Source organism: Nocardia exalbida NBRC 100660 (assembly GCF_000308575.1).
In the GTDB taxonomy this organism is placed as follows: Bacteria; Actinomycetota; Actinomycetes; order Mycobacteriales; family Mycobacteriaceae; genus Nocardia; species Nocardia exalbida.
Window position 1 is genome coordinate 1 of record NZ_BAFZ01000082.1, and the last position, 57,671, is coordinate 57,671.

Below are 57,671 nucleotides of genomic sequence, written 5' to 3' on the forward strand. Positions count from 1 at the left end.
CACCGTCAACTCCGCCACCCAGATCACCGCCGTCGCACCGGCGGGAACCGGGACCGTGCTGGTCACCGCGACCACCGGCCGGCGGAACCAGCAACGGCCTCGCCTACACCTACATCCCAGTCCCCGCGCTGACCACGGTGGTCCCGAACATAGGACCGGTCACCGGCGGGACGATCGTCGTCCTCACCGGTACGGGTCTGTCCACCGCTACCGCGGTGAACTTCGGCGCCACACCGGCGACCTCGTTCATCGTCGATTCCGACACGCAGATCACCGCCGTCGCACCGGCGGGAACCGGGACCGTGGTGGTCACCGCGACCACCGCGGGCGGAACCAGCAACGGCGTGGCCTACACCTACGTCGCGGCGCCCAGCCTGACCACCTTGCTTCCGAGCGTCGGACTGGAAGCGGGCGGAACCGTTGTCGTCATCACCGGGACGGATCTGACAGGCACCACGGCGGTCGACTTCGGCGGCACGCCGGCGACCTCCTTCACGATCAACTCACCAACCCAGATCACCGCCGTAGCGCCCGCCGGGACCGGTACGGTGCAAGTCACCGCCACCACCTCCGGCGGAACCAGCAACGGCCTCGCCTACACCTACCTCGCAGTTCCGGCCCTCGCGGTCGTGCTTCCGAATGTAGGACCGGCGGCCGGGGGAACGACAGTCGTCCTCACCGGGACGAACCTGACAGGCACCACCTCCGTCGACTTCGGAGGCACACCGGCAACTTCGTTCACCGTCGATTCCGCAACGCAGATCACCGCAGTCACTCCCGCCGGAACGGGAACAGTGCAAATCACCGCGACCAGCTCCGGAGGAACCAGTAATGGTCTCCCATTCATCTACATCTGACGGCTGATGCGGCTGGGCCGTCGGCGCGCTTTTGCCGGCGGCCCAGTTTCGTTGCGGTTGAGCCAATACACAGAGTCTCCGTCACCGTCGACTGAGGCTGCAGGGGTAAGGGGGTTTCCGTTGGCGACCGTACTGAAGATGCTGCTAGCGGAGCGGCATCTCAAAAGTCATCCAGATTTTCTCGTCGCGTACGACCGCTGCGCGGCGCAGTTGGACCCGCCCATTCCCCCAGGGCATGGGCCGGCGAAAGCACAGTACTACCAGTGGTTGTCCGGTCGCATGATCGGCCTTCCGCGCGACTATCACTGCCGGGTGCTCGAGCGGATGTTTCCCGGCTGGACGGTTGAAGGATTGTTCCAAATGGCCAACTCGACACCGGACGGCACGGGATCGCTCGGGCCGGGTTATTCCGGCACCGATGTCCGGCTCGAGGCTTTTCTCGGGATGGAGACGAGCACCAGGGGAACCACTCTGGTGTACCCGTCGTTCGAGCTGACCAGGTCGTCCGTGGACGCACTGCGGGCAGCGGGGATCTCCCGGCGGCGAGTATTCGGGAAGCAGGAGGGCGGTTTCCCGGATCGTCCCGTCGATATCCCCTCGGTGGTGGCGGAGAACGATTTCCGGGGGCTGCTGTACATGTTCTCCTTGCTTCAGCGCCACACCAGTATTCGGGCCGAGGTCCGCAGCGACCGTTACATGGTCACCCATTACGACCGTCCGTACATCAGCTTCGGGCTGAGCGGTAACAACTGCACCCGGTTGTATCCGCACCTCGTCGACAACCCGCTGTTCACCATCCATGACAGCGGCACCGAGGACGGCTCCGCGGCGGTGCGTCTGGAGTTGACCGACGGCAGCCGGTACGACTCGAACGACGACCGGAATATCGGCATCGTCGCGCGAGTACGACCGAGCGCGGAACAGCATCCCGATCGTTATTGGATCTATTGCGGCGGCCTGCGGCCACGCGGCACCGCCGGAGCGGGCTGGTATCTCGCCAACTCGTGGCTTTCCCTCCAGCACCGTGTCGGGGATCGCGAATTCGTCGCGGTCATCGGCGTGGACGAATATTCGGACCGGACGACCAGTTTGGAACATTTGCTGATCGCCGCGCCTGAAAGGAAATGAAAGGCACGCACACCCGTCGGCCCGGACAGCCCCGACAACGGCTGTCCGGGCCGCGCGGTCCGAGCACGAGGCAGGAGGACACCGTTGAACCATCGGCCGATATCGATTCGGGCGGTACGCTCTCCCGTGCCGCGGCACCGCGAAGTCCTGATCTGGGTCCTTCCCGTCTGGGCACGAAGACATATCAGTAACCGGCGGGCAACGCCGCCAGCATGTCCCGTGTCACGGCGACCGCATTATCGGAACTGCCGCCTTTGACCAGCAGCGTGGCGAAGGCGATGTCGCCACGGTAACCGACGAACCAGGAGTGCGACCCGCCGTCCGCTTCGGCCTCGCCGGTCTTGCCGTAGACCGCGCCTTGGTCGGCGATCCGTTCGGCCGTGCCGCCGACGACCACCTTGCGCATCATCGCGCGCAATCCTTCGATGACGTCGGGAGCCAGCGCCGGGCGATCACCGTCGATCTGGGTGGGGCGCCCCGCGATCAGGTACGGCACGGGCGCCGAGCCGTGCGCGATGGTCGCCGCCATGAGCGCCATGCCGAACGGGCTGACCACCACCCTGCCCTGACCGATGCCGTCCTCGGTGCGCTGGATCAAGTCGTCGGAGGGCGGCACCGAGCCGGAGGCCGTCGGCAGCCCCACCACCGAATAGACGGGTCCGACACCGAGCTTCGCCGCGGCCTCGTGCAACGCGGGGCCGGGTAGCTCGCTGGCCAGTTCGGCGAACGAGGTGTTGCAGGACCTCTCGTAGGCCGTCGACATCGGCACATCGCCGACGGTGAACAGGTTGTAGTTGGGGATGGTCCGCTCGCCGATGACGATGCGGCTCGGACACGGCAGCACCGTATCCGGCGTCGCGAGGCCATTCGACATGGCCGCGGCCGCGGTCACCGTCTTGAACACCGAACCGGGCGGGTACTGGCCGATCGTCGCGAGGGGGCCGTCACGGTCGGCGGCCCTGTTCTGCGCGACCGCCAGAATCGCGCCGGTGGACGGGCGCAGCACCACCATCATGGTCTGCTCGGTGCGCGGCCACACGGCGAGCTGGGCGGCGTTCTGCACATTGCGGTCGATGCTGAGCGAGAACGACGGCGCGGGCTGGGAGGGCACTTCCATCAGCACATCGGTGTCGGCGCCGTTGGAGTTCATGGTGACCACGCTCCACCCCGCCTTGCCGTCCACCTCCGCGATCACCGTCTTGCGCACCTGGGTGAGCAGATCGGGCGCGAATTCCCGATCGGTGGCGACCAGATCCCACTGCTGGGTCAGCGTGACACCGGGCAGCCCGATGAGATCGGTGGTCACCTGGCCGGATTCGGTCTCGTTGAGCAGCGCGACCGTGTAAGCGCCCTTGGCCGCCTTCGCCTCGTCGAGGATCGACTGCGGTGTCAGCGACTTGTCGAAGCGGTGCAGCGCGGCGGCCAGCGTGGTGGCCACGGACGCGGGATCGGCGGCGTCGGCCGCGACGAACGTGACCCGGGAAACCTTGCCGGGCACCATGACGTCGCTGCCGGACTGCTCGTTGACCCGCGCCCGCGGCGGCGGGTTGGTCCGTAACGCCATGGTCTGGGTGTCACCGAGTTTGGGGTGGATGTCGGAGGAGGTCCAGCGAACCATCCAGCGCCCGTTGCTGCGGCCCATCTGTAGCTGGCCCGAGTACTTCCACATCCGGTTCTTGGGCAACCGCCACTCGTAGGTGTAGTCGACGGTCGCGGTGTCACCGGTCACGCGCGCCGCCCCGGTGCGCGCGGTGAGCTGTTCGGCCTGCAGCTGATCCCACGCGGAACGCAACGCGTCGCTCGCCTTCTCCGGCAGGTTGGTGAGCTGCGCCGCAGCGGTGACCCGATGCTCGGCGAACGCTTTGACGAAGGCGTCGGCGGCGGGAACAGGCCCCTGCGGCTCGCTCGCACAACCGGCGGCGGCCACCGTGAAGGCCGCGACGGCGAGCGAGAGGAGCGTCCGAGTCGACATCGGCACCGATCGTAATAGTCACTGACGGGCAAATGCCTGCGGCACTCCGGGATTCGCCGTGCCCGCAGGCGTGTTCAGTCGACCAGGACGGTGGCGAAGGTCGCGATCTGGCGAAACCCGACCCTGCTGTAGGCGCGGCGGGCGATCGCGTTGTAATCGTTCACGTACAGGCTCGCGGTGCGGCCGGATGCGACCACCGCGTTGGCGACCGCCGAGGTGCCCGCGGTGCCGCGGCCCTTCCCCCGATGATCCGGATGTACCCAGACTCCCTGGATCTGGCCCGTGCGCCGGGACAGTGATCCGACCTCGGCTTTGAAGACCACTTCCCCGTCCTCGAAACGGGCCCAGGCACGGCCGGATTCGATCAGGCTCTGGATGCGGCGGCGATAGCCGCGGCCGCCGTCCCCCGCGCGCGGATCGACGCCGACCTCCTCGATGAACATCGCGATCGCGGCCGAGAGGTAGCGATCGAGCTCGTCGCGGCGAACCCGGCGAACCTCTTGGTCGGGCGTGGACAGCGGCGGCTGGGCCAGCGCCAGCAGCGGCTGTTCCCCGCGTAGCTCCCGCTCCGGGCCCCAGTGTGCGGACAGCATCTCCCACAGCGGCAACGCCAGTTCTCTGCGCCCCACCACCGAGGAACAGATCCGAGGCCAGCGGATCGCCCGATCGGCGAACGCGCGCAACGCGTCACGATCACCCAGCAACGGCACCAGGTTCGCCCCCGAGAAACACAGCGACTCGGCGGGACCGCCTCTGCTCCAGAGTTCCCCCTGCCCGCACCGGTTGTCCAGGCCGAACTCCTGCAACCGGGCGGCGACCATGCACGAGGCCACCGGATCGGCATCCAGCACACGCAGCACCTGAGCAAGATCTCGATTAGCGAGCTGCCGCGCAGGGGCATATTTGGCCCGTCGCGCCGGCTCCAGCAGACTCCGCACGATGACAGCCTGCCACGAACCGGCGCGATGCGGTATGGCTATGCCGAAAGCCCTGGTGAGCGGCGCTCAGCTGACGGTGACGACCGGTTCGCCGGAGACCGCGTCCTCGCCCATCTCCTCGGCGATGCGCAGCGCCTCTTCGATGAGCGTCTCGACGATCTTCGCCTCCGGGACGGTTTTGATGACCTCGCCCTTGACGAAGATCTGGCCCTTGCCGTTGCCGGAGGCCACCCCCAGATCGGCTTCGCGCGCCTCGCCCGGTCCGTTCACCACGCAGCCCATGACGGCCACCCGCAGCGGCACCGTCATGCCCTCCAGGCCCGCGGTTACCTCGTTGGCGAGCGTGTATACGTCGACCTGGGCGCGCCCGCAGGACGGGCAGGACACGATCTCCAGCTTGCGCGGGCGCAAATTCAGCGATTGCAGGATCTGCCCGCCGACCTTCACCTCCTCGGCGGGCGGCGCGGACAGCGACACCCGGATCGTGTCGCCGATGCCGTCGGCCAACAGCGCGCCGAACGCGACCGCCGACTTGATCGTGCCCTGGAACGCCGGGCCCGCCTCGGTGACGCCGAGGTGCAGCGGGTAATCGCACTGCGCGGCCAGCTGACGGTAGGCCTCCACCATGATCACCGGGTCGTTGTGCTTGACCGAGATCTTGATGTCGCCGAACCCGTGCTCCTCGAACAGGCTCGCCTCCCACAGCGCCGACTCCACCAGCGCCTCCGGGGTGGCCTTGCCGTACTTCTCCATCATCCGCTTGTCCAGCGAACCGGCGTTGACGCCGATGCGGATCGGGATGCCCGCGGCGCCCGCCGCCTTGGCGACCTCCCCGACCCTGCCGTCGAACTCCTTGATGTTGCCGGGGTTGACGCGCACCGCCGCGCATCCGGCGTCGATCGCCGCGAAGATGTAGCGCGGCTGGAAGTGGATGTCGGCGATCACCGGAATCTGGGATTTCGCCGCGATCGTGGCCAGCGCGTCCGCGTCCTCCTGACGCGGGCAGGCCACCCGCACGATGTCGCACCCCGACGCGGTGAGTTCCGCGATCTGCTGCAGGGTGGCGTTCACATCGTGCGTCTTGGTCGTGGTCATGGACTGCACCGAGATCGGGTGATCACTGCCCACCCCGACGTTGCCCACCCTCAACTGGCGGGTCTTACGCCGGGGAGCGAGCACCGCAGCGGGCGCGGTCGGCATCCCCAATCCGATTGTGCTGGTCACCTTCGGCTGCCTACTTTCGTCGTGTCCGGCCGGTTGGTGCCGAGTCTAGCCTTGGCGCACGACGCCCACCCTGTGACAGCAACGACAAGGCTTCCCCGGTTGACCGCGCCAGACTACGTCGCGAGCCGCCCCGCACGCCCGGCGGCCCCGGTCAGAACAGCTTGATCGGGTTGACGATATCGGCGGCCAGGGTGAGCAGCATGTAAGCGCCGCCGATCACCACGACCACGTACGTGGCGGGCAGCAACTTCAGGTAGTTCACCGGTGCACCGGGCGCGAGCCCCTTCCAGCCGCGGATGGTGTTGCGGATCTTCTCGTAGATCACCACCGCGATGTGGCCGCCGTCCAGCGGCAGCAACGGCAGCAGGTTGAAGATGCCGAGGAAGAAGTTCAGGCTGGCCAGCACCAGGATGAACATGTTCCACAGGCCGCGTTCCGCGGTCTCGCCACCGATCTTGCTGGCGCCGTACACGCTGACCGGGGTTTCCGGATCCCGCTCACCGCCGGTGACCGCGTCCCACAGCGAGGACACCTTCGCAGGCATCTCGGTCAGCGAGTCCACCGTGCGCACGAACATGTCCCCGGTGAACGTGGCCGCGGCGGGAACGGCGCCGAGCACGTCGTATTGCACGGGTTCGTAGCGTTCCGGCGCCACACCGATGGCTCCGACTTCGCGACCCGCGCCACCGCCCTCGGGGTAGCGGATGACCCGCTCCGGGGTGACGGGAATACTGAGGGTGCGGCCGTCCCGCTCGACGACGTAGGTGAACGGGCCGGTCTGCTTCTGCGTCTCGGCCTGGAACTGGCGCCAGGTGTCCACCTTGACGCCGTTCACCTCTTTGACGATGTCGCCGCGCTGCAATCCGGCGCGCTGCGCGGGGCCGGTGCCGGTGCACGGTTCGCTGGAGCCGTCCGGCTTGCCCTGCGGCACGCAGCTCATCTCGCCCAGCGCGGTGGCCGGGGGTTCCTTCAGGTTCGGCAGTCCCCAGCCGATGGCGAGCACCACGATCAGGATGAAGCCGAGGACGAAGTTCATCGCGATGCCGCCGGACATCACGACCAGCCGCTTCCAGGTGGCCTGGCGGTACATGGCGCGGTCGAGTTCTTCCGGGCGCAGTTCGTCGAGCGCCGTCATACCCGCGATATCGCAGAAACCGCCGAGCGGAAGCGCCTTGAGGCCGTATTCGGTCTCACCGCGGCGGAAGGAGAAGATCTTCGGTCCGAATCCGATGAAATACCGCCGCACCTTCATGCCGGTCGCCTGGGCGGTCCACATGTGCCCACATTCATGCAGCGCGATCGACACGGTGATGCCCAGCGCGAACAGCACGAACCCCAACGCGAACACCATTTGCTCTACAGCCCTCCTGCGTTTGCGCAGCTCGAATATCCCGCACGCACGCGTCCGCTCCTGGCCGCGAGCACTCTGATCACCCTAATGGGTGCTGTCGGACGTAGCCCGTCTTCAGCCCGCGAATGGCCGGAGCGAAGGCGGAGGTACGCCTAACCGGACACAGTCGTGTCCTGTGTGTTCAGTGTGCCAGGACGCCGTCGCTTCGCGCGTCCGATCCGGCGTGCGACGGTGTCAGCCGCGTACCCGGGCGGCGGCGAACTCCCGCGCCCAGGTGTCCGCGGCGAGCACCTCGTCGAGCGAATCCGGCTCGGCGCGCCACTGCTCGGCGGCCTCCACCGCGGCGGCCACCGTGCCGACGATCTGCGGGAAGCGGATGGCTCCGTCCAGGAAAGCCTGCACCGCGACCTCGTTGGCGGCGTTGTAGACCGCGGTGACGCTGCCTCCCGCCTGCCCGGCCGCACGGGCCAGCTCGACCGCGGGGAAGACACCGTTGTCGACCGGTTCGAACGTCCAAGTGGAGGCGGTGCCGAAATCGCAGGAGGCGGCCGCGCCCGGCACCCGGTCCGGCCAGCCGAGCGCCAGCGCGATAGGCAGCTTCATGTCCGGCGGGCTGGCCTGGGCGAGCGTGGAGCCGTCGGTGAAGGTGACCATCGAGTGCACGATCGACTGGGGGTGCACGGTGACGTCGATGCGATCGTAGGGAATCCCGAACAGCAGGTGGGTCTCGATCAGCTCGAGCCCCTTGTTCACCAGCGAGGCCGAGTTCAGGGTGTTCATCAAGCCCATCGACCAGGTGGGATGGGCCTTGGCCTCGGCGGGCCCCACCGACTCGAGCATGTCGGCGGTCCAGCCGCGGAACGGGCCGCCGGACGCGGTCAGCACCAGCCGGTCGACCTCGTCGGCACGGCCGCCGCGCAGGCACTGCGCCAGCGCGGAATGTTCCGAGTCCACCGGGACGATCTGCCCGGGGGCGGCGGCGCGTGTGACCAGGGACCCGCCCGCCACCAGGGATTCCTTGTTGGCCAGGGCGAGGCGGGTGCCGGACTGGAGGGTGGCCAGCGTCGGTTCCAGCCCGAGCGAACCGACCAGGGCGTTGAGCACGACGTCCGCCTCGGTGCGGCGCACCAGCTCGGTCACCGCCCCCGGGCCGCCCAGCGGCAGGTCCAGCCGCTGGGCCGCGGCCGGATCGGCGACGGCGACGTTGCGCGTGCCCGTCGCGGCCATCTGGGCGGCGAGCAGCTCGGTGTTGCCGCCGCGCGCGGCGAGTCCGACCACCTCGAAGCGGTCGGGATTGGCGGCGATCACCTCGAGCGCTTGGGTGCCAATGGATCCGGTGCTGCCCAGGAGCAGGACTCTCACGATGTCGGACACGACTTCATTGTGTCCTACCGCCGGAAAGCGTCCGACGGGGCGCGGGCCGACTTACAACGACGCGCCGTCGTATGTCACGATATGCGGCAGCAGCTCATCGAGTGTGTACCGGAATCGCGGTACAAGGAACAGCTAAGGAGCGATCGTGGCCGCCACGGAACTCGAACACGCCGACACCGAGCGCGTCGTCACTCGCGTGGATCCCGCCGAAGTTCCCTCCGCCGCCTGGGGTTGGAGCGGCGAGTCGCGTCGCACCTTCCGGATCGCGGGCTGGATCGTCGCGCTGATCCTGCTGGCCATGCTGGTCGGCAACCACAGCGGCAAGATCGAGGACATCTTCCTGGTCGGCTTCGCCGCCCTGATCGCGGGCATCCTGATTCGCGACTCCCTGCTGCAGCGCAAGCCGCGCTAGTTCTCCCTCCGGAAAGTCCTCTCGCACAACTTCATTCGTCCTGTACCGCGCGCAGGCAGCCGGTACCGTGTGCGTCCGAGGTCCGCGTCCCAGCCGGGTCGCGGACCTCTGTTCTCTGTCCGCACAACCCTTAGGACGCAATGATCAAGACCTGTTCGGCCGCCCTGCTCGCCGCGAGCGCGTTCGGTTCGCTGCTGTTGCTGCCCGCCGCGCCCGCGCATGCGCAGTCACCGGCGTGCGGCGCGGCCATCGACGCGATCAACGCCGCCATCGACGAATCGGGCGGAAATCTGGACCCGACCGTGCAGCAGTCGCTGGCCACCAAGCTCTCGGCCATCGAGGCCGAAGGCGCGGAGAAGGCCGCCATCGCCGGATACGCCCACGCCCTCACCGATGACAAGGTCGCGAACATGGACGCCGCGACCGACGAACTGAACCGGGTTTGTAAGGGCTGATCGCCGGGCGGCGCGGACCCTCCGGGGTTCGCGCCGCCACCCCCTGAGCACGAATCGGCTAGCGCCCGCGCCGCCGCGCGGGTTTCTTCGCGGCAGGACCCGCACGACCGCCCGTCTTCTTGGCCGGGGGCTTCTTCCGTGGCTCGTTCTGGTCGGGGCGGGCGGCGGCTCGTGAGCTTCGCTCGGAGCGGCCGCGCACGACGCCGATGAAATCCTCGACCGGATCGGTGGTGCGATCGGCGGGCCAGGCCAGCGCGATCTCGGTATCCGGGACGTCGAGCATCGTGCGATAGACGAGGTCGCGGCGATGGTGCAGGCGAGCCAGCGAGTGCGGCACGATGGCCGCGCCCCCGGCCGCGGCGACGAGTTCCAGCGCGCCGCCGACGGCGTCGAGGTCCGAGGTGTCCTGCACGTGCTCGTCGGCCAGGTCCTTCACGCGTACCTCGTCGAACACCGAGAGCGGGTGTTCCTTCTGTACCACGACGACGGGAACCTCCCGATAGAGCGGGATCGCGCTCATGCCTTCGCGATCGATCGGCAGCCGGACGAAGCACATGTCGACGCGCCCCTCCCGCAGGGCCGTCTCCTGTTCCGCCTGCGCCAGCGCGATCACCTCGAGCGGGGTGTCGGGGAAGCGCTCGGCCCAGATCCGGGTCCATTTGGACACCGTGACGCCCGGCACGAAACCCACTCGCAAGGCGGCAGGAGCCTCCGGCCGTCGCGCCGCGGACTCGGTCCGGCCGATGATCTCGCGCGCCTGCTCCAGTAACTCCCGTCCGCCGTCGGTGAGCCGGGTCGGTTGCGCGCCGGGCACGAAAAGCTTCGTGCCGAGTTCGTTCTCCAAGTCGATGACGGTATGGCTCAGCTTCTGACGCGAGATGTGCAGCGATTTCGCCGCGCGCGCGAAGTGCAACTCCTGCGCGACCGCGACGAACCAGCGCAGGCGCACGACATCGATCGACTCCAACCGGCTCATTCGTGGAAGCGTATGCCACCAGGCGATGTGTGCCGCTCGCGCCGCCGGATAGCCGACTGCCCCGCCTACGCTCCTGCGGCCGCCCCGCCGCCGCGTAGGCGAGGCGGGACTGCGGACGAATCCGTCCGGCGGCGCCCGTTAGGCTGTTCCGGTGAGCCCGGACAAGAAACCGCAGACGATGAAGCCGTTGACGGCGGCGAGCAAACTCGGCATCTACCTTCCGGCCGCGCCCGAGGAGTTCCGCAACGCGCCGATCTCTCGCGCTCAGCTGGACGCGCTGCGCAACGATCCCCCCGAGTGGCTCACCGAATTGCGCCGCACCGGCCCGTTTCCCCGCGACGTGGTGGCCCGCAAGCTCGGCGTCTCCAACACCGGCTTGACCCGCGCCGAGGTCTCCGACCACCTCACCGCCGACGAGATCGACGCCCTGCTCGCCGACCCGCCGGAATGGCTCCTGCGCGAGCGCGAGAACTACGCGGCGGTCCGCGCGGAGGATGCCCGCATCAAGGCGAAAGAGGCCGAACGCCGCGCCGCCACCAACCGCCCGGCGAAGAACCGCGGCTAGGTGTCCGATAGGCGGCGGCTGATCCTGTCTACGTAGTAGGGGCCGTATCTAGCCTATCAATAGCTGGTGGTTTCTCACTCCGGACCGGGGATCTCGTATAGCTCCAGTGGGCGGCGAGACCAACGATCCTTTTGCCATCAGCTTGCGGATGCCTAGAACCACCCGCAGTGAAACCACGACGTTACACCGGGAGGTGTGTACTTCGCCCCCGCGCTCGACGGATCACCAACGTGCCGCCCAAGGACAGCGGTCAGCTATACAACTTTTCGTATCGAGCGTGACCACTTAGGCGATGTTGTTCATTTCAGAAGGGGGAGAGTGGAGTGATGATTTCGAAGCCGAGATAATGCGTCTTTCGAGAGATAGTGGGTAAACGTCTTCTGTTGATCCATTATTCGAGCTACAGCATCAACAGCTCTGCGCCGAGCCTCGCTAGCGCCATACCCGGTGCGTCGACCGATGCCCTCAAAGCTATACGCCGTTACATCCGAGAAACTCTTTGATTTGGCGAGATTCAAGCCAAGGTTGTCATCAGGAAGGTAGAGGACAGTAGGGACCAGGTCGTAGGCAGGCGCAAGCGTTGGAGTACGACCATCATTATAAACGACCGCCCAGTTTTTCAAGTGCGCATCGCCATTACCAATTAGCACATTTAGGACGATTCTATCAACCACCTCACCAACCGACTCCACTCCGACGAGACCACTGATCAATGTCGCGACCATCTCGAAGTTCGCCATTCGATACTTTGCATCCTGCTTGGCCGTTGGTATATCGATAATCTGGGCTAACTCCTCCATATGAACGCGCAGATCATTGGTTTTGCGATCGAATCGATGTACTGCAAGAGCTTGCCCGTGAGCATTTCGAGAGTAGTCCTCGAGTCCCGATACAGATGTGACATCTACGAGAAATCCATCGGCACTATTGATACCCGCAACTGCAGCGAGTTTGAGGGCGCCCAACTCCGCTTCGGGGACCCCGAAAATCCAGGCCGGCCGTCCGGAAACTTCAAAATTATATTTCCCACTCTACCTCGCGCAGGTACGGTCAAGCCTTTTTCATCGCCAGATACCGAGAACTTTAATTGCACGCCAGCGAGGCTAAACTTAAGCAGGGGGTCATCTGCATCCACTTCCTCCCGCGATACGAGTTCGGGAAGTACAAACTTCTTGGCGCCATCAAGCGGGTTAACTCGCACAGCGCCCGGCAGATCGTTTGCTCCGAGTCTGAGAAGTAACCGATATTCGTTCTTGCTGCTACTTCCGGCAGTCTGCGCGACTAATTCTCGGACGCGCCCTTCAGGCAACAAGTGTCCAAACCAGCGTGGCAGTGCCACGTGAGCGGTTGGGCGCCAGTATCGCCCATGTTCTTCAAATGCCTGCCCCAATATCGGCCGGTGCAGACTATTCCAGTAGGCATCGACAAATTCGAACCAATTGCGATTCTTCGAGTGATGTAGATAACCAACCTCGACCCAAGATCCACTGGGATTTTGAAGCTCGACTACCGCAGCCGAATCCAGTACCACTGCTACTCCTCGGCTTCACCCAGTATGAGGAGGTCCTCCAGTGGAGGTCGAATAATCGCTCCTGGTTCGACTCGAACGTGGACGAAGTCATTCACCACTTGCTGGAGCTTCTCACCTCGCTTAGAAATAAACCCTTCCTCATCACCTAACTTGAGGCGCTCTAGAGCTAGAGTATCGATGAGATGACTCTCAAGCACCGTTTGATCACCGATATCCGTTATGGAGGGAGCGTCTATTGGCCAGAATCCACGAGAGGCTGCATTCGTACGCCCCGTCCGCGTGAACTGCGTAACAGCGTTAGTGCCATTTTTTTCTAGGAGTGCAGCTAAATCTATTTCACCGCCATCGACTCCGCGCGGCTTGAGCGCCGCAAGCGCTAGAAGAATCAATCTCCCATTGCGCTCGTTGGTCTTGAAATTGTCAAGGCGAGGCACCACAGGTATCCGATCGGGTATCCTCTCCAGCAATGCCTTTACTGCCTCATATTCACTTGGAGCTTTTTCCACCTTGAGCTTAGCCGGATTGACAGACATGATTGCTCTGCGGAGAGTTGGCGTCTGCCCCGATTCCTCGCCGAACCCATTAGCCCAGCCCCGCCACAGCCATCGAGCCAGCAGTCGGAGATTCCAAGGCGACGGATCGGTGTGCAAATGGAAGAAAGCCGCAAGGACAGGTAACGGAAATGCGTTCGGCATCAACGCCACATGCGCTACACCCTCGAACTGCAAGAATTCTACCGCACGCGCAAGTGCGCGTTCGGTGTGATCATACCAGTCCGCCGCATCCTCACCCTCCTCGAATTCCTCGCGAACATCCCGGCCGACATTGCCGCCCCGAATCGCTAACAAGCTCTGCACAATCCTATTTTCTGGAATACGTCCAAATCCGGTAGACTCCAGTTCGCTCGCCACCCCGGCGGGGCTACCTGGCGTATTTTCGCGCGCAAATAGGGCGTTGAAAACATCGGCTCGTTTTATAGGTTTTCCAGCAGAGTTGACCCGATCAAAAATCTCACGCAAAAGTTCCCGATCATCGCTAGTCACGACGTATGCTGGGACCTTGTAGTCCCGCAACGCTGCACCCAGCCGGTCGGCAGCCTCAAAATCTTCCGGATCCAGTTCGTCCGCATGCTGCCGCAGCCAGTTCAATAACGATCGCGTTTCACGGGCCTCACTGACTGGAATAGCCTGACGCGGAGCTATACCTCGGCGACTGTTGACGAACTTCTCCGCAGCCAAATCGAAATAGATATCAAATCTGTCGTCCGCATTTCTATGCTCGGCTGTTAACGTAGCGAACCAAGAGGCGATGCGCTGTTGACCATCAATCACCCACAATGCATCTTCACGAGCTTCCGCGAATATAGAGATCGGACCTATATGCGACATCTCTGCAGCAGCTTCATGCTGCCAAAATAGCACTGTGCCAACCGGAAAACCTCGATAGATACTGTCAAACAATTTCTTTACGTCGTCGGTATCCCATACAAAGGATCTTTGGAAACTGGGAATCCGTATAATTCCTTGCTGGGCCATCGACACTAGTTCCGGAATGCTGAATGTCTTCGACCCCTGCTTCAAGGGCGTAGTGGACGCCACAGCTGCCCTTCTCCTCACGACGTGCGAATATTCCCACCGAGTCTACGTCAATGCACTGCACTTTCGGCTCACAAAGGCATGCCCGTTGAACGAGTCAGGCTTCCGCTGCCAGCTGACCGCAGGCGGCGGCGATTTCCTGGCCGCGGGTGTCACGGACCGTGCAGGGCACGCCCTGGGCGTTGACGCGACGGACGAACTCCTGCTCGACCGGCTTGGGGCTGGCGTCCCACTTCGAGCCGGGCGTGGGGTTGAGCGGGATGACGTTGACGTGCACGCGGGAGCCGAGCGCCTTGTGCAACTTCTCGCCCAGCATGTCCGCGCGCCACGGATGGTCGTTGATGTCGCGGATGAGCGCGTACTCGACCGAGACGCGGCGGCCGGTCTTGTCCGCGTAGTAGCGGGCCGCGTCGAGCACCTCGGCGATCGGCCAGCGATTGTTGACCGGGACGAGGGTGTCGCGCAGTTCGTCGTCGGGCGTGTGTAGGGAGACCGCGAGCGTGACCGACAATCCCTCGTCGGCCAGCTTGCGGATGGCCGGAGCGAGCCCGACGGTCGAGACCACGACGTTGCGCTGGGAGATGCCGAGGCCGTCCGGCGCGGGCGAGGTGATCCGGCGGACCGCCGCGACCACCCGCTTGTAATTGGCCAGCGGCTCGCCCATACCCATGAAGACGATGTTGGACAGCCTGCCGGGCCCACCCGCCACTTCGCCGTCCCGCAGCGCCGCGGCCGCGGCACGCACCTGGTCGACGATCTCGGCGGTGGACAGGTTGCGGTTGAGCCCGCCCTGTCCGGTGGCGCAGAACGGGCACGCCATGCCGCAACCGGCCTGGCTGGAGATGCACAAGGTCGCGCGGTCGGGGTAGCGCATCAGGACGCTTTCCAGCAGCGTCCCGTCGCCCGCGCGCCACAATGTCTTGCGGGTCTCCCCCGCGTCGCACGCCACGTGCTTGACCACGCTCAACAACGGCGGGAACAGCGCCTCGCCGATCTTCTCCCGCACCGCGGCGGGCAGATCGGTCATCCGCGCCGGATCGGCCTGCAATCGCGCGTAGTACTGGCGCGCGATCTGATCGGCGCGGAATTTCGGCAGGCCCAGTTCCTCGACGGCCGCGCGCCTGCCCTCGGCATCGAGGTCGGCGAGATGCCGAGGCGGCATGCCGCGGCGCGGAGCGTCGAAAACCAGGGGCAGGGAGACGGTCATAGTTGTTCCATTCTCCCATCCGCCGGAACTACCCGGGCACTCGACCACAGTCGGGGCCGACATGCCCGGTCGGTCGCCGGGAAATACCTGCGGCCACGATAGCTGTCGGCCATGATCGAGATATGTCCACGCACCCCGAATACCCGACGGAGCCGGACCCGGACCTGTCGCAGCGCCAACGCACGACGCCGCCCGGCGCCCCGCCTGTCGCCCCTGTCAAGAAATCACTGTCCTCGCGCACCGGTTACGCCTGGAGCGGGCTCGTCACCGGCGTCTTGATCCTGGTCCTGTTGCTGATCTTCATCCTGCAGAACTTGGAGCAGATCCAGGTGCACTTCTTCTTCTGGGACTTCTCGCTGCCGCTCGGCGTCACCGTGCTGCTGTCGGTGATCGGCGGCGCACTCGTCATGGCCTCGGTGGGCGGCGTTCGTATCCTGCAGTTGCGCAAGGCGGCCAAGAAGGGCTGACGCGCCCGATCACAGCAGCGTCGACAGCACCAGCCAGGAGACGAACGCCGAAGGAAGCATGGAGTCGAGGCGGTCCATGATGCCCCCGTGACCCGGCAGCAAGGTGCCCATGTCCTTGATGCCGAGTTCGCGCTTGATCTGCGATTCGATCAGATCGCCGCAGGTGGCCACCAGCACCAGGCCGACGCCGAGCACGACGCCGATCATCGAGTTGGCCTCCAGCAGCAGCGTCACCGTGAGCAGACCGCCGATCACGCTGAACACCAGCGAACCGGCGAAACCCTCCCACGACTTCTTCGGGCTGATCGAGGGCACCATCGGATGCTTGCCGAACAGCACGCCCGCCACGTAACCGCCGACATCGGAGCAGACCACCAGGATCATGAAGGTCAGCACCCGCAGATTGCCGTCCGGCTCGAGCAGCAGCAGCGTGGCGAACGAGGCCAGCAAGGGGATCCAGGCCAGCGTGAACACCGTGATGGCCGTGTCGCGCAAGAAGTTTCGCGGCGCGGTCCGCAAGCCGTGATCGAACAGCCGCCACACCATGCAGATCAGCGTGGTGGCGGCGAACGCGCCCGCGACGCCGCTGGCCCCGTACGGCCAGCCCAGCCAGAACACCGCCTGGCCACCCGCGATCAGCGGAACCCGCGGGACGAGCACGTCGGCCTCGCGCAGCCGCTTGGCGACCTCCCAGGTGGCCACGCCGACCCCGGCCGCCGCGACGCCGATGAACACTTTCGGCACGAACAGCAGGATCGCGATCAGCGAAAGCCCCAGCCCGAAGCCGACGGTCAGCGCGGCGGGCAGATTCCGGCCCGCGCGCGAACTTTTCGACGCGGGCGCGGGAGCGGGATCGGATGCCGCGGGGCCGCCTAACGGTTCATGACCGGACGCACCAGAGTCGTGCGGGTGCTGTCGCATCGCATCGGCTGTCCCGTTCACCGGCGGCTCCTCTGCCGCACCGGTCGCGGCGGCATTCTCGGCCACGATTGTCCCGTCGCTCAACTCGTCGTTCCGTTCGTCCCCCGCCCGGGCGGGCCTTGGCGCTGTTCCGCCGGCAGTCGCGGTGATCCGGCCTCCTCCGGAGCCGTCCCGCCTGCCGACCGATCCGCGTCAGACCTCGAGCAGTTCGGCTTCCTTGTGCTTGACCAATTCGTCGACCTGGCCGACATACTTGGCGGTGGTCTTGTCGAGTTCCTTCTCGGCGCGCCCGACCTCGTCCTCGCCCGCCTCGCCATCCTTCTGGATACGAGACAGTTCGTCCATCGCCTTGCGACGGACGTTGCGGATGGCGACCTTGGCGTCCTCGCCCTTGCCCCTCGCCTGCTTGGCGAGTTCACGGCGGCGCTCCTCGGTCAGCTGCGGCACCGAGATCCGGATGATGTCACCGTTGTTGGTGGGGTTGACCCCGAGATCCGAGTTGCGGATCGCCGTCTCGATCGCGCCGAGCTGGCCCGCCTCGTAGGGTTTGATCACGACCATGCGCGGCTCCGGCACCGTGATGCTGGACATCTGGGTGATCGGGGTCGGCGATCCGTAGTAGTCGACCACGACCCGGGAGAACATGCCCGGATTCGCCCGCCCGGTGCGAATGGTTCCGAGATCGTCCTTCGCTACCGAGACGGCCTTTTCCATCTTCTCCTCGGCGTCGAAGAGCGCTTCTTCAATCACGACCGTTTCCTCCACAGCGTCGTCATGTCATGATCCGCGGTCCGCGGGTATCAGGACCGAACCAGTGTGCCGATCTTCTCACCGGCGACCGCGCGGGCGATATTGCCCTTGGTCAACAAATTGAACACCAGAATCGGCATCTGGTTGTCCATGCACAAGCTGAAGGCGGTCGCGTCCGCGACCTTGAGGTCGCGCTCGATGACCTCTTTGTGCGTGATCTCGGAGTACATGGTCGCGGTCTCGTCGACGCGCGGGTCGGCGGTGAACACCCCGTCGACCGCCTTGGCCATCAACACCACGTCCGCGCCGATCTCCAGCGCTCGCTGCGCGGCGGTGGTGTCGGTGGAGAAGTACGGCATGCCCATCCCCGCGCCGAAGATGACCACGCGGCCCTTCTCCAGGTGACGCTTGGCGCGCAGCGGGAGGTAGGGCTCGGCGACCTGGCCCATGGTGATCGCGGTCTGCACCCGGGTGTCCACGCCCTGCTGCTGCAGGAAGTCTTGCAGGGCAAGGCTGTTCATCACCGTGCCGAGCATGCCCATGTAGTCGGAACGCGCGCGTTCCATGCCGCGTTCCTCGAGTTCGGCGCCGCGGAAGAAGTTCCCGCCGCCGATCACGACGGCCACCTGCATGCCGGTGGCGACCACCTCGGCGATCTGCTCGGCCACCGTCTGCACGACGTCCGGGTCGAGCCCGACCTTCCCGCCGCCGAACATCTCCCCGCCGAGTTTCAGCAGTACCCGGCGATATCCTGGGCGATCGGTCCCCGGGTCCGTCATGGGTCTCCAGTCTCCTTCGGCGAGGGATTGTCGTTCTAGCGGCGATTCGTTGCGCGCGGCAGGCGCCTGTGACGTAGAGCAAGGCAGAGCGGCATCCATCCTGCCTTATTCGGTTGGAGCGGCAGCAGAAGGCCCCCCGTCAACCGGCGTTCGTTCGGTCGGCGGGGGGCCTGCACGCTGGGGGTGCGGCGAGACTCAGTTCGCGCCGACCTCGAAGCGGGCGAAGCGGGTGACGGTGACACCGGCCTCGTCCAGCAACGCCTTGACGGTCTTCTTCGAATCGGTGACCGACGGCTGCTCGAGCAGCACGACATCCTTGAAGAAGCCGTTGACCCGGCCCTCGGTGATCTTCGGCAGCGCGGCCTCGGGCTTGCCCTCCTCGCGAGCGGTCTGCTCGGCGATGCGGCGCTCGTTCTCCACGATGTCGGCAGGAACCTCGTCGCGGGTCACGTACTTGGCCTTGAGCGCGGCGACCTGCATGGCGGCGGAGCGGGCGGCCTCAGCCGCGGCGTCACCTTCGCCGGTGTACTCGACCAGCACGCCGACGGCGGGCGGCAGGTCGGAGGCACGCTTGTGCAGGTAGGTGGCGACCGGGCCGTCCAGCGAGATGACACGGCGCAGCTCGAGCTTCTCGCCGATCTTCGCGGCCAGCGCCTGCACCGCCTCGTCGACGGTCTTGCCGCCCAGGTCCAGCGCCTTCAGCGTCTCCAGGTCGCCGGGCTTGGCGGCCGCCGCCGCGGCGACGACCTGCTCGGCCAGCTGCTGGAACTCCGCGTTCTTCGCGACGAAGTCGGTCTCGGAGTTGATCTCGACCATGACGCCGTCCTTGGCGGCGACCAGGCCTTCGGCGGTGGTCCGCTCGGCACGCTTGCCGACGTCCTTCGCGCCCTTGATGCGCAGCAGCTCGACGGCCTTGTCGAAATCACCGTCGGTCTCGGCCAGCGCGTTCTTGCAGTCCATCATGCCGGAGCCGGTCAGCTCCCGGAGCCGCTTCACATCGGCAGCGGTGTAGTTCGCCATTCTCGGCGAGCCTCCTTTGGAGAAGTATGAGTGTTGGCAGCGGCGATCACGATGGCACTCGCTCGTGATCGCCGCCGAAACTGTGCGTTACGACGAGACTCAGGCCTCAGCCGAGGCCTCGGCCGAGGTCTCGGTGGCCTCGGCGGCGGGGGCGGCCTGCGCGAGCAGCTCCTGCTCCCACTCGGCCAGCGGCTCGCCCGCGCCCGCCTCCGGCTTCTCGTCGCCCGAGGACGCGCCTGCGCGCGCCTGCACACCCTCGGCCACCGCGGAGGCGACGACCTTGGTCAGCAGGGCGGCGGAGCGGATCGCGTCGTCGTTACCCGGGATCGGGTAGTCGACCAGGTCGGGGTCGCAGTTGGTGTCCAGGATCGCGATGACCGGGATGTTCAGCTTGCGCGCCTCGCCGACGGCGATGTGCTCCTTGTTGGTGTCGACGACCCAGATGGCCGAGGGCACCTTCTGCATGTCGCGGATACCGCCGAGGGTGCGCTCCAGCTTGTTCATCTCACGCGTCAGCATGAGGATTTCCTTCTTGGTGCGACCCTCGAAGCCACCGGTCTGCTCCATGGCCTCGAGCTCCTTGAGGCGCTGCAGGCGCTTGTGCACGGTGGAGAAGTTGGTGAGCATGCCGCCCAGCCAGCGCTGGTTGACGTAGGGCATCCCGACGCGAGTCGCCTCGGCCGCGATCGACTCCTGGGCCTGCTTCTTGGTGCCGACGAAGAGGACGGTGCCACCGTGGGCGACGGTCTCCTTGACGAACTCGTAGGCCTTGTCGATGTAGGTCAGCGTCTGCTGCAGGTCGATGATGTAGATGCCGTTGCGGTCGGTGAAGATGAACCGCTTCATCTTCGGGTTCCAGCGCCGGGTCTGGTGTCCGAAGTGTGCGCCGCTGTCGAGCAGCTGCTTCATGGTTACGACAGCCATAGCTCCCGTATCTCTCTTTCATTTGCCGGTTGACGCAGTGAATCGGCGATCCACTGCCCTGGCGCCGCCGAATCGTCGGACCCGACCGCGAGGGTGGGACCAGCCGGCGATTCCCTGTTCCGAACACGCTGCCGCGAACTCACGTATGTCGAGTTCGATCCGAACAGCGCCGCTATGAACAAGCACGGGTGGCGCGCGAAGTCGGTCCATGCAAACACAGACCGCCCGATCAGTTTACGGCCTCGTGGCACCCAGACCTAAATCGGTTCGATCCGAAGCCTTGACCAGCCGGAACGTCAGCTTTCCACAAGCGAGCGCGTTATCCACATTCCACGAATCGAGCCCTGGGAGCCGCCGCAACCGCGGAAGGCTGGAGCCATGAAACCGCTCTCCACCGCGACCACCTTCCTCGTCCCCCTGTTCTTCGTGCTCGGCATCGTCGCCGCTCCGCCGGTCGGTGCCGAGACTCCTGCCGCGGAGCCCGTGCGCGGGGCGTGCACGGGGTCCGTTTGCCTGCCGTCTCTGTCCGATCTGCTGCGGCGCGCGCCGCTGCCGTTCCGGCAATCCGGGCTCGGTGCGGGCGGGCACGAGCATCCCGAGACGGCTTCCGCCTCCGGCGGCGACCTGTGCGCGCCGCCCGCACCCCTCTGCGGAGCGTGATCGGACCTCCCGGCCCGGCACCGAAGACCAGTTCGAATGCCATGTGGACTCGTCGGCGTATTTCTTCGGCCTTGGCTCTCGGTATCGCCGCGATCGTCGCGACGGCCCCGACCACGACAGCCGGCCCCGAAGGACGGTTCGGCTGGCCCCTGCAACCACGTCCCGCGGTCGAACGGCACTTCGACAAACCCGCGCAGAACTGGCTACCGGGGCATCGAGGGGTCGATCTGGCAGGCGTCGAGGGTCAGGCGGTGCTCGCGGTGGGAGAAGGGATCGTCGTGTTCGCCGGAACCGTGGCAGACAAGCCGGTCGTGTCCATCGATCACCCCGGCGGCCTGCGCACGACTTACGAGCCCGTCCGCGCCGAGGTTCCCGTGGGCAGGCGGGTCGGCCGCGGCACCCGGATCGGGACACTCGAGTCCGGGCACCCTGGGTGTGTGACGGCATGTCTGCACTGGGGAGCCCGCGCCGAGGGCGGTCGGCGCCGCACGCGCGAGTATCTCGACCCCCTCGGGCTGCTCCACCTCACTCCCCTGCGGCTGAAACCGGTGCGTTCCGGAGCCCGAATCGAACGGGGCCGCCCTCGACCCAGCAGCAGCGACCGGTCTCGCCTCACGCTTCCGGATCGCGTCTCCCCTCCCGTTGCGGCGCGACTCTGCGCCTCTGAGCCCCCGCACCGGATGACTCGCTGTTTCCTGGCGCTCGAGTCGTTTCTTCGAGGAGCCCGGAACGATCGCAACCGGCGTGTCGGCGAGCCGGGGGTGGCGGGACCGTGGGCGGTGGGGTGAAGATCGGGGCATGGCGGATGGACGCGCAGGGTCGTCGTTCACGTATTCCCAGGTCGGCGCGACACGAGACGCGGTGCCGGAGGGTTATCACGGTTTACGGCTGCGGCGACGTATCGGTCGGGGACGCGCGCTGTTCGAGCGGGCCGGTGCGGAGATCCTGGCCTACCGGATACAGAAAGGGACCGGAATCTTTCGATCCGCCGACACCCCGACGGCCGAACCCGGTACCTCCATCACGGTGCGGCTCGGACCCGGCCCATTCGGGATCACCGCGCCGTGCCGCGTGGTGTACGTCCTCGACGAGCCGGACCGGCGGGGGTTCGCGTACGGAACCTTGCCCGGACATCCGGCGTCCGGCGAAGAACTGTTCGCCGTCGAATACGACCCCGCCGATGACGCGGTGTACGGACTGATCGTCGCGTTCTCGCGCCCCGCGACCTGGTACACCCGGCTCGGGGGACCCGTGGTACGGCTGATCCAGCGCTTCGTCGCGGGCCGGTACCTCGCGACATTGCCGACGTCGGCCTGACCCGGACACCCGTCGCCGGCCGGGGCTACGGGGTGACGATCGCGAAATCGGGATCGGGAGCGTCGAAGATGCCGACCAGTTCGGCGAGCTTGGTGACGTCTCCCTCGATGACGATGTCGCCCGCGGCTGCCGCGACGCCGAAGTCGTCGCCGGCCAGCAACACTCGGATCAGGGTGGACTTGGCCAGCGTGAACGTGGCATCGGGTTCCGGGAGGGTCATGCCGGGCGCGATGTCGAAGTGGGTGAGGCGGCCGTTGCGCAATTCGAGCCGGTGGGTGCGGTCCTGATCGGTGAGTATCCAGTCCGTCACGAGCCGATGGTTCCACGCCTTGGGGCCGTCGACGCGCAACGCCAAGGCGTCGAAGATCTGGTCGATACTCAGTGCCGCCACCATGGTCGGCGATTCGCTCTTGGTGGGCGTGCCGAACGAGCCGTAGCGCAGCTCGTAGGCTCCGCTGAGATAGAAATTGCGCCAGGTCGCGTTCTCCGCCCCATAGCCCAGTTGCTCGAACGTCGTGGCCTGCAATTGCTTCGCGTCGTCGTTGTCCGGCTCGGCGAAGATGACGTAGTTGAGCACCTGCGCCACCCAGCGGTAGTCCCCGGCGTCGTAGGAGGCCCGCGCCTTGCGCAGCACTTCGTCCGCGCCGCCCATGAATTCCACGTGCCGCCGGGCGGATTCGACCGGCGGGTGCTCCCACAGGTGGGCGGGGTTGCCGTCGAACCAGCCCATGTAGCGCTGGTAGACGGCCTTCACGTTGTGGCTGACCGAACCGTAGTATCCGCGCGTGTGCCAGGCCTGCTCGATGGCGGGCGGAAGAGTGACCAACTCGGCGATCTCCGCGCCCACGTAGCCCTGATTCAGCAGGCGGACGGTCTGGTCGTGCAGGTACCCGTACAGGTCGCGTTGCAGGGAGAGGAATTCCACCAGGCGTTCGGTGCCCCAGGTCGGCCAATGGTGCGAGGCGAAGACGACGTCGGAATCGCGGGCGAACAGGTTGATCGCCTCGGTCAGATATCTCGCCCAGATATGAGCGTCGCGTACCAGCGCGCCGCGCAACGTGAGCACGTTGTGCAGCGTGTGGGTCGCGTTCTCCGCCATGCAGAGGGCGCGGCGGTCGGGGAAGTGGAAGTTCATCTCCGCGGGTGCTTCGGTGCCGGGGGTGAGCTGGAAGACCATCCGTATGCCGTCGATCGTCTCCTCTTGGCCGGTGGCGGTGATGTCGACGGACGGCGGGATCAGCGTGACCGTGCCGACCGACGTGGTCTGACCGAGCCCGGAGCCCACCGCGCCCAGCGGTCCGCGCGGCAGCACCGCGCCGTACATGTACCCGGCGCGGCGCGCCATCGCCGTTCCCGCGTAGATGTTCTCGGCCACCGCGTGTTCCAGGAAACCGGCCGGAGCCAGCACCGGACAGCGCCCTTCCTCGACCGCCGCCGCGGTGGTGACTCCGCACGCCCCGCCGAAGTGGTCGATGTGCGAATGCGTATAGATCAGACCGGTCACCGGCCGGTCGCCCCGATGGGCGCGGTAGAGCGCGAGACCGGCCGCCGCGGTCTCGGCCGAGATCAGCGGATCGATCACGAGAACGCCGGTTTCGCCTTCGACCAGCGTCATATTGGAGATGTCGAAACCGCGGATCTGATAGATGCCCTCGGTCACCTCGAACAATCCTTGTCGCATCGCGAGGCCCGACTGCCGCCACAGGCTGGGATGCACCGAGGCCGGGCAGGGATCCCGCAGGAACGAATAGGAGTCGTTGTCCCACACGACGGTTCCGTCTTCGGAGGTGACCACGCCGGGTTCCAGCGCGGCGATGAAACCGCGCTCGGAGTCGGCCAGATCGGCCGTGTCGGCGAAAGGCAGGGCGGCGGTCGCGCGCTCGTGCTCCGCGACGATGAAGTGGCTCGGCTCGCTCGCTGTGCTCATTGTCGTCCTCCTGTCGTCTCGGCCAACCTTGCTGGGCCGCCGGCCCTTCAGGGCAGCGGTTCGAGAGAACCGGCCGCCGCGGCGGCCAGCGCGACCACGACCACCGCCATCGCCGTCCCGGCGATGACGCGGCCGCCATGGGCGTAGTGGCCTCGGTGAAGCGCGCGGTTGCGCAGGTAGCAGCCCCCGGCCAGCGCCGCCATCGCGATCGCGGCGCCGATGGGCGCGACGGCGGCCGCGCGCCACCCACTGCCGAGCGCCTGATGCATGAACAGCGTGCCGACGACCATCGCCGATACGGCGGTGCGCCGCCAAGCCAGCGCGGTGCGTTCGGCGGACAGATGCGGCGCGCTCATCGCAGCAGCACCGCCACACCCGCCAGCACCGAGACGATCGCGATGCCCGCCGACAGGATCGGCACCAGCACCGTCTCCGGCAGCGGATCGCCGCGCCGCATGGCCACGCCGATGCGCCGCCAGTGCGCGTACGCGCCGACCGCGACGACCGCCGCCAAGACCAGGCAGCTCAACGCGATCGCGCGCCGCAGCCCTGCGATCCGGAACGACTGGACCAGTGTGTGCACAGCGACGCCGCCGGCCAGCAGCCCGAGCGCGGTCCGCATCCAGGCCAGGAAGGTGCGCTCGTTCGCGAGCGTGAAGCGGTAGTCGAGTTCCTCGTCGCCCTCTTCCGATTCGGCTTCCGGATTCGGCAGCGTCACGCCGCCTCGGTTCGGATCGAGCGCCCCGCGGCGTCCGCCCACGTGGGGGTCGGGTGGCCGGCACACGCGTGCCGCGAGAAGGGGCGGCTCCTGGCACAAGGTGTTCTTCCGGCGCGCAGCTTCACGCCGGACCGCACGGTGGTCACACCACCCCACGCTAGCGGGAGGAGTGGAAGCTCGCGGCTGGTCCGCACCGGCCGTGGGAACGCGATCGGTGACGGTACGCGCGCCGGAACGTTCGCCCTGGCGTGCGCGCCAACCCTCGTATCACGCAGAGGACCGGCTGCCGCCTCGAGGGGTTCCATGCCAGTCAGCAACCATGTCTGCCATAGGCAGCCGACCGGACGGCAGGCTCCCGGAAGTCGCCGGTGCTCGGATGGTCGTCGCAGCTCGAAGTCCACTTCATGCGCGCAGATCCGGTCGGTGACGATCACGGGCACACTCCATAACCGAGAGCATTGGCAAATGATCAGCTACGTCAGCGTAACCGGCGCCATGAGCACCGTCCACGCTCCCCGCCCGCCCGTGACCGGGTGGTTACCCAGCGGCGTCAGACCGCGATCGCGTCCTCGAACGTCATGGCCAGTCGCGAGACGGACGAGGACATCACCGCACGCTTCGGCAGGCCGAGCGACCGGAGTTCCGCGGCGATCTCGTGGTCCCCGAGTGTCAGCTCGGCCCCGCCGAAACGCGCCCGCATACCCGAAGGCCGCATCTCCCAGCGCGTGCAGCGGGTGACGCCATCGATGTGCGAGTAGGCGTCGAAGGAGGACCCGGTGGCGCGGTTCGGAGTCGCGAACCCGGGCCGAATCGCGAGATCGGCGATGAGCTGCCCGTTCTGGTGCAGCGCGCCGGTGCGCGTCCGGCCACCGTGGTCGACGGCGAATTCGGCGAGTTCTTTGGGAAATCCCCAGATACCGCGTCCTGCGGCGAGGGTGAAATCACCGTCGACCGGCAGCCGGTGGATCAATACGCCGGCCTGCCCGGCCACCAGCGCCCGCAGATCCCCGAATCCCGAGGCCGCGCCGGCGGTGTGGTGGCGCACCATGAACGAGACGCCGAACTCGTTGTAGGGGCCCAGATCGCCGTCGACGTAGTCGACGAAGACCAGCGTGCACATCGCCCGCCCGCCCGGCAGCCGGAGCAGCCGCAGGCCGGAGTAGTCGATGAGGCGCTGCGCCGGCCCGGCGGGCACCAGATAGGTAGCCATGAACGCGTGCGCGAGCCGGATGCGGACCGGCATGCGCACCTCTCGGCCGAGGACGGTGTGCGTACTCACGGAGACGCCTTTCTGCACAACTGCGGCAGACTGCGCCGCGTTGCCGCGCACATGCCGCGAGAAGGTCTATAGAACAGGTATCAGTTTGTTCGCACGATACCGTCGATCCGCACGGTTTATACCAAAAATAACCTGTTCCAGTATTTCCCCGGTCACTCGCCCGATACCCCAGTTCGGGCCGACCCCGGAGATTCGGACATCGCGCGCAGGCGCGCCTGCAAACCATCGAGGACGCAAAGCAAGCCGAAGTCGAAGGCCATGGCCCGCCCCGCCTCCTGATCGGTCGGCACGCTCGCCCGGTAGTCCGCGAGCATCTCGGGATAGCCGCCCGCTACCTCGTCCATCACGCGCAGTATGCCGTCGGTGTCGACCTCGGCCCCCTTCGACGCCTTCTCCCAGGCGATTTCGGGAGTCACCTGGCCGAGGACGAAACACATCACCGTTCCACTGGCCAGGTAGATGTCCACCCCCTCGAAGCCCGCCCGCACGAAGGCGCGGCGCAGCCGATCACTCAGCCGCAGCGAGTTGGGACCGATACTGGGCAGCTGCCCGACCAACGAGACGCTCCACGGATGCTCGCGAATGGACGCGCGGAGGCTGTACGCGAAAGTGGTGAGCAATTCGCGCCAGGACGCCTCTTCGGGCTCCGGAATCTGCACCACCCCCCAGAACTGGTCGAGCACCAATTCCAGCAGCTCTTCCTTGTTGGAGACGTGCCAGTAGAGACTGGTCGCGCCCGCGCCCAGCTTCGCGCCGAGCTTGCGCATGCTCAGCGACTCCAGACCTTCGGCGTCGAGGATCTCGAACGCCGCGGCGATGATCTGCTCCCGGTGCAACCCGGATGTCCTGGGCTGGCGGGGTTGCTTGGTCCATACCGAGGCGAACTGCTTGGTCACGACACGATCTTATAATCCCTCGCACAGCGTTCGAGTTTCTCGTACGCTGTGCGAGTGGAATCGAACGTTGTACGAGACCCCCGCCGCTGGTGGGTCCTGGGGGTCCTCTGTCTGTCCTTGCTCGTGCTGATGCTCGACAGCACCGTGCTCAATCTCGCGATCCCGTCGCTGATCCGGGAGCTAGGCGCCACACCGGCGGACGTGCAGTGGATTCTGGACGCCTACGTGCTGGTCTTCGCCGGGCTCCTGCTCACCGCCGGAAGCCTGTCCGACCGGTTCGGCAGGCGACGAGCGCTGATCACGGGCCTGGCCGTGTTCGGGGTGGCGTCGCTGGCGGCCGTGCTGGCGACCGAACCGTGGCAGGTCGTGGCCGCCCGCGTCGCGATGGGCGTCGGCGGGTCGCTGTTGATGCCGTCGACCCTGTCGATCCTCATGACCACCTTCGCCGAGGACGAACGGCGCACGGCGATGGCGGCCTGGTCGACGGTGTCCATGGTCGGCATCGTCGCCGGGCCCACGCTGGGCGGCTTCCTGCTCCAGCACTACTGGTGGGGGTCGGTGTTCCTGCTCAATATCCCGGTGGCGGCGCTCGCGATCATCGCCGCCGTCGTGCTGATGCCCGAGACCACCGGCGAACAACGGCCGGTGGACCTCGTCGGCGTTGTCCTGTCCGTCGTAGCGCTGAGCGCGACCGTCTACGTGATCATCGAGCGGGAGTGGAACATCGGGGTGATCGTGCTGGCCGTCCTCGCGGCGGCAGGCTTCGTCGTCTGGGAGAGCCGCTCGGCACATCCCATGTTGCCGTTGGCGGTATTCCGCAGCCGGGATTTCACGGGCACCTCCCTCACTCTGCTGCTGATGGTCTTCGGCATGGGCGCGGTCATGCTCATGCTCACCCAGTACCTGCAGTTCGTGCTCGGCTACGGTCCGATGAAAGCCGGGCTGGCGTTGCTGCCGTACGCCGTGGCGGCGGCGGTCTGCAACGGCCTCGGCGCGACACTGGGCAAGACTCTGAGCAACAAGACGCTCATCGTGTCGGGACTGCTCGTCATGGGCGTGGCCTTCGGCATCCTCGCGGCCGGGAGCGGATACCTGTGGGTTCTGGTCAGCATGCTGGTGATGGGCGTCGGCGGCGGTCTGGCGGGTCCGGCCGCCTACGCGGCGATCATGAGCGCGATCCCGCTCCAGCACGCCGGTGTGGGCTCCGCGATGAACGACACGATCCAGCAGGTCGGCATGGCGATCAGCATCGCCGTCCTCGGTAGCGTGCTGGCCGGCGTGTTCACCTCGAACATGCCCGCCGACGTTCCCGACGCGGCGCGCGAATCCATCGGCGCCGCCTTCCAGCTGGGCTACATCGAGCCCGCCAAGGACGCCTTCACCGCCGCCATGTCCGCCGGGGCCTGGATCAGCGCCGGATTCAGTGTCGCCGCCGCCCTGCTCGGCGCGGTCCTGCTGCGGGCGCCGCGGCCGCAACCGGCCCAGCAGCCGGAAACCGCTCCGGTCGCGCACGGCTGATCATGTCGGCGACCGGCGCTGGACCGGTGAAAGTCCACCGGTCCAGCGCTGCGCCCACGGCCCGCAGACCGCGCAGAATAACGACTCCGGTGTCTCGTCGGATCACCCGGTATGAATGATTCCGACCCCGGGGCTGATGGTCTCCCGCGCGCCCGCCGACAAGAGTTGGTGGTGTGTTCACAATGACGGCCTTCAACCAACGAGGGCTGGTGAAGCAATCAATCGATGGAGACATCATGATCACGAACAAAATGCGCGCAACGGCAGCGGCGGTAGCGCTCACACCGATCATCGCCCTGGGTTCAGGTCTTGCTTCCGCCGCACCGGAGGTAACCCCGGGACCTGCGCAAGTAGCGGATCAACCGGTACCGGTTCAGGTCGAGCCCGCGACATTGGGCCTGATTTGGCCGCTGGGTATTTTCTGCGCTCCTTTGTTGCTGCTACCACCGGTGGTCAACGCGGTCGCCGTGTTCGTCTGCGCCGCTTGATCGCATTCGTAGGCAGCGCCTCGAAGACGAGTGCGCCTCGGGTTGTGCCGCACACCCGAGGCGTCTCGTTTGTGTCGGCCGCTCCCCGCGCCGGCTATGCATCGAGACGTGAGCAAATGATTTCGTTCCGGACCGCACGGAGGCGCCCTGACCGGGAAACATCTGCGAATCAATCGTGACGAACCGATTAGTGCGGTTGAATTACCGGATGACCAAGTTCAGGAAACTCGTGGGCGCTGCAGCGGCTCTGACCGCGGCCACAGCGCTGTTCGGGGCACCCGGGACCGCGCACGCCGAGACTCCATCCGTTCTGGGTGGCGGCTCCGGCATCGTCGTCGGCGGTCAGAACATCTGCACGCTGACCACGATCGGGCGCGACTCCGGTGGCCGGCTGGTCGGGTTCACCGCGGGGCACTGCGGGGACGCGAACGCCGCCATCGTCGCCGAGGGCAACCGCGACGCCGGTACCGTCGGCACCATCGCCTACTCCGACGAGACCATGGACTATGCCGTGATCGAGTTCGACCCGGCGAAGGTCGCGCCGGTCAACCAGGTGGGCGGAACCACTATCACCGCCATCGGCGGCCCCGCCCGACCGCCGGACACGGTATGCAAGGAAGGCCGGACAACCGGCCGGACCTGCGGTGCAGCCTATGGCGACGTGTTCACCGGCGGCGATAGGACATGGACCCAGACGTGCGTTGTCGAGGGCGATTCGGGCGCGCCGCTGGTCGTCGGGAGCACGCTCGTCGGCATGGTCAACGGCTACTTGGCCATCCCGTGCCTGGGACCGCAACTGGGCACCGACATCACCGCGGTCGTCGCCGACGTGAACGCGCGCGGCGGCGCGGGCGCGGGTTTCCAACCGATCTGATTCGTCCCGGACCGCCGCTGACGATCCCAGCCGGAGCCTTACCTCTCCTGGTCGCTGACGATGCCTAATTCGACCGCGCGTTCGACCAGGAACAGCCGTTTCTGATTCGGCGGTAGGGCTTCGACCTGGAATATCCGGAACAGCGCCCGCATGTGCGTCTTGACGGTCGAGAGACTCAGGCACAAATCGTCCGCGATCTGACGGTTGGCGGCGGGATACGAATACCCGTCGTGCGCGTCGTAAGGGCGGCACAGCGCCTCCAGAACGAGATACTGGGCCGGGGTCAGCGAATTACGGGTGGGCAGCGGAGAATGGGCAAGCGTCATTTCCTCGTCGATGGAGTCTGCCGCCCGGAAGACGAATACCGAACGACCGACGCGAATCGTGTCGCCGGAGCCGAGTTTCCGCCGCCCGCCGACGCGTTCGCCATTGACGAATGTCCCATTCTTGGACAGACCGTCGTCGACGATGACCCAGCATCCGCCCACGCGCTCGATAATGGCGTGCAACCGGGATACGGTCGGGTCGGAAGGCACGGCGATATCGGCCGCGCCGGACCGCCCGATCGTCATTCTGGACGCGCCGCCGTCGAGGGAAATCTCGCGTACCCTTTCCTGCACAACGGGCCGGGGCGAAGTGGAAGGAACGGCAGAACGTGGCCACGCGGACTGCCCCGTCAGTGGGTATAGTCCGCGACGCAGGGCCTGTGGTCCGCTGACCGTAGACATCGTTCGTCTTTCCACTCGAAGTACGTCGTGAACTGCGGGCACTGATTCGCTACTTTAAGGGTGCGCTTCCTCGGGGCCGATCACATACGGATTCGTCTACTTCCCTGCGTGAGCGGGGCTTGAAGCGAACCTCCGGACGCGACAAAAGCGCCAAAACAGACCGATTGGTCTGACAATGGGCGGCCCGGCGGGTGAGCGACCCAGAATGGTCGGATGAATGTGGTCATTCGCCGCGAAGCGAGGCGGACCTCGACGCCTGCACCGCGGTCCCGCGGTACGTCCACCAACGCGACCGGTATCCGGGAGGTCTGGCCTGCTGATCCGGCGGCTTGGCTGTCACCCCCAAGCTCCTCGCGGCGGCCGTGGCGGAGCGCGACCAGATCGTGGTCGGACATGTCGGACTCGGCGCAGGCGGCGTGCTGCCGGAGGTCGTGCGCCGATCGGCGGGCACGGAGTTCGTCGTCTCGGTGATCCGGTTGTATGTCCCTCCAGCCGCGCGTCGAGCAGGCGTGAGCTGACAACTGCTGATCGCGGCCGCGCGCATGGCCGCGGATCGGGGGCAGCGCGCCGTGCTCACGGTCTCGTCCGACGGTGCGGCGGCGAGAGCCATGCACGAACGACGCGGTCGACGGCAGGTGCACACCGGGCCCGGCGGCTGGCGTACCGCGGATGAACGGGAGGCTCGGGTGCACTATTGCGTGAGCCCGTGAGCCGACCGGTTGCCGTTCGTCCGGTGTTGCGCTTACCCGCGCCGGGGACGGAGTACCCCGGCCGGTGTCGCGACATCCCGACCGAGCCGTCAAGCCCGGGGGTGGGCTTGGTCGTGCACTTTCTTGAGCCGATCGATGGAAACGTGGGTGTAGAGCTGAGTGGTGGCCATACTGGCGTGGCCGAGGAGTTCCTGAACCACACGCAGGTCGGCCCCGCCTTCGAGGAGGTGGGTCGCGGCGGTGTGCCGCAGACCGTGCGGGCCGAGGTCCGGTGCGCCGGGGATGGCCGAGACCACCTCGTGCACAACGGTTCTGGCCTGGCGCTGATCCAGACGCCTGCCGCGGCGGCCGAGCAGCAGCGCCCGGCCGGAGGCGGCGGTGGCGAAATCGGGGCGGCCATAGCGCAGCCAATTGCCGACCGCCTCGTCGGCGGGCGTGCCGAATGGAGCGGAGCGCTCTTTGTTGCCTTTGCCGAGCACCCGCACCACCCGCCGCTCGCGGTCCACGTCCTCGATGTCCAGTCCGCACAGCTCGCTGACCCGGATGCCGGTGGCATACAGCAATTCCACGATCGCCCGATCTCGCAGGGCCATCGGATCGCACTGCGCGGCACCGGATTCCGCGGCGTCCATGGCACCCAGCGCCTGTTGCCTGCCGAGTACGGCGGGAAGGACGCGATGCGCCTTCGGCGAACCCAACCGCAGCCCCGGATCGGCGGGCAACCGGCCGGTCCGGGTGAGCCAGGCGGTGAACGTGCGCGCCGACGACGCTCTTCGGGCCACGGTCGTTCGCGCCGCGCCCGCCGCCGCTTGCTGCGCCAGCCATGAACGCAGCAACAGCAGGTCCAGCTCGCGGATCGCCGAATCGGCCGACCGTGTGTACAGATGCTCCAGCAGGGACCGGGCGTCCCCCAGGTAAGCGCGTACGGTGTGCTCCGACCGGTTGCGCCCGAGCCGCAGATGCCTGCCGTACTCGAGCAGCAGCGCTTCCAGATCTTCGGGCAGTTCCTCCATGCTTCCACCGTCGCGACCCGAGGTCCGGATGGCAAGCGACCGCGCCGATCGCGTTCATCCGCGACGCGCCGTTCGGTGCCAACCGCTTTCGTCACTCGTCACCAGTCCCGCCAATTCGAGGGCGGACAACGTCGCACGCACCACCGGAAGTGGCAATCCGCACTGCCGGGACACCTCCAGTGGCAATCGCGCACCGATCCTCGGCAGCGTGGCGAAGACCAAGGCCTCGTCTTCGGTCAGCTGGTCCTCCGGATTGCCGCCTGCCCCCGCCCCGGGAATCGACAGCCGCAACGGCCCCGCCTCGTCGGCGACTTCCTCGGCCCTGGTCACCAGGAGGGCTTCGCCGTCGCGGATCATGCGGTGGCAGCCCACCGAAGCGGCCGAGGTCACCGGGCCCGGCACGGCCAGGGCGGGACGGCCGAGACGGCGTGCCCATTTGACGGTGTTGCGCGCGCCGCTGCGCAGCCCGGCCTCGACGACCAGCACGCCATCGGCCAAGGCGGCGATCAAGCGGTTCCGGGCGAGGAATTGGTGTTTCTGCGCGGTGACACCGGGCGGGTATTCGCTGACCACCAAGCCGGATTCGGCGATGTCGGCCAGCAGGCGCGCGTGCTGCGCCGGATAAGGCCGGTCGATGCCGCAGGCCAGCACGGCGATCGTGCCCCCTTCCACCGCCAGCGCCGCCCGGTGCGCCATGGCGTCAATCCCGAACGCCGCCCCGGAGACAATGGTCCAGCCTTGCGCGGCGAGGTCGCCCGCGATCTCCCCCGTCACCCGGTTGCCGTACCCGGTGCTGCACCGCGCACCCACCACCGCCATTGCGCGCTCACTGGACTCCAGCAGCGAGCGCGGGCCGCGCACCCACAGCACCAGTGGCACGGCGCCGTCCCGATCCCGTCCCGGTTCGAGCTGCGCGAGACCGAGCATGCGCCAGGCGGGCCATTCCGGATCGTCCGGCGTCACCACACGCCCGCCGATCCGGTCGATGGCCTCCAGATCCCGCGCCGCCACGTCGACATCGCGCCGCTGCGCCGTCGGGCCGCGCAGCGGTTCGGGTAGCGCGCACTCCCGCACGGCGCGCGCCGCCTCGACCACCCCCACCGACTCGATGAGCGCCGACAGCGGCGCGCACGGCCCCTGCACCACCCGCGACAGGTACACCCACGCGAGCCTCCGGACGTCGGATTCACCGGCCACGGAATCCGGCCCGCACGCGGGCGCGACAACGACTCCAGGCACATTCGCCGCCGCAGGCTCATCCCCTGCCCCAGGCACACTTACAAGCCCCGTCACGTCCACTGCCGGAGGCACCGCCGCAACCCCGGGCACACTCGCTCGCGCACTCGCGGCCACAGCCGCATTCGCCGCCCCAGCCGCACTCACCGCCCCAGGCACACTCGCGGTCACGGGCACACTCACTGCCCCAGCCGCACTCACGGCCGTGGGCACTTCGTCCAACCCAGCCCGGTTTGCCGCCGCGTGCCCATCTATCGCCCCGGGCGCACTGGATGCACTGGGCACATCGAGCACCGCAGGCTTGTTCACCGCCGCACGTGCGCTCGCGGCCGCGCGAACGTCAATCGCCCCGGCCGCAGGCGCCGCCACAAGGACATCCGCTGCCCTAGGCACACTCGCGGCCATGGGCGCTTCGGCCGCCACAACCGCGCGCTCCATCTGCGGCGCGCCCACCACTGGAAGCGAGTCCCGCGCTGCTGGCACATCCGCCGCCACAAGGGCATCCGTTGCCCCCTCCACGATTGCGACCCCCGGCACACCCGCCCCGATTACCTTCGCGGCCACAGGGAAGTCGGCTGCCCTAGGCATACTGGCATCCGTGGGCGCTTCGACCGTCCCAGCCGCGTGCTCCGTCCGGAGCGCAGGACGCACGTTCCGCGCCGCGGGCGCATCCGCAGCCGCGCCCACTGCGGCAGGCATATCCGCCGCCGCAAACACCTCCGCTGCCGTGCCCGCGGTCGGCTCCCGCGCGCTCATTGCGCGCCCCGCTGACGAAAGTTCAATGCGGCCAGAACGTCCTGTGCGGAGGGCAGATCGCCGCCGCGCAGATCGCAGATGGTCCAGGCGACGCGGATGGCCCGGTCGGCACCGCGCGCGGACATGCGGCCGAGACGCAGCGCGGCCTCGACGGGCGCGAGCGATTCGCGCGGTAGACGGAACCGCTGGCGCAGGATGTGACCGGGAACCTCGGCGTTGGTGAGCCATCCGTACTCACGCCAGCGCTCGGCGGCGCCGCGGCGCGCAGAGGTGACTCGGGCGCGAACGACCTCGCTGCTCTCGGCCGCGTCGGTGCTGAACGCCGCGCCGGATTGCCCGTGCATCCGCACCCATATGTCGATCCGATCCATCAGCGGCCCGGACAGTTTGCCGAGGTAGCGGCGGCGAGCCAGCGGCGCGCAGATGCAGTCGACGTCGCGGGCCGGGGCGCAGGGACAGGGGTTGGCAGCCAAGACGAGCTGGAAGCGGGCCGGGTAGCGTGCCACACCGTCGCGCCGGGCGATGCGCACTTCCCCCTCCTCCAGCGGCGTCCGCATCGCCTCCAGCACCTTCGTGCCGAGTTCGGCGCATTCGTCGAGGAACAGCACGCCGCGGTGGGCCCGGCTGACCGCGCCGGGGCGGGCGGTCCCCGAACCGCCGCCGATCATCGCGGTCACCGAGGTCGAATGGTGCGGGGCGACGAACGGTGGCGCGGTGATCAACGGGTGATCAACGGCGAGCGTGCCCGCCATGGAGTGGATCGCCGTCACCTCCAGCGCCTCGGTCTCCGTGAGCGGTGGCAGCAGGCTCGGAAGACGTTGCGCCAGCATGGTTTTGCCGATTCCCGGTGGTCCGGTGAGCAGCAAGTGGTGCCCGCCCGCCGCGGCGACCTCCAAAGCCCAGCGGGCTTCGTCCTGACCCACCACCTCGCTGAGATCGCCGCCGTGGCGCACCGTATCCGGCAGATCACCGTCCGGCTCGTCGAGCGCGCCTTCCCCGCGCAGCCACGCCACCACGCCGCGCAAACTGCGCGCTCCGAGCACCTCGATGCCCTCGACCAGTCCGGCCTCGGCCATGGTCACCGCAGGCACCACGACCGTCGACCAGCCTGCCTTGCGCGCCGCGAGCACGGCGGGCAGGATGCCGCGCACTCGCCGCACCCGCCCGTCCAGCGCGAGTTCGCCGAGCAGCACCGTCTTCGCAAGCCGTTCGGAGGGGACCGAACCGGACGCGTCCAGCACCGCGACCGCGAGTGCCAGGTCGTAAACGCTGCCCAGTTTCGGCAAGGTCGCGGGCGAGAGCGCGAGCACCACCCGGCCGTCGGGCCACTTCTCCCCGGAGTTCGCCACCGCGGAGCGGACCCGGTCGCGCGATTCCTGCAACGCGGTGTCGGGGAGCCCGACCAGATGGACCGAGGGCAGGCCCTGGCCGATATCGGCTTCGATTTCGACGAGCAGCCCGTCCACGCCGGTGACCGCGACCGAATGCGCCCGGCCGAGGGCCATTCAGAACACCGCCTCGAGATGATCGATGACCGGTGTCCGACCACGCTGCGCCAGCACCGACACCACGTCGAACCGGATGCGCCGCCACGGTCCGTCCTGCTCGGCCAGCCACAGCAGGGCCAGCCGTCGGATCCGTTGCCGCTTGGCGAAGGTGACCGACTCCGCAGGAGTGCCGTAACCCAGCCCCGAACGCGTTTTGACCTCGACGAACGCGGTCACATCCCCGTCTCTGGCGATGAGATCGAGCTCGCCGTATCGGCAACGCCAGTTCCTGGCGATGATCTCCATCCCCGCGGCGCGCAGAAACTCTGCCGCCAGTTCCTCCCCGTGCGCGCCGAGCGCCTGTTTGTCCGTCACCCGGCCAGCGTGCGCGGGGACCGGATCAGCTCAGCGCCGCCGACCTGGGGAATCGGAAAAGCTGTTGATAACCGAGTCGCTGTGCAGAACTCCCGGCCTGCTCACTCGGGCAGCCGCAGGTCCGGCTTCTCCAGCTCTTCGATGTTGACGTCCTTGAAGGTGATGACGCGGACGTGCTTGACGAAGCGGGCCGGGCGGTACATGTCCCACACCCACGCGTCGCTCATCCGCACCTCGAAGTACACCTCACCATCCGCGTTCTGCGGCCGCAGCTCCACGGAGTTGGCGAGGTAGAAGCGGCGCTCGGTCTCCACCACGTACGAAAACTGACCGACGATGTCCTTGTACTCGCGATACAGCGAGAGCTCCATCTCGGTTTCGTACTTCTCGAGGTCCTCGGCACTCATCGGGTGGGACGTCCTCCTTCTCGCCGCATCGCGTCGTATGGTCACATCATCGCGCATGCGCCGCGTCGGTAGCCACTCGGCCAGCCGTACGCTCGTTCGGAAACTGCTCTGACAGGGCTTCGTCCAGTCCTTCGGCCAGTACGGCGTCCGCGACGTCGGCCGCCGTCGCGACCGGCCGCAGCCCGGCGGCTTCGCGCACATTGCGCCAGGATCGGCGGTGCTCGCTGCTGGGTCCGAGGCGGTGCAATGCTGCGGTGTGCTCGGGCGTGTTGTAGCCCTTGTGGGCGGCGAAGCCGTAGCCGGGGAATCGCTGGTCCAGCTCTACCATCATGCGGTCCCTGGTGACCTTGGCCAGAATGCTGGCCGCCGCGATGCAGGCCGCCGCACCGTCGCCCCCGATCACCGGCAGCGAGGGCACGGGGATGCCGGGTACCCGGAATCCATCGGTGAGCACGTAGCCAGGCGTGCGCCCGAGCCCGGCCACGGCGCGGCGCATGCCCTCGATATTGGCGACGTGGATGCCGATCGAGTCGATCTCCCAGGCCGGGATGACGACCACCCGGTAGGCCAGCGCCAGCCGGACGATCACCGGATACAGCTCTTCCCGGGTGGCCTCGGTGAGCTTCTTGGAGTCGTCGAGGCCGGCCAGCTTGTCATATGCCTTCGGAGCGAGCAGGCATGCCGCCACCACCAGCGGCCCCGCACACGGCCCGCGCCCCGCTTCGTCGACACCGGCGACAGGGCCGAGGCCACTGCGGATCAAAGCCGCCTCGAGCGTGCGCAAACCTCCGGCCCTGCGCATCACCACACGCGGCGGCCAACCGTTACCCACCGGCACTCGACCTTGCCCCACCATCCAATTATCCTGCGTCCGAGCGGTCAGTTCTCCTGCGGATTCTCCGCACGCACCGGTCCGATCCGGCCCGGCGGCCAGATCTTGAACACCGCCTTGCCGCGCACGTTCTCCACGGGGATGGTGCCCTGCAGTTCGTCGGTGATATGGGCGCGGGAGTCGGCGCTCTGGTTGCGGTTGTCGCCCATCACCCACAGATGCCCCTCGGGCACTTTCACGGGCTTGAATTCGCGCCCTCCCCCCGGGCCGTAGGGCTGGCCCGGCACGTACGGTGCGAGGTAGCGGGCATACGGCTCGTCCAGGGGCTTGCCGTCCACGATGACCCGGCCCTGCGCGTCGCAGCACTGCACGGTCTGGCCGCCGACCGCGATCACGCGCTTCACCAGATCGTTCTCGTCCGGCGGCACCAGGCCGAAGAACGAGAAGAAGTTCTGCACGCCACGCACGGCGGCGTTGTCCGAGCGGATCGACTTGTAGGTGGTGTTCCACGAGGGCGGGCCGACGAACACGACCACGTCGCCCGGCTGCGGATCACCCCAGTAGTAGCTCAGCTTCTGCACATAGATGCGGTCGCCGGTGCAACCGGCGCAGCCGTGCAACGTGGTTTCCATCGACTCCGACGGAATCACGTACGGCCGACCGACGAACGTGACCATCAACGCGGCGATCACCGCGGCGATCACGATGAGGATCGGCAATTCCTGCCAGAACGGCCGCTGCTTCTTCTTCGGTCGCCGCTTGGCGCGACCTACCCGCGAATTCTCGTCGCCCGACTCGGACACCGACACCGACCCACTTTCGTCTGCCACGCCGAACAGATTAGCCCGGCAGCGAAACCGAAGTCCGATGCCGGGCTGAGGAAGATCTGCTGTGCCGAAAAGCTAGCTCAGCGCTTTTCCTTGATCTTGGCGGCCTTGCCGCGCAGCTCGCGCAGGTAGTACAGCTTGGCGCGGCGAACATCACCGCGGGTCACGACATCGATGTGGTCGATGTTCGGGCTGTGCACCGGGAAGGTGCGCTCCACGCCGACACCGAACGACACCTTGCGCACCGTGAAGGTCTCGCGGATGCCACCACCCTGGCGGCGGATCACGACGCCCTTGAAGACCTGGATGCGCTCCTTCGAGCCTTCGATGACCTTCACGTGCACGTTCAGCGTGTCGCCCGGGCGGAACTCGGGGACGTCGCTACGCAGCGACTTTTCGTCGACGAAGTCAAGGGTGTTCATTTCCATCCTTATGGTTTCGCGCGAACAGAGGACCCTGGCGGCACTCGAAGTGCTCGGCCGGTTCATGCTCCGAATTAGGGGGTGCGCCGGGTCGACAACCACCCAGGGCAACCTGAGCATTGTGCCAGACCGGCGCGCCACGGAAGAAATCGGCCCGGGCGACGGCGCGGCGGCGCCCTCTCAGGTTACGGCCCGCGCGGGGTGCGAGACGGCGCGCCGACCGCCGTGCGTCGCCTCCTGCCCGTTCAGGACTCGGGCGGGAGGATCGGCGACGCGAACACTTCCTCCAGCGGGGTCGGGCCGGTGTAGCGGCGGCACTGGCAACCGACCCATTCCCGCAGGCCGTGCGTGCCCTTACGGGAGATCTCGGCGTGACAAGTGCCGGTGGCGCGGTCGTGCAGCGCCAGGTCGTGACCGCAACCGCAGCGCGCGGGAAGGCTTCCTCCCGGCCGGGCTCGCCGCCGATGCCCGAACCTGCCGCATGCCCAGCCGACACCGACCAAGCCGGCTCCGACCGCGAGACTGAAGGGATCCAACACGGTCCCAGTATACGTATACGCATAGCCTCGGCTCCCACGAATGACGGCATCCGATACCCGCCCGCCTCCCCGGGAGACGGCGGCAAGCCGAGGAGATCGCAGACCCTCGTGCACCGCTGTGACTCGCAGGTCGCGTCGGCGGATGCTCCGCTCAGTGGTTCTGTTCGCCGGAGATCGCGTCCTGGGCGGGCGGCGAGCCGGGCGTATGCAAACCATGGTCGGAATGCCACAGCGAGTGGTGCCGGTGCGGGGCGGGCGGAGCGGGCACGACCGTGCGAGTGAGTTCCGCTTCCGCCGCCGTGCGGACGTGCTCGACGTCCGGTTTCCCCGCGACCAGATCCTGCACGAAGATCTTGGCGCGGATGACCGGGCGGCGATAGCGCCGTTCCCGGACGATGGCCCGGTACATCATGCGTCTGCGGTCGGCGTACCGCCAGCGCGCCCAGGGCGCGCCGGGACGGCTCAGGCGCAGCGCACCGACGAACAGCAGCGGCAGGAAGAACATGCCGAACAGGCCGGTCCATATCTTCCCTTTGGCGATCACGATCGCGGCGAGGGCGAGGTTGACCACCGCGAACACGACGACGAAAGCGCGGACCTCGACGCTCGGGTCGCGCCGGAAGTCGTTGATGTCCAGCATCCACAGCGGGTGGAAGCCGAGCAGCAGCAATCCGGTCACGGCGAGCGCGACGAACACCGCGTCCACCGACGTGCGGCCCTGTTTCTCCCAGTACACGTCGCGCAGATAGAAGATCAGCGCGAATTCGTCGAGAACCAGCGCGGCGCCCACACCGAAGAGCGCGGCGAGGATGCCCGCGGTGGTCATCCCCGCGCTCTGGTACTGGGCGACCATGCCGACCCCGGAGGACAGCACCAGGATCACCCCGAACACCATGTGGTGGATGTGCGTGTCACCGGCCCGCAGATTGCCCGGCCACCAGCGCACCCGCGCGCGGATCAGCCGGACGCTGACGCGGATGACCAGGAATCCGACGATGAATCCGAGCAGGAAGCACAGCAACGGCAGCCGCCCTTGGGCGATCACGTCCTCGTGGAGCCACCGTCGCATGGCCGTTACTCCCTCCCGCGCGTCGGTCTACTGGCCGAAACCCGCCCTGCGCAGCGCGTCCGCCATCGAGCCGCTCGGCGCGGGGGCGTTGCGGCGTTGGTTGCCTCCGCGCCCCTGACCTTGATTGCGGTTCTGGCCCTGCTGCTTGTTCTGGCCATTCTGCCGCTGCCGCTGCTCCCCGCCCGCGGGTCGGCCGCCCTGGCCGCGCTGCCGGTTGTCGCCGCCTTTGGCGGGTGTGCCGGGCTCGTCGTCCAGACGCAGGGACAGCCCGATGCGCTGACGCGCCACGTCCACCTCGAGCACCTTCACCTTGACCACGTCGCCGGACTTGACCACTTCGCGCGGGTCCTTGACGAAGTTGTGCGACATGGCCGAGACGTGCACGAGGCCGTCCTGGTGCACGCCCACGTCGACGAACGCGCCGAACGCGGCCACATTCGTCACCACGCCCTCGAGCACCATGCCCGGTTTCAGGTCGGCGACCTTCTCCACGCCCGCGGCGAACTCGGCGGTCTTGAATTCCGGACGCGGGTCGCGGCCCGGCTTCTCCAGCTCGGCGATGATGTCGGTGACCGTGGGGACACCGAAGCGTTCGTCGGTGAACTCACCGGCGCGCAGCGAGCGCAGCACCGTGGTGTTGCCGATGACCTCCGCGATGGGGCGACCGGTCGATGCCAGGATGCGCCGCACCACCGGATATGCCTCGGGGTGCACCGCCGAGGTGTCCAGCGGATCGTCGCCGCCGCGGATGCGCAGGAAGCCCGCACACTGCTCGAACGCCTTCGGCCCCAGGCGCGGGACGTCCAGCAGCGCGGTCCTGCTGCGGAACGGGCCGTTCTGGTCCCGATGCGCCACAATGCTTTCCGCCACCGAACCGGCGATGCCGGATACCCGGGACAGCAGCGGCACCGAGGCCGTGTTCACGTCGACGCCGACCGCGTTCACCGCGTCCTCGACCACCGCGCCCAGCGAGCGGGCCAGCAGCGATTCGGACACGTCGTGCTGGTACTGACCGACGCCGATGGACTTCGGATCGATCTTCACCAGCTCGGCCAGCGGGTCCTGCAACCGCCGCGCGATCGACACCGCCCCGCGCAGCGAGACGTCCAGGTCGGGAAGTTCCTGCGAGGCGTAGGCGGAGGCGGAGTACACCGAGGCGCCCGCCTCGGAGACCACGATCTTGGTGGGCTTGTTCTCCGGGATGCGCGAGATCAGATCGGCGGCGAGGGCGTCGGTCTCGCGCGAGGCGGTGCCGTTGCCGATGGCGATGAGCTCCACGCCGAAGCGGGCGACCAGCGCGCCGAGCACCGCCAGCGACTTCTCGGTCTGGCCCTGCGGTTTGTGCGGGTAAATCACCTCGGTGGCGACCACCTTGCCGGTGGCGTCGACCACCGCGACCTTCACCCCGGTGCGGTAGCCGGGATCCAGCCCCATGGTCGTGCGGGTGCCCGCGGGGGCGGCGAGCAGCAGATCGCGCAGATTCGCGGCGAACACGTCGACCGCGTCCTTCTCCGCCGCCTGCCGCAGCCGCATCCTGGTGTCGATACCCAGGCTGACCTGCAACTTGGTACGCCACGCCCAGCGCACGGTGTCCAGCAGCCAGGAATCGGCGCGGCGGCCGCGGTCGGCGATGCCGAAGCGGGCGGCGATGCGACCCTCGTAGATGGTGCGCTCGCCCGGCTGCGGCTCCTCGGTGTCGGGCTCGAGGTGCAGTGTGAGCACCTCCTCCTTCTCCCCGCGCAGCAGCGCGAGGATGCGGTGGGAGGGCAGCTTTCCGAACGGCTCGCTGAATTCGAAGTAGTCGGCGAACTTCGCGCCCGCCTCCTCCTTGCCCGCGCGCACGGTCGAGGTGACCTGCCCGCGGTTCCACATCAGTTCGCGCAGCTCGCCGACCAGGTCGGCGTCCTCGGCGAAGCGTTCGACCAGGATGGCGCGCGCGCCGTCGAGCTGCTCGGCGGTGTACTGCGCCGGATCGGTGTTCGGATCCCCGATCAGGGCGTCGGCCACCGGTTCGTGCCCGGCCTCGCGCGCGATCTGCGCCTTGGTGCGCCGCTTCGGCTTGTACGGCAGGTAGATGTCCTCGAGCCGCGCCTTGGTCTCGGCGAGCAGGATCTGCCGGTGCAGGGCGTCGTCGAGTTTGCCCTGGCCGCGGATCGATTCGAGGATCGCGGCCCGGCGCTCGTCGAGTTCGCGCAGGTAATGCAGACGTTCGTCGAGCATGCGCAGCTGCGCGTCGTCCAACCCGCCGGTGACCTCCTTGCGGTACCGGGCGATGAACGGCACCGTCGAGCCCGCGTCGAGCAACTCGACGGCGGCGCGCACCTGGGTCTCGCGCACCGCGAGTTCCTCGGCGATGCGACGGTTCACGCTGGCTGGGCCCGCGGTATCGGAGCGTGGCACGGCGGGTGTGGACTCTGCACTGGCAGTCTCGGGCGCTGTCGTCACGTCGGAGACACTACCGCTCCCCCGCCCCTCCGCGTCTTTCGCCGGTCGCGGGTACCCGGCCGTTCCGCCGCGCGCCGGCGGTCGCGCGGCGGGCCGATTTCTACGGGGTCTTCTTCGACGACGCGAGGATCTCTCGGGCTATTTCCCGCATTTCGGCCTTGCGGACCTTGCCGGTGACCGTCATCGGGAATTCCTCGACCACGTGCACGTAGCGGGGAATCTTGAAGTGTGCCAGCTTGCCGGTGGCGAACTCGCGCACGGCCGCGGCGTCCAACGGCGGTGCGCCCTCGCGCATCCGGACCCAGGCCATCAGCTCCTCGCCGTACTTCGGATCCGGCACGCCGATCACCTGCGCGTCCAGGATGTCGGGATGGGTGTAGAGGAATTCCTCGATCTCACGCGGATAGACGTTCTCGCCGCCGCGGATGACCATGTCCTTGATCCGGCCGGTAATGGCCAGATAGCCGTCGTCGTCCATCACGCCGATATCGCCGGTGTGCATCCACCGGGCGGCATCGATGGCCTCGGCGGTCTTGTCCGGATCGTTCCAGTACCCGAGCATCACCGAGTAGCCCCGGGTGCACAGTTCGCCGGGTTCGCCGCGCGGCACCGTGAGACCCGTTGCGGGATCGACGATCTTGACCTCCAGATGCGGCCCGACCCGGCCGACCGTGGCGGTACGCCGGTCGATGCCGTCGCCGCGCCGGGTCTGGGTGGAGACCGGGGATGTTTCCGTCATGCCGTAGCAGATGCACACCTCGCGCATGCCCATTCGGTCGATCACCCGCTTCATCACCTCGACCGGGCACGGTGAGCCCGCCATGATCCCGGTGCGCAGCGTGGACAGCTCCACGGTGGCCGAATCCAGTTCGGCGAGCATGTCGATGAACATCGTCGGCACGCCGTAGAGCGAGGTGCAGCGCTCCGCCTCGACCGCGGCCAGCGTCGCCTTCGGATCGAACGACGGCGCCGGGATCACAATCGCCGCGCCGTGGCTCGTGCTCGCGAGATTGCCCATGACCATCCCGAAGCAGTGGTAGAAGGGCGTCGGGACGCAGATGCGGTCGTGTTCGGTGTATCCGCACAGCTCACCGACGAAATAGCCGTTGTTCAGGATGTTGTGGTGGCTGAGCGTGGCGCCCTTCGGGAAACCCGTGGTGCCCGAGGTGTACTGGATGTTGATCGGGTCGTCGGCCGACAGCAGCGCGCCGAGCGTGGCGAGCCGTTCGGCGTCGACCTCGGTGCGGGCCAGCGCGTCCCACTCGGGTGTGCCGAGAACGAGCACCTGCGCCAGCTCCGGGCAGTTCGGTCGGACCTGCTCGATCATCGCGACGTAGTCCGAGGATTTGAACCGCTCGGCCGCGAGGAGCATCCGGACACCGGCCTGGCGCAGCACGTACTCCAGTTCGCTGGTGCGATACGCCGGATTGATGTTGACCAGGATCGCGCCGATCTTCGCCGTGGCGTACTGCGCGATGAACCATTCCGCGCAGTTCGGCGCCCAGATGCCGACCCGGTCGCCCTTGCCGATGCCGCGGCCCGCCAGACCGCACGCGAGGGCGTCGACCGCGGCGCCGAGCGCACGGTAGGTCCAGCGCCGCCCGGTCGGCCGGTCCACCAGCGCTTCCCGGTCCGGGAACGCCGCCACCGTGCGATCGAGATTGCCGCCGATGGTGTCACCGAGCAGCGGGACGTCCGAGACCCCGGAGGCGTAGCTGGGCAAGGACACCTGCGTCATCGGGCGTCCCCCTGCCGCAGCACGAATCGTTGCACCTTGCCACTGGGCGTCTTCGGTAGGCTCGGCACGAAGTGGACCCTGCGCGGATAGGCGTGCGCGGCGAACTTCTTCTTCACCAGGCTCTGCAATTCGGCTTCCAACTCCGGGCCGCCCGCGGCGCCCTCGCGCAGCACGACGAACGCCTCGAGCACTTCGCCGCGCAGTTCGTCCGGCATGCCGACCACGGCCGCTTCCGCGACCTGCTCGTGCAGCACCAGCACGCTCTCCACCTCGAACGGGCCGATGCGGTAGCCCGCCATGATGATCACGTCGTCGTCGCGGGCCGAGAAACGGAAGAAGCCGTCGGCGTCCCGCGAGCCCGCGTCGCCGGTCAGATACCAGCGGCCGTCGGCGGTGTAGCGCTGGGCGGTGCGTTCCGGGGCGTCGAGGTAGCCGAGGAACCACAGCAGCGGGCTGTGTTCGGTGTCGATCGCGACGCGGCCCAGTTCACCTGCGGGCGCGACGATGTCGGCGTCGTCGGCGAGCACGGCGCAGGTCCATCCGGGCAACGAGCGGCCCATCGATCCCGCGGGAGCGTCGGTGTCGAGGTCTTCGTGCCAGGCGTTGCAGATGACCATCCCGTGCTCGGTCTGGCCGTAGTGATCGCGCACCGCGACACCCAGATGCTCCACGGACCAGGCGACGACCTCGGGTGTGAGCGGCTCCCCCGCCGACGACGCGCGGCGCAGCCGGGAGTGCACCGGAGGCGTTGCGCTGTCGGCACGCAGCGCTCGATAGACGGTCGGGGCGGCCGCGAAGTTCGTGACGCCGAAGGTTTCCAGCACCTGCCAGGTGAGCGGGGCGGAGAAACCCGCGTGCAGCAGGATGCTGCGCATGCCGGTGGCCAGCGGGCCGAGGATGGCGTAGTAGAGGCCGTAGGCCCAGCCCGGATCGGCGGCGTTCCAGAAGACGTCGTCGGGCCGGACGTCCAGCGCGAATTCCTGGTACGCGTGGAAGGAGGCGAGCGCGCGCAGCGGGATCGGGACGCCTTTGGGCGTGCCCGTTGTGCCGCTGGTGAACAGCTGGACCAGCAGGCCGTCCCCGCCGACCGCGACGGGGTCGGCGCTCGGGTGGGTCGCCGGATAAGTTTCGAGCAGTTCGTCCATCCGCAGGGCACCCTCGGGAACCTCCCCTCCGGCGACGACGAGTCGCCAGGGCGGGTCCGCGGGCAGATCCGGCCCGGCCGCCAGCTTCGGCGCCTGGTCGGCATCGGCGATGACGACCGTGGCACGGGCGGCGTTCAACCGCAGGGCGATGGCGGGCGGCGCGAAGGCGGTGAACAGCGGAACGTGCACCGCTCCGCGGCGCCAGATGCCGAGCAGTGCGACCACCAGGTCCGCCGACTTCGCCATCAGCGTGGCCACGCGGTGGCCGGGTTCGACGCCTAGTTCGGCCAGTGCGGCGGCGCAGCGGGCGGAGCGTTCGCGCAGTTCGCCGTAGGTGAGATCGATCGAGGACAAGTCGGCTTCGACGATCGTGAAGGCGACCCGGTCGGCCGGATGCCGATCGCACAGCAGGTCCGCCGCCGACGCGTCGGCGCGGTCGTAACAGTCCAGCAGTTCGCGCACCCGCTGATTCAGGTCGGTGCCCATCTTCGGTTCTCCTCGTTCTGTGATCCAGCGCAACCCGGGTGTGCAATAGGATGTGGCTCACATCCCGCTGCCCACTACCCCCGAAAAGGGGTGAGTCTCGTGACCCACACCGCTCTGCTGCGTCCGCGCGACAGCGACGCTCTGCGTGCCGAGATCCGCTGGGTGGCGAGCGCTGCGGGCGTGCCGGTGACGTTCGGCGGCGAAGTGCACGGTGACGCGCTGCTGCTGTCGGAATTCGTGGGCACGCTGACCAACGGCCTGCGCGGCCTGGCCGTCGTGCGGACGTCGGGGCTGGGCGGCCGGGTAATGGATTCCGGACGGCCCGCCGCGGTCACCGACTATCGCCGCGCGTCCTCGATCACCCACGACTACGACGGGCCGGTCTCCGGCGAAGGCATCCGCTCCGTGCTCGCCGTGCCCGTGGTGGTGGACCGATGCCCCCGCGCGGTGCTCTATGCCGCGACCCGTGGCGCGAGCCCGCTGGGCGACCGCACCACGGATCTCGTCGTCCAGGCCGGTCGCCGCCTGGCCACCGAGATCGCGGTGCGCGACGAGGTCGACCGCCGGTTGCGCATGCTGGAGGTGGCCGCGCCGTCGGCCGCGACGGCACCGGCCGTCACCGAGGAACTGCGCGACATCCACGCCGAACTGCGCGGTATGGCGCGCTCGACCGAGGACGACCGGTTGCGCGGACGCCTGCACGCGGTGTGCGAACGACTCACCCGGGTCATGACCGGCGAGCCGCACCCCGACAGCCCGAAACTGTCGCGCCGCGAACTCGACGTGCTCTCCCAGATCGCCTTGGGTTGCACCAATCAGGAAACAGCGCAACGTCTTTCGCTCGGTCCGGAAACCGTGAAGAGCTATCTGCGCAACGCGATGGTCAAACTCGACGCCCACTCCCGCCACGAGGCGGTGGCAGCGGCCCGCCGCCACGGCTTACTGCCGTGAGCGACCCGCGATATGCCTCGACGATGACCGATACCGCGATGTGGTGAACGGACAACCGGACCACCCGCAGCCGACCCGCTGATCGAACCGGCGACCGGGAATCACGGAACGCGATGCGCGTCCCTTCGGACTACGCAGCTCCGCGCCACGGAGGCCGCGTTCGGCATGTGGCGCTGATCCGCTGAGCCGGGCGCTTCCGGTCTACCGCCCGGGTTCGCGCACCGTGTCCTGGTCCGGAAGCAGGTCCGGGCGGCGTTCGCGGGTTCTGGCGAGAGCTTGTTCGCGCCGCCAGCCAGCCACTTTCGCGTGGTCGCCGGACAGCAGGATCGGCGGGACGTCGAGGCCGCGCCAGGTGACCGGGCGGGTGTAACTGGGGCCTTCGAGCAAGCCGTCGGAGAACGAATCCTCTTGATGGGACTGCTGATTGCCGAGCACGCCGGGCAGCAGCCGGACCACGGCCTCGGTCATCACCAGCACAGCCGCCTCGCCGCCGATCAGCACGTAGTCGCCGATGCTGACCTCCTCCACCCGCACACGGCGGGCGGCGTCGTCGAAAACGCGCTGGTCGATGCCCTCGTAGCGGCCGCAGGCGAACACGAGATGCCGCTCGGCGGCCCAGCGGTGCGCGGTCGCCTGTGTGAACGGCACGCCCGCCGGAGTGGGAACCACGAGCAGCGCGTCATCGGGACAGACCTCGTCGAGCGCGTCACCCCACACGGTCGGCTTCATCACCATGCCGGGCCCGCCCCCGTAGGGAGCGTCGTCGACCGACTTGTGCACGTCGTGGGTCCAGCGGCGCAGGTCGTGCACCGTGAGGGAGATCAGGCCCTTGTCGATCGCCTTACCGAGCAGTGCCGTGCGCAGCGGCTCCAGGTACTCCGGGAAGATCGTGACGACGTCGATTCTCATCCCTGTCTCCTCTCGCCGCCGGGCCGCCTCGCACCGGCCGGGTGAGCGACGCGCGATCGGGGCTTGCGCCGCATCATTCGGGGTCGAGCAAACCCTCGGGCGGATCGATCACGATCACACCGTCGGCGAGCGACACCGTGGGCACGATGGCGGTGACGAACGGGATCAAGATCTCCCGTCCGTCCTCGGCGGCGCGCACGTCGAGTAGCTCCCCGGCGGCCGAATGCAGCACCTCACGCACGGAGCCCACCACGGTGCCGTCGAGGAGCCGGACCTCCAGCCCTTCCAGCTCGTGGTCGTAGAACTCGTCCGGATCCTCGGAAGGCGGGAGGTCGTCGCTGTCGACCACGAACAGCATGCCGCGCAGCGCGTCGGACCCGGTGCGGTCGGTCACGCCGACCAGGCACACCAGAAGCCGGCCCGAGTGCTCCCGGGCCGACTCCACGGTGAACTCGCGGACCTCCGCCGCTCGGGGCAGCCGGCCGCGCAAGGTCGTGCCCGGCGCGAAACGCGCCTCGGGCTCGTCGGTGCGTACCTCGACGACGAGTTCGCCGCGCACGCCGTGCGACTTGGCGACCCGTCCGACGACGAGTTCCATCTACTGGTCGGTGTCGACCACGTCGACCCGGATGCCCCGGCCGCCGATACCGGCCACGAGGGTGCGCAGCGCGGTCGCGGTGCGTCCGCCGCGGCCGATCACCTTACCCAGGTCATCGGGATGGACGTGCACCTCGACGGTGCGCCCGCGGCGGCCGGTGATCAGCTCGACGCGGACGTCGTCGGGGTTGGCGACGATGCCGCGCACCAAGTGCTCGACGGCATCGGCGACGACGGCGCTCACTGTTCCATCACCTCGAGACGCGACTCACCCGTCGTCGGGGCCGGTCTGTGCACGGCTCGGGACGGGTATCGGGTGGACGGGTGAGGCCGGCTCATTACTCGGCGGCCTCGGCGGACTCGGCGGACTCTTCGGCGTCCTTCTTGCTCTTCTTCTTGGGGGTGACCGCCTCGGCGACCGGCTCGTTGTCGGCTGCGGCCAGCGCGGCGTTGAACAGGTCCAGCTTGGACGGCTTGGCCGGCTTGGCCTTCAGGGTGCCCTCGGCGCCCTCGATGCCCTTGAACTTCTGCCAGTCGCCGGTGATCTTCAGCAGCTGGAGGACCGGCTCGGTCGGCTGCGCGCCGACGCCCAGCCAGTACTGCACGCGCTCGGAGTTGATCTCGATCAGCGAGGGCTCTTCCTTCGGGTGGTACTTGCCGATGGACTCGATGGCCCGGCCGTCGCGGCGGGTGCGGGCGTCGGCGACGACGACGCGGTACTGCGGGTTGCGGATCTTGCCCAGGCGGGTGAGCTTGATGCGAACAGCCACTGCTGATCTGCCTTTCGTTGGTTGGTCACGACGCAATTCGGCGACCCGCATGGTCTGCGAGCCCGGTTTTGCGCTTTCGAGTGTGTGACCGCCGCGCGGTACGGAACCGGAGACGGGCTGCCACTTGTCCGGAAGGACGGTGGTCCATTGTGCCAGACCGCATGATCACGCCGGAAATCGCGTCTCCTCGGTGCGGCTAGGCCGCAGCGGTGGCGATGAGCGCGCGGGTGGGCACCCAGGGACCGCCCCACCACATCTGCCATCCCACGGGGCGCAGGGTGAGGGCTGTCGCGCCGTGCGCCGCCACGACAGCGCGGTAATCGCGGGTCTTGCCGATATCGACAATGACCAGTTTGCCGCCGGGACGCAGCACGCGGCACGCCTCCCGGACCGCGCTCGCGCGGCCCTCGGCGGTCTTGATGGTGTGAATCGCCAAGCTGGAGACGACGACGTCGAACGCGCCGTCCGGAAAGGGCATGCGGGTCATGTCGCCGGTGCGCAGCTCGATCCGGTCGGCGACGTTCTCGGCGAGCGCGTTCTGCTCGGCGGTGGCCGGGATGTTCCCGCAGTGGTCGGCCGAGCACCACAGGTCCAGGCCCACCGCGCGCCCGGCGGGCAGGCGCCGCGCGGCGGCCAGCAGCACCGCCCCGCGGCCGCATCCCATGTCCAGTAGTCGTTCGTCGCCGCACAGGTCGAGGTCGTCGAGCAGACCCGCCCAGACCCGGAACTTGCCCCGGCGGGTCGCGTGCAGGAACAACCCGAACTGCGCCGCCAGCACGACGCCGACGACCAGCAGCAGCAGGCTCGGGCGCAGCTGCCCGAACAGCGCCACCACCAGGGCGGCGGCGAGATACCCGACCGCGAGAACTCCCAGCAACAGCAGCACCGACGGCGCGTCGATACCGTACGACGCACGCCACGGAGGGGCTATCATCGGCCGATTGTATCCGGCGCCAACGGCATTCGGACCCGGTTCTCGCTCGTCAGCGCACCAGCGGAGCAAAAGTGCGTCCGGCGAGTTCGACCGCGCCCGCCTCGTGCCCGTTGAACACCATGTTGATGATCAGTCCGTCGACCCCCTGGTCCAGCACGCGGGTCCGCAGCTGTTCGGCAACATCGTCCGGTGTGCCGACGAACTGACGGTCGGCCGGACTCTGCGCGCGCTCGGAGTCCGACATCGCCGACAGGTCGATACCCATGCGGCTCAGGTAATCCCGCTGCTGCTTGCGTACCAGATCACCGTCCTCGTCCATCATCACGAAGCACAGGTAGCTGGTTTCCAGGGTCTGCGGGTCCCGGCCGGCTTCGGCGCAGCGTGCCCGCAGCGCCTCGATCTTGCGCGGCAGTTCGGAGGCGTTGCAGATGATGTTGAGGTGGTCGGCGAAGCGGGCGGCCAGGCCGAAGGTCTTCTTCTCGCCGCTGCCGCCGAGCAGGATCGGCAGATCGTCGCGGACGCGCGGCTCGTTCATGGCCTGCTCGACCTGGTACCACTTGCCCTGGAACGTGGGGCGTTCCCCGCGCAGCATCGGCTGGATGATCCGCAGGGCCTCTTCCAGCCGCTCGAACCGGTCGGTGAACGTCCCGAATTCGTAGCCGAAGGAGCGGTGCTCGAGTTCGAACCAGCCCGCGCCGATGCCGAGCACCGCGCGGCCACCGCTGACCACGTCCAGCGTCGTGACGGTCTTGGCGAGCATGGCCGGGTTGCGGTAGGTGTTGCCGGTGACCAACGCCGACAACTGGATTCGCTCCGTCGCCGTGGCCAGGCCGCCGAGCGCGGTGTACGCCTCGAGCATCGGCTCGTCGGGCGTGCCGATGCCGGGCAGCTGATAGAAGTGGTCCATTACGAAGGCCGTGTCGAAACCGGCGGCTTCGGCCTCTCGGGCCTGCGCGACAACCGTGGGGAAGAGTTCGCGCACCGACTTGCCGTAGCTGAAGTTGGGCATCTGATAACCGAGGCGAATTGTCACGGAATCCGACCTTACGCCGCGTCGGCGAACGCGCGGGTGAGCCGCGATGACGAGTTATCGATGGCCGGTGACCGGGCCGCGCGCGCCGTACACGCGCCCGCGCAGGACGACGGCGTACGGCGTGCCGAGCGTTTCCGGATGGGTGCGCGGATCCTCTTCGTAGACGACGAAATCCGCGGGCGCACCGTCTTCGATGCCGGGCCGCCCGAGCCAGTCGCGGGCATTCCAGGAGGCCGCGCCGAGCGCGTCGTGCGGAGACAGGCCCGCGGCGCCGAGCGCGGCGATCTCGTCGGCGATGCGCCCGTGGCGGATGGAGCCGCCCGCGTCGGTGCCCGCGAAGATCGGCACGCCCGCCTCGTGCGCGGCGGCGACCGTGCCACGCACCCGCCGGTGCAGATCGCGCATGTGCGAGGCGTAGAGGGGGAATTTGCCCGCGCTGTCGGCGATGTCGGGGAAGGTGTCGATATTGACCAGGGTGGGGACCAGAACGGTGCCGCGCTCGACCATCATCTCGATGGTCTCGTCGGTGAGGCCGGTGCCGTGCTCCAGGCAGTCGATACCGGCGTTGATCAAGCCGGGTAGCGCGTCCTCTCCGAAGACGTGCGCGGTGACCCGGGCGCCGTTGGCGTGCGCCGCGTCGATGGCCTCCTTCAGGATCGCGTCGCTCCACAGTGGGCGCAGGTCGCCCACGGAGCGGTCGATCCAGTCGCCGACGATCTTGACCCAGCCGTCGCCGAGGCGGGCCTGCTCGGCGACGATCTCCGGCAGATCGCGTTCGTCGTCGAGTTCGATGCCCAGTTCGCGGACGTAGCGCTTCGGGCGGGCGATGTGGCGGCCTGCGCGGATGATCCGCGGCAGGTCCTCGCGGTCGTCGATGAAACGGGTGTCGATCGGCGAGCCCGCGTCGCGCAGCAGCAGCGCCCCGGCGTCACGCTCGGTCTCGGCTTGCGCGACGGCGCCCGCGCGGTCCTCGTGGCCGCCGCCGTACCGGATCCCGACGTGGCAGTGCGCGTCGACCAATCCCGGCACGATCCATCCCGCGTCGCACAGCGTTTCGGCGCCCGGTACGGGTTCGAAGGACACCAGGCCGTCGCGCACCCAGAGATCGCGCACCTCGTCTCCGGGGAGAACCACACCTCGTAGATGCACGAACAACCTCCTGGATGTCACCGGCCGCCTCCAACCTACTGGGCGATTCTCGCGATGGTCATCCACGCACCGAGCGACCACGGTACGGCGACGCCCATCCGACCGGAGGATCCTGCCGCGGCGAAGTGCCCTACTTCTTCGGGAACTTCAGCTTGCTGAGGTCGAACCCCTCCAACCCGGGCGGCAACTCGTCCAAGCCCGCGGGCATGTTCGACAGGTCGGGCATCCCGGCGGGCAGGCCGGGCATGCCGCCCATTCCGGGGAAGCCGCCGCGCACCTTCGGCGGCGTGGGGCCGCGCCCACCCTTCTTGCCCTTCTTGCCCTTCTTCGCGTTGCCCCGGCGGCTGCCGGGCAGCCCCATCTGGCGGCCCATCATCGCCATCATCTTCTTGGCCTCGAAGAAGCGGTCGACCAGCTGATTGACGTCGGAGACCTGGACGCCGGAACCGTTGGCGATGCGCAGGCGGCGGGAGGCGTTGATGATCTTCGGATTCGCCCGTTCGGCCGGGGTCATGCCGCGGATGATCGCCTGGACGCGATCGAGTTGCTTGTCGTCGACCTGCGCGAGCACGTCCTTCATCTGGCCCGCGCCCGGCAGCAGGCCGAGCAGGTTGCCGATCGGGCCCATCTTGCGGATGGCCAGCATCTGGTCGAGGAAGTCCTCGAGGGTGAGCTCGCCGCTGCCGATCTTGCGCGCGGCCTCCTCGGCCTGTTCGGCGTCGTAGACCTGCTCGGCCTGCTCGATCAGGGTGAGCACGTCACCCATGCCGAGGATGCGGCTGGCCATACGGTCCGGGTGGAAGACGTCGAAGTCCTCGAGCTTCTCACCGGTCGAGGCGTACAGGATCGGCACACCGGTGACCTCGCGGACGCTCAGCGCCGCGCCACCGCGGGCATCGCCGTCGAGCTTGGTGAGCACCACACCGGTGAAGCCGACGCCGTCGCGGAACGACTCGGCGGTGTTGACCGCGTCCTGGCCGATCATCGCGTCGAGCACGAACAGGGTCTCGTCCGGTTGCACGGCGTCGCGGATACCCGCCGCCTGGCGCATGAGTTCCTCGTCGATGCCGAGGCGGCCCGCGGTGTCGACGATGACCACGTCGTACTGCTTCTGGCGCGCCTCCTCGACACCACCGCGCGCCACGTTCACCGGATCGGCGGCCGAGATGCCCAGCGGGTTCTCCCCGCCACCGACGGACGTGCCGGGATGCGGCGCGTAGACGGGCACGCCCGCGCGCTCGCCTACCACTTGCAGCTGGGTGACGGCGCCGGGACGCTGCAGGTCGCACGCCACCAGCAGCGGCTGATGACCCTGCCCCTTCAGCAACTTCGCCAGCTTGCCCGCGAGCGTGGTCTTACCGGAACCCTGCAGACCGGCCAGCATGACCACCGTCGGCGGGTTCTTGGCCAGGTTCAGCCGCCTGGTCTCGCCGCCGAGGATGCCGACGAGTTCCTCGTTGACGATCTTCACGACCTGCTGGGCCGGGTTCAGCGCCGCGCTGACCTCCGCGCCCTTGGCGCGCTCCTTGATACGTCCGATGAAGCCGCGGACGACGGGCAGCGCGACGTCGGCCTCCAGCAGCGCGAGGCGGATCTCGCGGCAGGTGGCGTCGATGTCGGCCGGTGACAGACGCCCCTTACCGCGCAGATCCTTGAGGGCACCGGTAAGCCGGTCGGACAGGGATTCGAACACCGATCGCGCTCCTGATCTCGGGGGACGTCACATTCTCTCCCAGGGTAATGGGATCACCCGCGTGTTCGCGCGGGCGGTGCGTCCTTCCGGTCCGAGCGCGGGCCTGCTAGTCGAGTACGCGGCGGCGCGGCTTGGCGGTTTTGCGGTAGTCGTGGTTCTCCTCGGCCACCATGAAGACCGCCTCGTTGGCGGTCAGGCCCAGTTCCAGGGCCAGGTCGTCGAGGACCGCCCACTCCGCCGTGCTCGGGATGGGCGAGGTGGCGACCCTGGACGCGATCGTCATCGCGGTCACCGCCTGTCGCCCGGTCAACGTGCGACCCGGAAGCCAGGAGACCACCCAGCGGTCGCCGCCGACGCAGCGTGCCATGTGCGTGGTCTCGTCACTCGTCATCGTGGACGCCGAAACGACTTCAATTGCCATCGACCTGCTCCCCTCGTGCTCGCGATAGCCGGACGCCCTAGATCGTATGGTCCGGCCGCCGAGCGGGAGTTCGGATGCAGCAAATATCCTGCAACAGATTGATCACCGGATTATTCGCAGCTAGTGGCTACTTTCCGGGTCGGAATCAGTCGCTTCGGGCGGTTTGGGCGCAGTTTTGGGAACCACCGCGAGGAGCGCTTTCTCGATCGCTTCCCTGCGGGTGGGGCCGTCCTCGGATCCCAGATCCAGGCAGAAGCTGTCGACCACCGCCGACCCCATCGTGACGACCTTCGCCCAGCGGACGTCGGCTCCGCAGGCGGCCAGTTCGGCGGCCAGGCGGCTGAGCAGGCCGACCCGGTCCTCGGCGCGCAACTCCAGGATCACCTGGCCTGGCGCGGAGGTATCCGACCAGATCACTCGGGGCCGAGCCTGCGCGTACCGGCTCCGGCCGATGGTGCTCGCCTCCCGCTCGCGTTTGGCCAGCGCCCCGGGCACATCCAGCTCGCCGGCCGTGGCGCGGATCAGTTCCTGGCGCAGCAGGCCCGGGTCGGGCGGATCGCCGAACTTGGGAGCGACGACGAAAGTGTCCACCGCGGACGCGCCTTCGACCCCCAGCGCGGCCGACAGCACTCGCAGCGAGTGCAGCGCGAGCACGCCGGCGGCGTCGGAGAGCAGCCCTGGGCTGTCCGGCGCGATGACGGTCACCGTGTAGGTGTGTTTGCTCTCACCGGGCTTCAGGTCCACATGCACCCCGCCCGCTCGGGCCTTCTCGATCAGTTCCGGTGCGATCGGCTCCGGCGTCGGCAGCTGGTCGCCCGCCATGACCAGGCGGCAGCGGCGGACCAGCTCACCGATCAGCGAGGCCTTCCAGTCGCCCCACACACCGGGGCCGGTGGCCAGCGAATCCGCCTCGGCCAGGGTGTGCAGCAGTTCCAGCAGCTGCGGATCGCCGTCGAGGGCGTCGACGACGGAGCGCACCGTCTCCGGATCGGACAGGTCGCGCCGCGTGGCGGTTTCCGGCAGCAGCAGGTGGTGGCGGACGATCGCGCTGAGCGTCCGCACGTCCGAGGGCCACAAACCGAGGCGGCGGCCGATGTGCGTGGCGAGTTCCGCGCCGACGAGGCTGTGATCGCCCGAGCGGCCCTTGCCGATGTCGTGCAGCAGCGCCCCGAGGGCGAGCAGGTCCGGTCGGGCCACCCGGGTGCTCAGCGCGCCCGCGTAGGCGACCGTCTCCATGAGGTGGCGGTCGACGGTCCAGATGTGCTGGACATCGCGCGGCGGCAGGTCGCGCACGGCGCCCCATTCCGGCAGCAGCCTGCCCCACAGCCCGGTCCGGTCCAGCGCCTCGACCGCGTCGATGGTGCCGCGGCCCGCGCCCAACAGGACCAGCAAGTCGTTGAGGGCGTCCTTGGGCCACGGCTCGCGTAGCTCGGGGGCGTCCTCGGAGAGCCGGTTGAGGGTGGTGGCCGACATCGGCAGGCCGGTCTGCGCGGACGCCGCCGCCACGCGCAGGATGAGGCCGGGATCGCGCTGCGGGCGGGCATCCCGGGCCAGCACGACCTCGCCCGCGTGCTCGACCACTCCCTCGTCCAGCGGCCTGCGCACCGGCATCCGGCGCAGGCGCGCCAGACCCCGGCGCGGCAGCGCGTTGGCCGCGGTGCGCAGCCCGACGTCCACGGAGTAACTGACCGTCCGGGCCGAATCGCTCAGGGTTCGAGCCAGATCGAACCGATCGCCGACGCGCAGGGCCGCGCCGATCTCGTCGGCGTCCTGCGCCCGCAGCTGGTCGCGGGCCCGGCCCGCCACCCGGTGCAGCTCGGTGCGCACGTCGAGCAGGCGCCGATGCGCCTGTTTCAATCCGCCGCCGGGCACGTCCGGACCGAGGCCGGGCATGGCGTCGGTCAGCTGGGCGATGGCCAGCGCGTCGAGCAGCTGGATGTCGCGCAGACCGCCGCGCCCGTTCTTCAGATCGGGCTCGGCGCGGTGGGCGATCTCGCCGTTGCGCTCCCATCGGGTCTGCGCCTGGGCGATGAGTTCGTCGAAGCGGGAGCGGATTCCGGTGCGCCATTCCCGGCGCACCCCGCCGATCAGCAGATTGCTCAAGTCCTGGTCGCCGACGATGTGCCTGGCCTCGAGCATGCCCAGCGCGGCGATGAGGTCGTCCGCGGCCACCCGCAACGCCTGCGGAACGGTCCGCACACTGTGGTCGAGTTTGATGTGCGCGTCCCACAGCGGATACCAGAGCTGATCGGCGACCTCGGCCACCCGGGCCGGGTCGACGTCGTCGTGCAGCAGCACCAGATCCAGATCCGAGTACGGCAGCATCTCGCGGCGTCCCAGACCGCCGACGGCCACCACGGCCAAGCCGCTGTCGGGGGCGATGCCCAGTTCGGCGCCTTTGCTCGTGAGCCACAGTTCGTAGAGGTCGACCAAGGCCTGGCGCAGCGACTCGGCGTCCAGCCGGGGATTGCGCGGCTGGCCGCCGTCGAGCAGTTGGGTTCGCGCGCGGACCAGGTCGGCCGCCCCGTTGGACACTTTGCCGCTGCCTCCGGTGACCTTCGGCTCACCGTCGTGCTCGTACTGACTACCCACAACCCACCGCCCAATTCATGCGCGCGGCCCCGCCCCGGCCGGAGCTCCGGCGGGAGCGGGGCCGCCGCTCGATCGATATCCCGCTACAGCGCGTCGGTGCCGCGTTCGCCGGTCCGGACCCGGATGATCGATTCCACCGGGGTGACCCAGACCTTGCCGTCGCCGATCTTGCCGGTGCGGGAGGCCTCCACGATCACTTCCACGACCTTGTCGACGGACGCGTCGTCCACGACGACCTCCACGCGGACCTTCGGCACGAAGTCGACGGAGTACTCCGCGCCGCG

At 68.0% G+C, this 57,671-nt stretch carries 58 protein-coding genes and 1 pseudogene (1 of these 59 running past the window's edge); 14 read left to right on the top strand and 45 right to left on the bottom strand.

What is annotated here, in order from left to right; genetic code table 11:
* The coding region (locus tag ON29_RS19590) for an IPT/TIG domain-containing protein (RefSeq protein WP_217999227.1) at nt 1-857 on the top strand (857 nt) is incomplete at its 5' end.
* A gap of 6 nt (nt 858-863) precedes the next feature.
* Complete coding sequence (locus tag ON29_RS19595) at nt 864-1,985, top strand: hypothetical protein (protein ID WP_157172833.1); 1,122 nt, start codon at nt 864-866, stop codon at nt 1,983-1,985.
* A 184-nt stretch (nt 1,986-2,169) separates the two neighbouring features.
* On the opposite strand, the gene ON29_RS19600 is transcribed toward ON29_RS19595, so the two are convergent.
* The 5 genes from ON29_RS19600 to dxr form a co-directional block, all read right to left on the bottom strand.
* Nucleotides 2,170-3,957: a penicillin-binding transpeptidase domain-containing protein gene (locus tag ON29_RS19600; RefSeq protein WP_040868257.1), complete on the bottom strand. Its 1,788-nt coding sequence runs from the start codon at nt 3,955-3,957 to the stop codon at nt 2,170-2,172.
* Between the two features lie 74 nt (nt 3,958-4,031).
* Nucleotides 4,032-4,895: a GNAT family N-acetyltransferase gene (locus ON29_RS19605; RefSeq protein WP_083863814.1), complete on the bottom strand. Its 864-nt coding sequence runs from the start codon at nt 4,893-4,895 to the stop codon at nt 4,032-4,034.
* Nucleotides 4,896-4,961: 66 nt separating this feature from the next.
* Nucleotides 4,962-6,119: a flavodoxin-dependent (E)-4-hydroxy-3-methylbut-2-enyl-diphosphate synthase gene (gene ispG / locus ON29_RS19610; protein WP_040868258.1), complete on the bottom strand. Its 1,158-nt coding sequence runs from the start codon at nt 6,117-6,119 to the stop codon at nt 4,962-4,964.
* 151 nt (nt 6,120-6,270) lie between these two features.
* Nucleotides 6,271-7,470, bottom strand: a complete 1,200-nt coding sequence (locus ON29_RS19615) for a M50 family metallopeptidase (protein WP_040868259.1) — start codon at nt 7,468-7,470, stop codon at nt 6,271-6,273.
* Between the two features lie 234 nt (nt 7,471-7,704).
* Entirely contained in the window at nt 7,705-8,844 is a 1,140-nt protein-coding gene (gene dxr, locus ON29_RS19620; protein ID WP_040868260.1) for a 1-deoxy-D-xylulose-5-phosphate reductoisomerase, read from the bottom strand.
* A 145-nt stretch (nt 8,845-8,989) separates the two neighbouring features.
* On the opposite strand from dxr, the gene ON29_RS19625 reads away from it, so the two are divergent.
* Together ON29_RS19625 and ON29_RS19630 are read left to right on the top strand one after the other, a co-directional pair.
* On the top strand, nt 8,990-9,256 hold the full coding sequence (locus ON29_RS19625; RefSeq protein WP_040868261.1) for a DUF2631 domain-containing protein: 267 nt from the start codon (nt 8,990-8,992) through the stop codon (nt 9,254-9,256).
* Nucleotides 9,257-9,396: 140 nt separating this feature from the next.
* Nucleotides 9,397-9,711 (top strand): hypothetical protein, encoded by a 315-nt coding sequence (locus tag ON29_RS19630; protein ID WP_040868263.1) that lies wholly within the window; start codon nt 9,397-9,399, stop codon nt 9,709-9,711.
* Nucleotides 9,712-9,769: 58 nt separating this feature from the next.
* On the opposite strand, the gene ON29_RS19635 is transcribed toward ON29_RS19630, so the two are convergent.
* Nucleotides 9,770-10,687, bottom strand: coding sequence for a LysR family transcriptional regulator (locus ON29_RS19635; RefSeq protein ID WP_040868265.1), 918 nt, complete (start codon nt 10,685-10,687; stop codon nt 9,770-9,772).
* Nucleotides 10,688-10,838: 151 nt separating this feature from the next.
* On the opposite strand from ON29_RS19635, the gene ON29_RS19640 reads away from it, so the two are divergent.
* A complete protein-coding gene (locus ON29_RS19640) occupies nt 10,839-11,252 on the top strand; it encodes a DUF5997 family protein (RefSeq protein ID WP_040868267.1) in 414 nt (137 codons plus the stop codon).
* A 299-nt stretch (nt 11,253-11,551) separates the two neighbouring features.
* Here the strand turns inward: ON29_RS19640 and ON29_RS34895 are convergent, their stop codons facing one another.
* The 4 genes from ON29_RS34895 to rlmN form a co-directional block, all read right to left on the bottom strand.
* Nucleotides 11,552-12,241, bottom strand: a complete 690-nt coding sequence (locus ON29_RS34895; RefSeq protein WP_281032552.1) for a type II toxin-antitoxin system HipA family toxin — start codon at nt 12,239-12,241, stop codon at nt 11,552-11,554.
* A complete protein-coding gene (locus tag ON29_RS37795; protein WP_083863820.1) occupies nt 12,157-12,783 on the bottom strand; it encodes a HipA N-terminal domain-containing protein in 627 nt (208 codons plus the stop codon). Before ON29_RS37795 ends, ON29_RS34895 begins: the two co-directional genes overlap by 85 nt.
* 2 nt (nt 12,784-12,785) lie before the next feature.
* Nucleotides 12,786-14,363: a DUF262 domain-containing protein gene (locus ON29_RS34905; RefSeq protein WP_169332590.1), complete on the bottom strand. Its 1,578-nt coding sequence runs from the start codon at nt 14,361-14,363 to the stop codon at nt 12,786-12,788.
* A gap of 112 nt (nt 14,364-14,475) precedes the next feature.
* Nucleotides 14,476-15,585, bottom strand: a complete 1,110-nt coding sequence (gene rlmN / locus ON29_RS19645) for a dual-specificity RNA methyltransferase RlmN (RefSeq protein ID WP_040868269.1) — start codon at nt 15,583-15,585, stop codon at nt 14,476-14,478.
* Between the two features lie 122 nt (nt 15,586-15,707).
* Between rlmN and ON29_RS19650 the strand changes: the two genes are divergently transcribed.
* Complete coding sequence (locus ON29_RS19650) at nt 15,708-16,052, top strand: LapA family protein (protein WP_083863826.1); 345 nt, start codon at nt 15,708-15,710, stop codon at nt 16,050-16,052.
* Between the two features lie 9 nt (nt 16,053-16,061).
* Here ON29_RS19650 and ON29_RS19655 read toward each other — a convergent pair whose 3' ends face one another.
* The 5 genes from ON29_RS19655 to rpsB all read right to left on the bottom strand — a co-directional run bounded on the left by ON29_RS19655 (nt 16,062) and on the right by rpsB (nt 20,446).
* Nucleotides 16,062-16,973 carry a phosphatidate cytidylyltransferase gene (locus tag ON29_RS19655; RefSeq protein WP_040868341.1) on the bottom strand — a complete coding sequence of 304 codons (912 nt, stop codon included), beginning with the start codon at nt 16,971-16,973 and terminating at the stop codon, nt 16,062-16,064.
* 192 nt (nt 16,974-17,165) lie between these two features.
* Nucleotides 17,166-17,723, bottom strand: coding sequence for a ribosome recycling factor (gene frr / locus ON29_RS19660; protein WP_040868343.1), 558 nt, complete (start codon nt 17,721-17,723; stop codon nt 17,166-17,168).
* Between the two features lie 50 nt (nt 17,724-17,773).
* Nucleotides 17,774-18,502: a UMP kinase gene (gene pyrH / locus ON29_RS19665; RefSeq protein WP_040868271.1), complete on the bottom strand. Its 729-nt coding sequence runs from the start codon at nt 18,500-18,502 to the stop codon at nt 17,774-17,776.
* Between the two features lie 195 nt (nt 18,503-18,697).
* Nucleotides 18,698-19,522: a translation elongation factor Ts gene (gene tsf / locus ON29_RS19670; protein WP_040868273.1), complete on the bottom strand. Its 825-nt coding sequence runs from the start codon at nt 19,520-19,522 to the stop codon at nt 18,698-18,700.
* Between the two features lie 99 nt (nt 19,523-19,621).
* Nucleotides 19,622-20,446, bottom strand: a complete 825-nt coding sequence (gene rpsB, locus ON29_RS19675; protein WP_040868275.1) for a 30S ribosomal protein S2 — start codon at nt 20,444-20,446, stop codon at nt 19,622-19,624.
* A 378-nt stretch (nt 20,447-20,824) separates the two neighbouring features.
* On the opposite strand from rpsB, the gene ON29_RS19680 reads away from it, so the two are divergent.
* The 3 genes and pseudogenes from ON29_RS19680 to ON29_RS19690 all read left to right on the top strand — a co-directional run bounded on the left by ON29_RS19680 (nt 20,825) and on the right by ON29_RS19690 (nt 22,423).
* A complete protein-coding gene (locus ON29_RS19680) occupies nt 20,825-21,106 on the top strand; it encodes a hypothetical protein (RefSeq protein WP_040868277.1) in 282 nt (93 codons plus the stop codon).
* Nucleotides 21,107-21,147: 41 nt separating this feature from the next.
* Nucleotides 21,148-21,663: pseudogene (locus ON29_RS19685) on the top strand (M23 family metallopeptidase); the annotation flags it as partial.
* 241 nt (nt 21,664-21,904) lie between these two features.
* On the top strand, nt 21,905-22,423 hold the full coding sequence (locus ON29_RS19690; protein WP_040868278.1) for a DUF1990 domain-containing protein: 519 nt from the start codon (nt 21,905-21,907) through the stop codon (nt 22,421-22,423).
* 25 nt (nt 22,424-22,448) lie between these two features.
* Here the strand turns inward: ON29_RS19690 and ON29_RS19695 are convergent, their stop codons facing one another.
* The 5 genes from ON29_RS19695 to ON29_RS19715 form a co-directional block, all read right to left on the bottom strand.
* A complete protein-coding gene (locus ON29_RS19695; protein ID WP_040868280.1) occupies nt 22,449-24,350 on the bottom strand; it encodes an alkyl/aryl-sulfatase in 1,902 nt (633 codons plus the stop codon).
* Nucleotides 24,351-24,397: 47 nt separating this feature from the next.
* A complete protein-coding gene (locus ON29_RS19700; RefSeq protein WP_040868281.1) occupies nt 24,398-24,706 on the bottom strand; it encodes a DUF202 domain-containing protein in 309 nt (102 codons plus the stop codon).
* Entirely contained in the window at nt 24,703-25,068 is a 366-nt protein-coding gene (locus ON29_RS19705) for a YidH family protein (protein ID WP_040868283.1), read from the bottom strand. The genes ON29_RS19700 and ON29_RS19705 overlap by 4 nt, the downstream gene beginning before the upstream one ends.
* Before the next feature lie 550 nt (nt 25,069-25,618).
* On the bottom strand, nt 25,619-26,347 hold the full coding sequence (locus ON29_RS19710; protein WP_040868345.1) for an acetoacetate decarboxylase family protein: 729 nt from the start codon (nt 26,345-26,347) through the stop codon (nt 25,619-25,621).
* A gap of 152 nt (nt 26,348-26,499) precedes the next feature.
* Nucleotides 26,500-27,243, bottom strand: a complete 744-nt coding sequence (locus ON29_RS19715) for a TetR/AcrR family transcriptional regulator (protein ID WP_040868285.1) — start codon at nt 27,241-27,243, stop codon at nt 26,500-26,502.
* Between the two features lie 54 nt (nt 27,244-27,297).
* Between ON29_RS19715 and ON29_RS19720 the strand changes: the two genes are divergently transcribed.
* The 3 genes from ON29_RS19720 to ON29_RS19725 all read left to right on the top strand — a co-directional run bounded on the left by ON29_RS19720 (nt 27,298) and on the right by ON29_RS19725 (nt 30,123).
* Entirely contained in the window at nt 27,298-28,761 is a 1,464-nt protein-coding gene (locus ON29_RS19720; protein WP_040868287.1) for an MFS transporter, read from the top strand.
* Nucleotides 28,762-28,934: 173 nt separating this feature from the next.
* A complete protein-coding gene (locus ON29_RS35960) occupies nt 28,935-29,249 on the top strand; it encodes a hypothetical protein (RefSeq protein WP_157172835.1) in 315 nt (104 codons plus the stop codon).
* 208 nt (nt 29,250-29,457) lie between these two features.
* Entirely contained in the window at nt 29,458-30,123 is a 666-nt protein-coding gene (locus tag ON29_RS19725; RefSeq protein WP_040868289.1) for a chymotrypsin family serine protease, read from the top strand.
* A gap of 38 nt (nt 30,124-30,161) precedes the next feature.
* Here ON29_RS19725 and ON29_RS19730 read toward each other — a convergent pair whose 3' ends face one another.
* Nucleotides 30,162-30,851: an FHA domain-containing protein gene (locus tag ON29_RS19730; RefSeq protein WP_083863832.1), complete on the bottom strand. Its 690-nt coding sequence runs from the start codon at nt 30,849-30,851 to the stop codon at nt 30,162-30,164.
* 329 nt (nt 30,852-31,180) lie between these two features.
* On the opposite strand from ON29_RS19730, the gene ON29_RS19735 reads away from it, so the two are divergent.
* The gene (locus ON29_RS19735; protein WP_040868293.1) at nt 31,181-31,369 is read left to right on the top strand and encodes a hypothetical protein; all 189 of its coding nucleotides are present in this window, start codon (nt 31,181-31,183) and stop codon (nt 31,367-31,369) included.
* Between the two features lie 281 nt (nt 31,370-31,650).
* On the opposite strand, the gene ON29_RS19740 is transcribed toward ON29_RS19735, so the two are convergent.
* From ON29_RS19740 to ON29_RS19800, 13 genes are all read right to left on the bottom strand, one after another.
* Nucleotides 31,651-32,574 (bottom strand): tyrosine-type recombinase/integrase, encoded by a 924-nt coding sequence (locus ON29_RS19740; protein WP_040868295.1) that lies wholly within the window; start codon nt 32,572-32,574, stop codon nt 31,651-31,653.
* Nucleotides 32,575-32,628: 54 nt separating this feature from the next.
* The gene (gene dprA, locus ON29_RS19745; protein ID WP_040868297.1) at nt 32,629-33,771 is read right to left on the bottom strand and encodes a DNA-processing protein DprA; all 1,143 of its coding nucleotides are present in this window, start codon (nt 33,769-33,771) and stop codon (nt 32,629-32,631) included.
* Between the two features lie 791 nt (nt 33,772-34,562).
* A complete protein-coding gene (locus ON29_RS19750; RefSeq protein WP_040868298.1) occupies nt 34,563-36,071 on the bottom strand; it encodes a YifB family Mg chelatase-like AAA ATPase in 1,509 nt (502 codons plus the stop codon).
* Entirely contained in the window at nt 36,072-36,428 is a 357-nt protein-coding gene (locus ON29_RS19755; protein WP_040868299.1) for a YraN family protein, read from the bottom strand.
* A gap of 101 nt (nt 36,429-36,529) precedes the next feature.
* Nucleotides 36,530-36,835 (bottom strand): DUF2469 domain-containing protein, encoded by a 306-nt coding sequence (locus ON29_RS19760; RefSeq protein WP_011210678.1) that lies wholly within the window; start codon nt 36,833-36,835, stop codon nt 36,530-36,532.
* A gap of 46 nt (nt 36,836-36,881) precedes the next feature.
* Nucleotides 36,882-37,691 carry a ribonuclease HII gene (locus tag ON29_RS19765; protein WP_083863835.1) on the bottom strand — a complete coding sequence of 270 codons (810 nt, stop codon included), beginning with the start codon at nt 37,689-37,691 and terminating at the stop codon, nt 36,882-36,884.
* A gap of 23 nt (nt 37,692-37,714) precedes the next feature.
* The gene (lepB, locus tag ON29_RS19770; protein ID WP_040868300.1) at nt 37,715-38,497 is read right to left on the bottom strand and encodes a signal peptidase I; all 783 of its coding nucleotides are present in this window, start codon (nt 38,495-38,497) and stop codon (nt 37,715-37,717) included.
* 77 nt (nt 38,498-38,574) lie between these two features.
* Entirely contained in the window at nt 38,575-38,916 is a 342-nt protein-coding gene (rplS, locus tag ON29_RS19775) for a 50S ribosomal protein L19 (RefSeq protein ID WP_040780792.1), read from the bottom strand.
* 245 nt (nt 38,917-39,161) lie between these two features.
* Nucleotides 39,162-39,455, bottom strand: coding sequence for a hypothetical protein (locus ON29_RS19780; protein ID WP_040868301.1), 294 nt, complete (start codon nt 39,453-39,455; stop codon nt 39,162-39,164).
* Nucleotides 39,456-39,606: 151 nt separating this feature from the next.
* A complete protein-coding gene (locus ON29_RS19785) occupies nt 39,607-40,524 on the bottom strand; it encodes a hypothetical protein (protein ID WP_245549031.1) in 918 nt (305 codons plus the stop codon).
* A 27-nt stretch (nt 40,525-40,551) separates the two neighbouring features.
* Nucleotides 40,552-42,924 carry a Tex family protein gene (locus ON29_RS19790; RefSeq protein ID WP_040868302.1) on the bottom strand — a complete coding sequence of 791 codons (2,373 nt, stop codon included), beginning with the start codon at nt 42,922-42,924 and terminating at the stop codon, nt 40,552-40,554.
* A gap of 145 nt (nt 42,925-43,069) precedes the next feature.
* Entirely contained in the window at nt 43,070-44,707 is a 1,638-nt protein-coding gene (locus tag ON29_RS19795; RefSeq protein ID WP_040868304.1) for an AMP-binding protein, read from the bottom strand.
* Complete coding sequence (locus ON29_RS19800) at nt 44,704-46,338, bottom strand: AMP-binding protein (protein WP_040868306.1); 1,635 nt, start codon at nt 46,336-46,338, stop codon at nt 44,704-44,706. Before ON29_RS19800 ends, ON29_RS19795 begins: the two co-directional genes overlap by 4 nt.
* A 99-nt stretch (nt 46,339-46,437) precedes the next feature.
* Here ON29_RS19800 and ON29_RS19805 point away from each other — a divergent pair, with 99 nt between their 5' ends.
* The gene (locus ON29_RS19805; protein ID WP_051175396.1) at nt 46,438-47,289 is read left to right on the top strand and encodes a LuxR C-terminal-related transcriptional regulator; all 852 of its coding nucleotides are present in this window, start codon (nt 46,438-46,440) and stop codon (nt 47,287-47,289) included.
* Nucleotides 47,290-47,490: 201 nt separating this feature from the next.
* On the opposite strand, the gene trmD is transcribed toward ON29_RS19805, so the two are convergent.
* The 11 genes from trmD to ON29_RS19860 all read right to left on the bottom strand — a co-directional run.
* The gene (trmD, locus tag ON29_RS19810) at nt 47,491-48,198 is read right to left on the bottom strand and encodes a tRNA (guanosine(37)-N1)-methyltransferase TrmD (protein ID WP_040868311.1); all 708 of its coding nucleotides are present in this window, start codon (nt 48,196-48,198) and stop codon (nt 47,491-47,493) included.
* A gap of 73 nt (nt 48,199-48,271) precedes the next feature.
* Nucleotides 48,272-48,796 carry a ribosome maturation factor RimM gene (gene rimM / locus ON29_RS19815; protein ID WP_040868313.1) on the bottom strand — a complete coding sequence of 175 codons (525 nt, stop codon included), beginning with the start codon at nt 48,794-48,796 and terminating at the stop codon, nt 48,272-48,274.
* On the bottom strand, nt 48,797-49,039 hold the full coding sequence (locus ON29_RS19820; protein ID WP_011210690.1) for an RNA-binding protein: 243 nt from the start codon (nt 49,037-49,039) through the stop codon (nt 48,797-48,799).
* Between the two features lie 94 nt (nt 49,040-49,133).
* Entirely contained in the window at nt 49,134-49,565 is a 432-nt protein-coding gene (gene rpsP / locus ON29_RS19825) for a 30S ribosomal protein S16 (RefSeq protein ID WP_040868315.1), read from the bottom strand.
* 196 nt (nt 49,566-49,761) lie between these two features.
* Nucleotides 49,762-50,499, bottom strand: coding sequence for a class I SAM-dependent methyltransferase (locus ON29_RS19830; protein ID WP_040868317.1), 738 nt, complete (start codon nt 50,497-50,499; stop codon nt 49,762-49,764).
* 49 nt (nt 50,500-50,548) lie between these two features.
* Entirely contained in the window at nt 50,549-51,532 is a 984-nt protein-coding gene (locus tag ON29_RS19835; RefSeq protein WP_040868319.1) for an LLM class F420-dependent oxidoreductase, read from the bottom strand.
* A 54-nt stretch (nt 51,533-51,586) separates the two neighbouring features.
* Nucleotides 51,587-52,681, bottom strand: a complete 1,095-nt coding sequence (locus ON29_RS19840; protein WP_040868349.1) for an amidohydrolase family protein — start codon at nt 52,679-52,681, stop codon at nt 51,587-51,589.
* A 130-nt stretch (nt 52,682-52,811) separates the two neighbouring features.
* Nucleotides 52,812-54,374, bottom strand: a complete 1,563-nt coding sequence (gene ffh, locus ON29_RS19845; RefSeq protein WP_040868321.1) for a signal recognition particle protein — start codon at nt 54,372-54,374, stop codon at nt 52,812-52,814.
* 106 nt (nt 54,375-54,480) lie between these two features.
* On the bottom strand, nt 54,481-54,795 hold the full coding sequence (locus tag ON29_RS19850) for a hypothetical protein (RefSeq protein ID WP_040868323.1): 315 nt from the start codon (nt 54,793-54,795) through the stop codon (nt 54,481-54,483).
* 120 nt (nt 54,796-54,915) lie between these two features.
* Complete coding sequence (locus ON29_RS19855) at nt 54,916-57,387, bottom strand: [protein-PII] uridylyltransferase (protein WP_051175398.1); 2,472 nt, start codon at nt 57,385-57,387, stop codon at nt 54,916-54,918.
* A gap of 83 nt (nt 57,388-57,470) precedes the next feature.
* On the bottom strand, nt 57,471-57,671 hold the 3' portion of the coding sequence (locus tag ON29_RS19860; protein ID WP_040868325.1) for a P-II family nitrogen regulator. The gene runs 138 nt beyond the window's last position; the window shows 201 of its 339 coding nt (coding positions 139-339); the start codon falls outside the window, past its right edge — the gene reads right to left on this strand; it ends in the stop codon at nt 57,471-57,473.

Excerpts from the sequence above, each read along its gene's own strand:
- ON29_RS19730 (WP_083863832.1), bottom strand. The coding sequence starts at position 30,851 with ATGTCTACGGTCAGCGGACCACAGGCCCTGCGTCGCGGACTATACCCA.
- tsf (WP_040868273.1), bottom strand. The coding sequence starts at position 19,522 with ATGGCGAACTACACCGCTGCCGATGTGAAGCGGCTCCGGGAGCTGACC.
- ON29_RS19765 (WP_083863835.1), bottom strand. The coding sequence starts at position 37,691 with ATGGTGGGGCAAGGTCGAGTGCCGGTGGGTAACGGTTGGCCGCCGCGT.
- ON29_RS19760 (WP_011210678.1), bottom strand. The coding sequence starts at position 36,835 with ATGAGTGCCGAGGACCTCGAGAAGTACGAAACCGAGATGGAGCTCTCG.
- ON29_RS19830 (WP_040868317.1), bottom strand. The coding sequence starts at position 50,499 with ATGATAGCCCCTCCGTGGCGTGCGTCGTACGGTATCGACGCGCCGTCG.
- ON29_RS19600 (WP_040868257.1), bottom strand. The coding sequence starts at position 3,957 with ATGTCGACTCGGACGCTCCTCTCGCTCGCCGTCGCGGCCTTCACGGTG.
- rimM (WP_040868313.1), bottom strand. The coding sequence starts at position 48,796 with ATGGAACTCGTCGTCGGACGGGTCGCCAAGTCGCACGGCGTGCGCGGC.
- rplS (WP_040780792.1), bottom strand. The coding sequence starts at position 38,916 with ATGAACACCCTTGACTTCGTCGACGAAAAGTCGCTGCGTAGCGACGTC.
- ON29_RS19690 (WP_040868278.1), top strand. The coding sequence starts at position 21,905 with ATGGCGGATGGACGCGCAGGGTCGTCGTTCACGTATTCCCAGGTCGGC.
- pyrH (WP_040868271.1), bottom strand. The coding sequence starts at position 18,502 with ATGACGGACCCGGGGACCGATCGCCCAGGATATCGCCGGGTACTGCTG.
- ON29_RS19785 (WP_245549031.1), bottom strand. The coding sequence starts at position 40,524 with ATGCGACGGTGGCTCCACGAGGACGTGATCGCCCAAGGGCGGCTGCCG.
- trmD (WP_040868311.1), bottom strand. The coding sequence starts at position 48,198 with ATGAGAATCGACGTCGTCACGATCTTCCCGGAGTACCTGGAGCCGCTG.
- rpsB (WP_040868275.1), bottom strand. The coding sequence starts at position 20,446 with ATGGCTGTCGTAACCATGAAGCAGCTGCTCGACAGCGGCGCACACTTC.
- ON29_RS19680 (WP_040868277.1), top strand. The coding sequence starts at position 20,825 with ATGAAACCGCTCTCCACCGCGACCACCTTCCTCGTCCCCCTGTTCTTC.
- rlmN (WP_040868269.1), bottom strand. The coding sequence starts at position 15,585 with ATGACCGTCTCCCTGCCCCTGGTTTTCGACGCTCCGCGCCGCGGCATG.
- ON29_RS19615 (WP_040868259.1), bottom strand. The coding sequence starts at position 7,470 with ATGGTGTTCGCGTTGGGGTTCGTGCTGTTCGCGCTGGGCATCACCGTG.
- ON29_RS19850 (WP_040868323.1), bottom strand. The coding sequence starts at position 54,795 with ATGGCAATTGAAGTCGTTTCGGCGTCCACGATGACGAGTGACGAGACC.
- ON29_RS19695 (WP_040868280.1), bottom strand. The coding sequence starts at position 24,350 with ATGAGCACAGCGAGCGAGCCGAGCCACTTCATCGTCGCGGAGCACGAG.
- ON29_RS19740 (WP_040868295.1), bottom strand. The coding sequence starts at position 32,574 with ATGGAGGAACTGCCCGAAGATCTGGAAGCGCTGCTGCTCGAGTACGGC.
- ON29_RS19800 (WP_040868306.1), bottom strand. The coding sequence starts at position 46,338 with ATGGGCACCGACCTGAATCAGCGGGTGCGCGAACTGCTGGACTGTTAC.
- ON29_RS19725 (WP_040868289.1), top strand. The coding sequence starts at position 29,458 with ATGACCAAGTTCAGGAAACTCGTGGGCGCTGCAGCGGCTCTGACCGCG.
- ON29_RS19630 (WP_040868263.1), top strand. The coding sequence starts at position 9,397 with ATGATCAAGACCTGTTCGGCCGCCCTGCTCGCCGCGAGCGCGTTCGGT.
- ON29_RS19595 (WP_157172833.1), top strand. The coding sequence starts at position 864 with ATGCGGCTGGGCCGTCGGCGCGCTTTTGCCGGCGGCCCAGTTTCGTTG.
- ON29_RS19700 (WP_040868281.1), bottom strand. The coding sequence starts at position 24,706 with ATGAGCGCGCCGCATCTGTCCGCCGAACGCACCGCGCTGGCTTGGCGG.
- ON29_RS19635 (WP_040868265.1), bottom strand. The coding sequence starts at position 10,687 with ATGAGCCGGTTGGAGTCGATCGATGTCGTGCGCCTGCGCTGGTTCGTC.
- ON29_RS19655 (WP_040868341.1), bottom strand. The coding sequence starts at position 16,973 with ATGCGACAGCACCCGCACGACTCTGGTGCGTCCGGTCATGAACCGTTA.
- ON29_RS19795 (WP_040868304.1), bottom strand. The coding sequence starts at position 44,707 with ATGACGCAGGTGTCCTTGCCCAGCTACGCCTCCGGGGTCTCGGACGTC.
- ON29_RS19750 (WP_040868298.1), bottom strand. The coding sequence starts at position 36,071 with ATGGCCCTCGGCCGGGCGCATTCGGTCGCGGTCACCGGCGTGGACGGG.
- ON29_RS19650 (WP_083863826.1), top strand. The coding sequence starts at position 15,708 with ATGTCCACGCACCCCGAATACCCGACGGAGCCGGACCCGGACCTGTCG.